General features: G+C 44.3%; 41 protein-coding genes and 3 pseudogenes. 30 read left to right on the forward strand and 14 right to left on the reverse strand.

The genetic code is table 11. From position 1 onward, the window contains the following. Positions 1–130: 130 nt before the first annotated feature. The 4 genes from lsrF to ABHN01_RS21075 are packed head-to-tail and all read right to left on the reverse strand — an operon-like array spanning position 131 to position 3,838. A complete protein-coding gene (gene lsrF / locus ABHN01_RS21060; RefSeq protein ID WP_290400126.1) occupies positions 131–925 on the reverse strand; it encodes a 3-hydroxy-5-phosphonooxypentane-2,4-dione thiolase in 795 nt (264 codons plus the stop codon). A 4-nt stretch (positions 926–929) separates the two neighbouring features. After that, positions 930–1,292 carry a cupin domain-containing protein gene (locus ABHN01_RS21065; RefSeq protein WP_290400125.1) on the reverse strand — a complete coding sequence of 121 codons (363 nt, stop codon included), beginning with the start codon at positions 1,290–1,292 and terminating at the stop codon, positions 930–932. A 36-nt stretch (positions 1,293–1,328) separates the two neighbouring features. After that, a complete protein-coding gene (gene lsrK, locus ABHN01_RS21070; protein WP_429877144.1) occupies positions 1,329–2,891 on the reverse strand; it encodes an autoinducer-2 kinase in 1,563 nt (520 codons plus the stop codon). After that, the gene (locus ABHN01_RS21075) at positions 2,876–3,838 is read right to left on the reverse strand and encodes a sugar-binding transcriptional regulator (RefSeq protein ID WP_429877145.1); all 963 of its coding nucleotides are present in this window, start codon (positions 3,836–3,838) and stop codon (positions 2,876–2,878) included. The genes lsrK and ABHN01_RS21075 overlap by 16 nt, the downstream gene beginning before the upstream one ends. Positions 3,839–4,032: 194 nt before the next feature. Between ABHN01_RS21075 and ABHN01_RS21080 the strand changes: the two genes are divergently transcribed. The 7 genes and pseudogenes from ABHN01_RS21080 to ABHN01_RS21110 all read left to right on the forward strand — a co-directional run bounded on the left by ABHN01_RS21080 (position 4,033) and on the right by ABHN01_RS21110 (position 10,426). After that, positions 4,033–5,541: a sugar ABC transporter ATP-binding protein gene (locus tag ABHN01_RS21080; RefSeq protein ID WP_429877146.1), complete on the forward strand. Its 1,509-nt coding sequence runs from the start codon at positions 4,033–4,035 to the stop codon at positions 5,539–5,541. Then, positions 5,538–6,473: pseudogene (locus ABHN01_RS21085) on the forward strand (ABC transporter permease subunit); the annotation flags it as partial. The gene ABHN01_RS21080 and the pseudogene ABHN01_RS21085, both read left to right, overlap by 4 nt. Before the next feature lie 88 nt (positions 6,474–6,561). Then, entirely contained in the window at positions 6,562–7,557 is a 996-nt protein-coding gene (locus ABHN01_RS21090; RefSeq protein WP_429877176.1) for an ABC transporter permease, read from the forward strand. Between the two features lie 57 nt (positions 7,558–7,614). Next, positions 7,615–8,625: an autoinducer 2 ABC transporter substrate-binding protein LsrB gene (gene lsrB, locus ABHN01_RS21095; RefSeq protein WP_429877177.1), complete on the forward strand. Its 1,011-nt coding sequence runs from the start codon at positions 7,615–7,617 to the stop codon at positions 8,623–8,625. Positions 8,626–8,882: 257 nt separating this feature from the next. After that, positions 8,883–9,092: a hypothetical protein gene (locus ABHN01_RS21100; RefSeq protein WP_429877147.1), complete on the forward strand. Its 210-nt coding sequence runs from the start codon at positions 8,883–8,885 to the stop codon at positions 9,090–9,092. A 309-nt stretch (positions 9,093–9,401) separates the two neighbouring features. Then, on the forward strand, positions 9,402–9,956 hold the full coding sequence (locus tag ABHN01_RS21105) for a competence protein ComK (RefSeq protein ID WP_429877148.1): 555 nt from the start codon (positions 9,402–9,404) through the stop codon (positions 9,954–9,956). 101 nt (positions 9,957–10,057) lie between these two features. Then, positions 10,058–10,426, forward strand: a complete 369-nt coding sequence (locus ABHN01_RS21110) for an SET domain-containing protein (RefSeq protein WP_429877149.1) — start codon at positions 10,058–10,060, stop codon at positions 10,424–10,426. 99 nt (positions 10,427–10,525) lie between these two features. On the opposite strand, the gene ABHN01_RS21115 is transcribed toward ABHN01_RS21110, so the two are convergent. Next, on the reverse strand, positions 10,526–10,978 hold the full coding sequence (locus tag ABHN01_RS21115; RefSeq protein ID WP_429877150.1) for an SgcJ/EcaC family oxidoreductase: 453 nt from the start codon (positions 10,976–10,978) through the stop codon (positions 10,526–10,528). Positions 10,979–11,160: 182 nt separating this feature from the next. On the opposite strand from ABHN01_RS21115, the gene ABHN01_RS21120 reads away from it, so the two are divergent. The 3 genes from ABHN01_RS21120 to ABHN01_RS21130 all read left to right on the forward strand — a co-directional run bounded on the left by ABHN01_RS21120 (position 11,161) and on the right by ABHN01_RS21130 (position 12,352). After that, on the forward strand, positions 11,161–11,289 hold the full coding sequence (locus ABHN01_RS21120; RefSeq protein ID WP_429877151.1) for a hypothetical protein: 129 nt from the start codon (positions 11,161–11,163) through the stop codon (positions 11,287–11,289). A 248-nt stretch (positions 11,290–11,537) separates the two neighbouring features. Beyond that, positions 11,538–11,756 (forward strand): hypothetical protein, encoded by a 219-nt coding sequence (locus tag ABHN01_RS21125; protein WP_429877152.1) that lies wholly within the window; start codon positions 11,538–11,540, stop codon positions 11,754–11,756. 197 nt (positions 11,757–11,953) lie between these two features. Beyond that, on the forward strand, positions 11,954–12,352 hold the full coding sequence (locus ABHN01_RS21130) for a hypothetical protein (RefSeq protein ID WP_429877153.1): 399 nt from the start codon (positions 11,954–11,956) through the stop codon (positions 12,350–12,352). 47 nt (positions 12,353–12,399) lie between these two features. On the opposite strand, the gene ABHN01_RS21135 is transcribed toward ABHN01_RS21130, so the two are convergent. Continuing rightward, a complete protein-coding gene (locus ABHN01_RS21135) occupies positions 12,400–12,879 on the reverse strand; it encodes an acyl-CoA thioesterase (protein ID WP_429877154.1) in 480 nt (159 codons plus the stop codon). 194 nt (positions 12,880–13,073) lie between these two features. Between ABHN01_RS21135 and ABHN01_RS21140 the strand changes: the two genes are divergently transcribed. Further along, positions 13,074–14,417, forward strand: a complete 1,344-nt coding sequence (locus ABHN01_RS21140) for a glucoamylase family protein (protein ID WP_429877155.1) — start codon at positions 13,074–13,076, stop codon at positions 14,415–14,417. A 98-nt stretch (positions 14,418–14,515) separates the two neighbouring features. Here the strand turns inward: ABHN01_RS21140 and ABHN01_RS21145 are convergent, their stop codons facing one another. The 3 genes from ABHN01_RS21145 to ABHN01_RS21155 form a co-directional block, all read right to left on the reverse strand. Next, positions 14,516–15,397, reverse strand: a complete 882-nt coding sequence (locus ABHN01_RS21145) for a carbohydrate ABC transporter permease (protein WP_290400112.1) — start codon at positions 15,395–15,397, stop codon at positions 14,516–14,518. A gap of 1 nt (position 15,398) precedes the next feature. Further along, positions 15,399–16,283 carry a carbohydrate ABC transporter permease gene (locus ABHN01_RS21150; RefSeq protein ID WP_429877156.1) on the reverse strand — a complete coding sequence of 295 codons (885 nt, stop codon included), beginning with the start codon at positions 16,281–16,283 and terminating at the stop codon, positions 15,399–15,401. Positions 16,284–16,369: 86 nt separating this feature from the next. Further along, positions 16,370–17,629 carry a sugar ABC transporter substrate-binding protein gene (locus tag ABHN01_RS21155; protein ID WP_429877157.1) on the reverse strand — a complete coding sequence of 420 codons (1,260 nt, stop codon included), beginning with the start codon at positions 17,627–17,629 and terminating at the stop codon, positions 16,370–16,372. 424 nt (positions 17,630–18,053) lie between these two features. Here ABHN01_RS21155 and ABHN01_RS21160 point away from each other — a divergent pair, with 424 nt between their 5' ends. The 3 genes from ABHN01_RS21160 (at position 18,054) to ABHN01_RS21170 (ending at position 24,641) form a co-directional block, all read left to right on the forward strand. Beyond that, positions 18,054–20,219 carry a glycoside hydrolase family 3 N-terminal domain-containing protein gene (locus ABHN01_RS21160; protein WP_429877158.1) on the forward strand — a complete coding sequence of 722 codons (2,166 nt, stop codon included), beginning with the start codon at positions 18,054–18,056 and terminating at the stop codon, positions 20,217–20,219. A gap of 23 nt (positions 20,220–20,242) precedes the next feature. Continuing rightward, the gene (locus ABHN01_RS21165; RefSeq protein WP_429877159.1) at positions 20,243–23,590 is read left to right on the forward strand and encodes a GH36-type glycosyl hydrolase domain-containing protein; all 3,348 of its coding nucleotides are present in this window, start codon (positions 20,243–20,245) and stop codon (positions 23,588–23,590) included. 88 nt (positions 23,591–23,678) lie between these two features. Next, a complete protein-coding gene (locus tag ABHN01_RS21170) occupies positions 23,679–24,641 on the forward strand; it encodes a LacI family DNA-binding transcriptional regulator (protein ID WP_429877160.1) in 963 nt (320 codons plus the stop codon). 58 nt (positions 24,642–24,699) lie between these two features. Here the strand turns inward: ABHN01_RS21170 and ABHN01_RS21175 are convergent, their stop codons facing one another. Next, positions 24,700–24,870: a hypothetical protein gene (locus tag ABHN01_RS21175; protein ID WP_290400106.1), complete on the reverse strand. Its 171-nt coding sequence runs from the start codon at positions 24,868–24,870 to the stop codon at positions 24,700–24,702. Between the two features lie 404 nt (positions 24,871–25,274). Here ABHN01_RS21175 and ABHN01_RS21180 point away from each other — a divergent pair, with 404 nt between their 5' ends. From ABHN01_RS21180 to adhP, 8 genes are all read left to right on the forward strand, one after another. Beyond that, positions 25,275–26,525, forward strand: coding sequence for an MFS transporter (locus ABHN01_RS21180; protein WP_429877161.1), 1,251 nt, complete (start codon positions 25,275–25,277; stop codon positions 26,523–26,525). Positions 26,526–26,603: 78 nt separating this feature from the next. After that, positions 26,604–26,858, forward strand: coding sequence for a hypothetical protein (locus ABHN01_RS21185; protein ID WP_429877162.1), 255 nt, complete (start codon positions 26,604–26,606; stop codon positions 26,856–26,858). 21 nt (positions 26,859–26,879) lie between these two features. Beyond that, complete coding sequence (locus ABHN01_RS21190) at positions 26,880–27,734, forward strand: aminoglycoside 6-adenylyltransferase (RefSeq protein WP_429877163.1); 855 nt, start codon at positions 26,880–26,882, stop codon at positions 27,732–27,734. Positions 27,735–27,797: 63 nt separating this feature from the next. Next, entirely contained in the window at positions 27,798–28,649 is an 852-nt protein-coding gene (locus ABHN01_RS21195; protein ID WP_429877178.1) for a pentapeptide repeat-containing protein, read from the forward strand. 18 nt (positions 28,650–28,667) lie between these two features. Next, a complete protein-coding gene (locus tag ABHN01_RS21200; protein ID WP_429877164.1) occupies positions 28,668–29,630 on the forward strand; it encodes an aldo/keto reductase in 963 nt (320 codons plus the stop codon). A 303-nt stretch (positions 29,631–29,933) separates the two neighbouring features. Beyond that, positions 29,934–30,461, forward strand: coding sequence for a ribosome hibernation-promoting factor, HPF/YfiA family (hpf, locus tag ABHN01_RS21205; protein WP_429877165.1), 528 nt, complete (start codon positions 29,934–29,936; stop codon positions 30,459–30,461). A 35-nt stretch (positions 30,462–30,496) separates the two neighbouring features. Continuing rightward, a complete protein-coding gene (locus ABHN01_RS21210; RefSeq protein ID WP_429877166.1) occupies positions 30,497–30,940 on the forward strand; it encodes a universal stress protein in 444 nt (147 codons plus the stop codon). A gap of 25 nt (positions 30,941–30,965) precedes the next feature. Then, positions 30,966–31,979 (forward strand): alcohol dehydrogenase AdhP, encoded by a 1,014-nt coding sequence (gene adhP, locus ABHN01_RS21215; protein WP_429877167.1) that lies wholly within the window; start codon positions 30,966–30,968, stop codon positions 31,977–31,979. A gap of 508 nt (positions 31,980–32,487) precedes the next feature. On the opposite strand, the gene comJ is transcribed toward adhP, so the two are convergent. Beyond that, positions 32,488–32,883, reverse strand: coding sequence for a competence protein ComJ (comJ, locus tag ABHN01_RS21220; RefSeq protein ID WP_429877168.1), 396 nt, complete (start codon positions 32,881–32,883; stop codon positions 32,488–32,490). Positions 32,884–33,119: 236 nt separating this feature from the next. Between comJ and ABHN01_RS21225 the strand changes: the two genes are divergently transcribed. From ABHN01_RS21225 to ABHN01_RS21245, 5 genes and pseudogenes are all read left to right on the forward strand, one after another. After that, positions 33,120–33,617 carry a DUF1697 domain-containing protein gene (locus ABHN01_RS21225; RefSeq protein ID WP_429877179.1) on the forward strand — a complete coding sequence of 166 codons (498 nt, stop codon included), beginning with the start codon at positions 33,120–33,122 and terminating at the stop codon, positions 33,615–33,617. A 15-nt stretch (positions 33,618–33,632) separates the two neighbouring features. Next, complete coding sequence (locus ABHN01_RS21230) at positions 33,633–33,773, forward strand: hypothetical protein (RefSeq protein WP_429877169.1); 141 nt, start codon at positions 33,633–33,635, stop codon at positions 33,771–33,773. Between the two features lie 35 nt (positions 33,774–33,808). Continuing rightward, on the forward strand, positions 33,809–34,084 hold the full coding sequence (locus tag ABHN01_RS21235) for a hypothetical protein (protein WP_429877170.1): 276 nt from the start codon (positions 33,809–33,811) through the stop codon (positions 34,082–34,084). Then, positions 33,984–34,490: an N-acetyltransferase family protein gene (locus tag ABHN01_RS21240; RefSeq protein WP_429877171.1), complete on the forward strand. Its 507-nt coding sequence runs from the start codon at positions 33,984–33,986 to the stop codon at positions 34,488–34,490. Before ABHN01_RS21235 ends, ABHN01_RS21240 begins: the two co-directional genes overlap by 101 nt. A gap of 58 nt (positions 34,491–34,548) precedes the next feature. Then, positions 34,549–35,537 (forward strand): annotated as a pseudogene (locus tag ABHN01_RS21245) (iron-containing alcohol dehydrogenase); the annotation flags it as partial. Positions 35,538–35,589: 52 nt separating this feature from the next. On the opposite strand, the gene ABHN01_RS21250 reads toward ABHN01_RS21245, so the two are convergent. Beyond that, positions 35,590–36,126, reverse strand: coding sequence for a DinB family protein (locus tag ABHN01_RS21250; protein WP_429877172.1), 537 nt, complete (start codon positions 36,124–36,126; stop codon positions 35,590–35,592). A gap of 248 nt (positions 36,127–36,374) precedes the next feature. Between ABHN01_RS21250 and ABHN01_RS21255 the strand changes: the two are divergent. Further along, positions 36,375–36,953 (forward strand): annotated as a pseudogene (locus ABHN01_RS21255) (CatB-related O-acetyltransferase). 113 nt (positions 36,954–37,066) lie between these two features. Here ABHN01_RS21255 and ABHN01_RS21260 read toward each other — a convergent pair. Next, complete coding sequence (locus ABHN01_RS21260) at positions 37,067–37,966, reverse strand: DMT family transporter (protein ID WP_429877173.1); 900 nt, start codon at positions 37,964–37,966, stop codon at positions 37,067–37,069. 151 nt (positions 37,967–38,117) lie between these two features. Here ABHN01_RS21260 and ABHN01_RS21265 point away from each other — a divergent pair, with 151 nt between their 5' ends. Next, the gene (locus tag ABHN01_RS21265) at positions 38,118–38,675 is read left to right on the forward strand and encodes a GNAT family N-acetyltransferase (protein WP_429877174.1); all 558 of its coding nucleotides are present in this window, start codon (positions 38,118–38,120) and stop codon (positions 38,673–38,675) included. Between the two features lie 146 nt (positions 38,676–38,821). Next, complete coding sequence (locus tag ABHN01_RS21270) at positions 38,822–40,147, forward strand: GntP family permease (RefSeq protein WP_429877175.1); 1,326 nt, start codon at positions 38,822–38,824, stop codon at positions 40,145–40,147. Positions 40,148–40,516: 369 nt separating this feature from the next. Here ABHN01_RS21270 and ABHN01_RS21275 read toward each other — a convergent pair. After that, a partial coding sequence (locus tag ABHN01_RS21275; RefSeq protein ID WP_429877180.1) for a hypothetical protein occupies positions 40,517–40,703 on the reverse strand: 187 nt, incomplete at its 5' end.

Below are 40,703 nucleotides of genomic sequence, written 5' to 3' on the forward strand. Positions count from 1 at the left end.
CCCTGCCTGATATTCCTTTACTACCATCAACTTAAATTGTTCACTATATTTAGCCATAAACAAACACCCCAAAAGTTAAGTTTTTACTCTAACTTTTGGGGTGCAGTATACCAGCCCGGTGCTTTTTCGCTTATTTCAGTTTTACATTCGCCGCATTCTCGTAAACTTCCAAGGCTTCTTTTACACTCGCGTTCTTGCGGACGATCTGATGGATTGCCTGAATCATGGCGCCCGGGTGCTCTGACTGCCAGATGTTCCTGCCCATATCAACACCAGCAGCTCCTTCCTGCATCGCATTATAGGTCAGATCCAAGGCGTCCTTCATAGTCGCCAGCTTGGGCCCGCCAGCGATGACGACTGGCACGGGGCACGTGCTCGTTACTTTTTCAAAGTTATCGCAATAATAGGTTTTGATAATATCAGCTCCCATTTCTGCTCCAATTCGGGAGGCAAGGGCCAGGAAGCGTGCTTCGCGTTTTTGCAGCTCCTTTGCAACGGCAGTAATGGCAAGGACAGGTATGCCGTAGTCGTGAGCGTCGGTGACAGCAGCGGCCAAGTTTGAAACCGTTTGAGTTTCATAGTCTGAGCCCACAAAAATAGAAACACCCACTCCAACGACATTATGACGGATAGCTTCTTTCATTGGAGTGACGATATGTTCATTTGCCAAATCCTTGCCTACGACGCTGGGACCTCCTGATACCCTTAATAACACTGGTTTTTCACAGGTTTCAGGTATGCAGGCAGAAAGGGCTCCTCTTGTCGCAAATAAGGAATCTGTATAGGGGAGGAGCTCTTTTACCGTTTCTCCCGGTTTCTCGAGTCCGTGAATAGGACCGAGAAAATAGCCGTGATCAATGGCAAGCATAACTGCTTTTCCTTCAGGCAGTATTTGATTCATTCGGTTTTTTAATCCCCAACTCATAGGATCACTCCTTCTCAAGATCTGGATTGTCGACAACAACAGAATCTTTGTCTTGTATATGCGGTGATTTAATGAAAACCGCTTTAAAGTTTTCACTCGATTGATTGATGAGGTAGTGTGCTTCGTTTGGCCGGACTTGAAGCATATCGCCGGGCTTAGCTGGAAACCGGACGCCGTCAATATAAAAATCAATAGATCCCTCTAGTACATAAAAAATTTCTTCACACGTTGTATGATAGTGGTTCGGGAAATCCTGGCCGGGCTTCAGGACAACGACGCCCAGGTCTACGTTAGGCCCTTTCGTTAAATATTTAGGACCGTGATCTCCAAAGCGAAAATCGTTTTCTGACTCATTCACTTTCTGCAAAACACCCACCCCTTTTTCATCTGCATTTATGAGCTGTCAAACAGAACCAGGTGCTTTCCACATATGTTTGGTCAGTCCCCGGTCAGAGAGTGACAGATGTTCCTTGTAGATGGCCTGCCATTTCTCAAAAATCTCCGCATAGAGAGCATGATTTTCTTTATTCGATTCATAGATGTTCTCCCATTGGACGATCTCAAGGGCTGCTTTTTCAATAGTAGAGTAGATGCCCGCTCCATAGCCAGCAACGATCGCTGTTCCGAGGGCAGCCGCTTCTTTCACAAGCGGAACCTTCACCCTGATTCCGAGTACGTCGGAAAGAATTTGGCACCATAGCTTGCCTTTAGAGGCGCCTCCGGCAAAAATGACTTCATCAGGATAGTAACCGGTGTGTCCCTGTATCATTTTTAAATTTCCCAGTGTCACAAGGGCTGCATTTTCTTCAATCGCCCGGAATAACTCTTTTTTGCCGCACCGTTCTGGATCGAGGGAAAGATTCGTAAAAGAAGGAGAGGCATGCCGCCAGGAAATAAAATTCATTACATCCGAGAAAATAGGCGTGATGCCATAAGAACCGACCGGAACTTCGGCTGCCTGTTCTTCCAGCAATTCATAGGGATCTCTGCCTAGCTCTTTTGCAAGTTTCTTTTCTTCTGTACAAAAGGCGTCCCGAAACCAGCGCATGACGAGGCCTGGGAAGAAGACAATGGTTTCATACTGCCATAGGTGTGACAATACATGACAATTGATTCGTATACGCTGCTCAGGATGGGGGACAGGCAGAGCCACATTGACTTCTTGCTGCCAGAAACTTCCTCCTGAAACAAGGGTCTGCCCTTCCTTCACTAGTCCGACACCGACGGAGGCAAGTTGAGCATCACCACCTCCTGAAAATACTGCTGTACCTTCAGTCAATCCGGTGATCTTTGCTGTTCCTGGTGTAACGTGGCCAAGTAAAGTCCCCGCTTCATGGACAGGAGGAAAAAGATTGCCTTTTATTTGGCATTCCCTGGTAATCTGCTCATCCCAACACCGTTTTTTTATATTAAAAATGCCGGTTGTGCAGCCGTTGGAAGGATCGGCTTGCAATTTTCCACAAAGTTTATAAAGGAGCCAATCGTTCAGCATCGTGATAGTAGCTGTTTCCTTATAGATCTCAGGCTGATTTTTTTTGATCCATAAAAGACGAGGCAATGCTCCCAGCGCAAAGGTTTGGCCGGAAAGGCTGTACAGGTCCTCTTCAAGAAACGGACGCAGCTGTTTTAAGTCTGAAACTTCTTCTGAAGCTCGAGAGTCCACATTGGCACACGCCCAAATCTCTTTACCTTCCTTGTTATACAGAACAAAACCTTCCCGCATGCTTGTTGCACTGATTGCTTTGATGCATGAAGGTGATATCCCGGATTCCTGTATGGCCGCCCGGATGCATTCGGCCGTTACTCTCCAGTTCTCGGTTACATCAAAGTTCATGGAGCCGGGAAAGCGCGGATCTGCTGGATGATCCCATTCCTGCTGTGACATTGCCAGTTGTTTGCCTTTCGTATCGAATACAACTGCACGAATACTTCCTGTTCCAGCATCTAGTGCTAGGATGGCATCCATTCTTTTTTTGTCGCCTCCTTCTTCATTAATCGAATCGCACTTTCTTCATCGGTGATCAGCGTTTGAACGTATCCCCCTTTCAAAGCTCCGTAAATGGCATCGATCTTCGTCTGTCCTCCTGCGACTCCGATTACATTTTTCAATCCTTTTAGCTTAGAGATAGGTATTCCAATCAACCGATCGTGGTGTGGGAGGGTAAGAAGCTCACCGGCTGCATTATAAAATTGGCCGAGGATATCGCCGACTCCATTCTGTTTTTTGATCGTGGTCATTTCTTTTAAGGTCATTTTTTCCTCTTTAATAATGGTGGCATCGGGTGACAATCCGCCAATTCCGACGAGTATGACAGAGGATACATCGGCGAGCTCGAGGATGTCGCCCACAGAAGGCTCGGAAAGAATACTTGATGCCATTTGTTGTGACGAGGCAAGAAACGGTGCAGGAATGATGTGGAATCGGCCTTGAAACTTGCTCAGCCACCCATCAAGAGAGTAATTTTTCTTTTGAAAATAATAGTTCACTCCTCCAGTCAGCGTAACAATGGATACATTGGCAGCGGGATCAAGTGTCAGGTGCTGCAGTGTCCGTGTAACGGCTTCCCCCCACCCAATCCCGAGAAGCTGTTCGGAAGTCAATATACTCTCAAGGTATTGAGCAGCAGCTTTTGCCAAGGAGTCTGATAAGCTGGATGCTGGAGTTGGAATGATGAAGGCATCGGAGAGCCCGAAAGTTGTGATAAACTCTCTTTCGGTACTCAAACAGTTGGTTTCACTTCCCCGAATATGAAATTGGACAATTCCGTCAGACCGGGCTTTTTCCAGCATACGGACGATCTTGTTTCGGGAAAGATCGAGCAGATCCGCAATTTCATTTTGTGTCAGGTTGTTTTTATAGTAGTGCCAAGCAACTTTTACAACCAAGTTCTCCTCATAAGTGGATCTTTTCATGTGTTCCATCCTTTCCACATATGACCGTTGCTTCAACATATGTTCTGCCAAAAATGATTATGACCGCCTTCAATGCATGGAAAATTGGTTCTAAGGAATCATTCAGTAAGATAAAATGCTACAAATACAACTTTTCTTTTCGAACAAAAACTAAAGGGTATAAAAATTGTTTGATTGGAAGGCAGGTGAATTCAATGGGTAAGGAATCCCTGTTACAAATGTCGGAGATCAAAAAGCAATTTTCTGAGAATCTCGTGTTAAAAGGCGTGGACATGAATGTATTATCCGGCCAAATTCATGCTTTGATAGGAGGCAATGGAGCAGGTAAATCTACGTTAATGAAAATTATTACGGGGCTTTATCGGGCAGACTCCGGGCAATTGTTTATGAAAGGGGAGCCGGTGCAGTTTAACTCTCCTGGAGAGGCACATAAGAAAGGTGTTTACCTCGTTCCGCAAGAGCCATTAATCTTTCCGAATATGACCGTGGAGGAAAACATTTCGATTGGCCTCAAACAGACGAAGAAAGTGTTGAAACAAAAGATGAGAGAACTAAATTCTACACTAGGATGGAATTTGGATCTTTCTCGTTTGGCTTCCAGCCTGTCCATTGCCGAGCAGCAGCTGGTGGAATTACTGAGGGGGCTAATGCGTGATGCTGAGTTGCTGATCTTGGATGAGCCAACCTCGACACTAACCCACCATGAAATTTCGAGCCTTTTTAAAATCGTCAAACAGCTGGCACATAGCGGAAAAGGAATTGTATATATTACACACCGCTTTTCGGAAATCTTTGAGCTTGCTCATCATATTTCCGTTTTGCGCGACGGAGTGATCAGTGCTTCAGGCCCCGTTTCTCATTTTTCCTATGAAAAGCTGATTCAGAACCTGATGCCAGAAGGGAAAACGTTTGGTTCAACAATGTCAGTAGATTATTGTAAACAGGAGGAAAAGACAGAGGACAAAACTCCAATTTTAACTGTTAAAACCCTTTTTGGAAAGCGGTTTCGGTCTGTGTCGTTCAATGTGTTCAGGGGTGAAGTGGCAGGGATTGCCGGAATTGTCGGGGCAGGGAGGACTGAACTCGCCGAAGCGATTTTTGGCATATCACAGTGTGTTTCAGGAGAAGTTTTTCTCGACGGGGAAGATATATCCACTTTATCTGTCAGAGAGCGAATCGACAGAGGCCTCGTTTATATACCGGAAGATCGGAGTGCGCATGGCGTATTTTCGATTGCTTCGCTAAAAGGGAATTTAACCTCAGCCATACTGCATAAAGGGAAAGGATGGTTCCTTCCGTTTAAGCAAGAACAAAAGATAGCGGAACAGTACCTCAGACAGCTTAGTATCAGGGCGTTAAATAGCTGCCAGTCTGCCGAGTCTTTATCAGGAGGAAATCAGCAAAAAATTGTGTTAGGGAAATTTCTCGCTGCCGATCCAAAAGTCATTCTGTTTGATGAGCCTACTAGAGGGATCGATGCGAGTGCACGGATGGATATCTATGAATTAATTTCAGAGCTGAAGAAAAAAGGAATCAGCATCGTACTTATTTCCTCTGATCCTGAAGAAATAATGGCCTTGAGTGACCATGTTTGGGTTATGCACGAAGGAAAGCTCGTCAAAAAACTGGAGAACGATGCCATTACACTTGATCAAATCACGAGTGCTTCCTTCGGTGTAGAAGAGGAGGTAACTGCTCCATGAAGGTTCTTTCGAGGCTGTTGCAAATTAGAGAGGCGTCTATCCTTTTGTTCATTTTTTTATTTGTGGGCTGTATTGGGATCGTTAATCCTGCATTCACAAGCGGGGATTCTCTCGGTTTGATTTTAAAATCCAGCATGATCCTGCTCGTTTTAGCGGTTGGGCAATCCTTTGTTTTATTAACAGCGAATATTGACGTATCCGTCGGATCAACAATGGGTCTTTCTGCAGCTGTCTGCGGAATGTTGCTTTCTCATGGGGTGTCAGGATATCTTGCTGTAGGTGCAGCATTGGTTATCGGTTCATGCATTGGGGCGGCCAATGGATTGGGTGTTTCTTTCTTTCGCATCCCATCTATCATAATGACACTGGGGACTCTCGGGATTGTAAGGGGATATATGCTGTTTTATACAGAGGGAAAATGGATCGAGGACATCCCGCACTATTTTAAAGAACTGTCGGCGGCCGCTTTTCTAGGCATCCAGCTTCCAGTTTGGATCGGGGTGATTGCGGCTGTATTGGCCTTTATCTTTCTCTCAAGATTTTCGGTGGGCCGTTACTTTTATGCTGTAGGAGATAATGAGGCAGGAGCAAGGCTGATCGGGCTTCCTGTCCGCTTTATTACAGTGCTTGCCTTTACTTTTTCGGGTCTGTCGGCCTCGATTGCTGCTTGTCTGTTTGTCATGAATATCGGTTTTGTACCGAATCAAACAGGTTCAGGAATTGAATTACAGGTCATTGCTGCAGCCGTTCTTGGCGGTGTAAGTCTGTCAGGAGGCCAGGGTTCTTTATTTGGTGCAGCGCTGGGAGCCATCTTTCTTGAGGTGATCAATCATTCTTTAGTCTTTTTAAAGGTTCCGGCTTACTGGAATAATGCCATATCGGGATTTCTTCTTCTTTTAATCGTGACAGGTGACAGCCGGTTTCAGCTTTGGCTGAAAGGAAACGGAAAAAAGAAAAAGCAGGAACAGGAAGATATGAACCGTTCTAAACTACCGAAGTCAGGAGAGGACGGATATGAAGATAAAGTGGTTCTATAGATGGGAGTTCTTTCTGCTGCTTCTATTCATTGTTGAAATTGCCATTTTTGGATGGATTAGTCCGGGATTTCTTCATGTGAATAACCTTCTGTTCAGTATGAACGATTTTATGTTTATCAGCATAGCGGCTATTCCCATGACACTTGTCATTATCTCAGGAGGAATTGATGTTTCCATCGGTTCGATCATGGGTCTTTGCTCAATCATTCTGGGAGTCTCTTGGTCACATGGAGTGAATGTTTGGCTGGCTGTAATCATTGCGATCTTCTGCGGGCTGGCTGCCGGCTTGTTCAATGGCCTGATCATTTTGTACAGCAGAGTACAGCCGCTTGTGGTGACATTAGGGAGTATGTTTCTTTTTTCTGGATTAGCACTTGTTATTTCCGGGGGATCCAAGGCATCCGGCTATGAAGGAATCAGCGGGTTTCCGGATGCGTTCGTGCAGCTTGGCAATGGAAGCTTCCTCGGAGTTCCTAACCCGGTTTGGTTCTTGATCGTTATGACTGCTGTTTTTTGTACTTTGCTCCACTTTATGAAATATGGAAGAAGTGTCTATCTTGTCGGTATTAACAGCAAGGCTGCCTTATATAGCGGCTTGCGCATCAAATGGATATCGCTAAGCACGTATATCTTATCCGGATTGGGAGGTGGTTTAAGCGGCATACTGCTCACATCTTACTTCAGTTCAGCACGTGCAGATCTAGGTTCTGAAGCTGTATTGCCTGTTATTACTGCAGTGGTTCTGGGAGGAACGAGCATTATCGGCGGCAGAGGATCGATCGCAGGTACAGTGCTGGCCAGTATTGTCATCGGTTTTATGCAGTATGGCCTTCAAGCGATCGGTCTGACGAGTGAACAGGCGAGTATTGTCATTGGAGCGATGCTCATCTTGTCAGTCATGGCAAGGCAAAGTTCATTTCAGAAAGTCATGCAATGGTTTAGGCAAAGGAAATCGAATTCTTCTGATCTTACGTACTAAGGGGGAAATGAGATGAAAAGAAGAAGTGCCTTATCCTTGTTCCTTATTTTTGCACTAATGATCTCTTTGATGGCAGCCTGCAGCAGCGGTGACACCAAACAAAAGGCCAAGGAGGCCAAGGATGTGAAGCTTGCGTTCATACCAAAGCTGACTGGAGTGGGGTTCTTCACTTCTGGTGGTGAAGGGGCAAAGGAAATGGCTGACAAACTCGGTGTTAAACTGAAATATGACGGCCCCTCAGAAGCTACAGTTTCCGGGCAAGTCAAGTACATTAACAGTTTTGTGAACCAGGGGTATGATGCGATCATGGTATCTTCCACCTCTGTTGACGGCCTCTCTCAAACATTGAAGCGTGCTAGGCAAAAAGGAGTTAAAGTGCTGACCTGGGATTCAGATGTGAATCCAAAGGACCGTTCGTTCTATATTAACCAGGGTACTCCTCAGCAGCTTGGGCAGCTTCTCATTGATATGACGGCTTCTCAGATCGGAGATAAAGGCAAAGTAGCTTTTTTCTATTCCAGCCCGACGGTTACGGATCAAAATCAATGGGTCAAGGAAGCAAAAGACATCATCGCAAAAAAATATCCAGGATGGAAAATAGTTACCACCCAGTATGGTGAGAATAATGCCCAAAAATCATTATCCGTGGGTGAAGGGATCTTGAAAACCTATCCTGATGTAGATGCGGTCATCTGTCCGGATGCGACGGCTCTGCCGGCCATGGCACAAGCCGCTGAAAATCTGAAAAAATCCGGAAAGGTAACGGTAACGGGATTCTCAACACCAAATGTCATGCGGGATTTTGTTAAACGAGGTACGGTAAAACAATTTGGCTTATGGGATGTCAAACAGCAGGGAGCACTCGCTGCCTACGTTTCCTATCTGATGACGGTCAAAGGAAAAAATCTAAAAGTTGGCGACTCGTTTGATGTACCTGGAATCGGGAAAGTAAAAATTGAGCCGAATACCGTTCAGGGGTACGATTATACCGCTAAAGACAGCGGCATCATCCTGTTGCCTGAACGTGTGATTTTTACAAAAGACAATATTGATCAATATAATTTTTAGTGCTTCTGTTTGCCAGCCAATGAAAGAGGGAGACTCGGTTCTGAGTCTCCCTGTTTTATTAGGCCGCAATATGAAAACTTTTTCATCAGATCACCCTCCTGTTTTTGAATTAATGAGAAGAGGACGGTCATATGAATTGTAATTATACCATTTATATCCAATATGTAGAAATTGTACTATAAATTAAAAATACATTGTAAAGGGCAGAGTGTCATTTTATAATGGGAACAAATGTTCGATCATTAGGGGTGGTAAATTTGGATGAGCACATTCGCTATCATTTTATGTATAAGGAAAGGATGGCGGTTACTAATGAAATTATCATTCAATTTATGGACTTTCAGGGAAAGCGATTGGTGAGAGCAACAGCTCAGGATCTGAACAGCAGTACGAACCAAAAGTTAAAAGAAGATGCGAGAAAGCAGTGGGACCGAATAAAAAAAGCGGAGACCATGGAACAGAAATAACGGATAAAGGCATATAAAAAGGAGGAGGCCGGGATATGCTGCATTGTTTCAGCAAGATTAAGGACTGGAAGTGAAGGAATTTATTCTGAAAAAATTGAAACAGACACTTTTTTTGTGTCGAAATGAGTCTTTTATCACAGATAAAAGGATGATTTTGTAAAATACTGTAGAAAATTTCGGAATTTTTGGTATAATTAAGTTGTGAACCCTGTTCGTTCACAGAAAGGAGGAATGTGAGTGAGATAGGATGCCGTTTTAGATTAACCCAGGGGGCTGGGGATCTTTCAAATTGAGAGGGGTAAGCGGTTAATGACAAATGAGGTGATGGTTTCAAAAAAACAGTATGAGATCAATACAGACACCATGGCATTACTGCCTTTCTACGATGAGTACGGCAAAGTACATACGAAGGTTCTTGAAAGGGACAGAACACTGTGTGTGTGCGGGAAGCCGAAAACGGAACAGATGATACAAAAGGTTCAGCATACGGAAGTGAAGCTGTTTCGGCCACCAGGCGGAACACTGAATAAAAGAATTATTAACTATTCCAGTAAAAAAGGGTATAAAATCATTCTCTGGTCGTGGCATCAGGATCCAAAAGACTGGAGTAATCCGGGAGCCGGCTACATTTCGAACCATATACTATCGAATGTCCATAATGGAGATATCATCCTGCTGCATGATTCAGGCGGTAATCGAAGGCAGACCATAGATGCATTAAATATCGTGCTGCCTGAGCTGAAGAAAAGGGGATTCAAATGTGTAACCGTTTCTGAGTTAATGCAAAATGATCCCAAGTTCACTCCGCTCTTTCCTGCTGATTCCGAGCTGGAACCGTTCAAGATTTTTCGCCGTCCCTCCTGAATAAAAAAGCCATCTTATATATCCAGCCCTTTTTGTTTTGTCCCGTACCGGGCTTTTTCGCTTTGAATATAATGAACAAAACAATCAATGAAGGAAAGGTTTTGTTTACATTGTTTGAAGTGAGGAAATCAAGGTTTGGCCGGGGAATTTTCGCCACCCGGAACATAAAAAAAGGAGAGCTGATTCATCGTGCTCCCGTTATAGCAAGCCCGAAGGAAGAGTGCAAATATATGATAAAAACGGTATTGGCGGATTATGTCTTTAACTGGAATGATGGTTACGCGATAGCGCTTGGATACGGATCGCTGTTTAACCATTCTTATACGCCAAACGCCAGGTATAAACTCAAAAAGAAAGAATTAATCATTGATTTTTATGCTTATAAAGACATTCGGGAAGGCGAAGAAATCCTTGTTAATTACAATGGAGACCCTGAGGATGACAGGGAGCTTTGGTTTAAGCCCATATAAAGTAAAAGGAGTACCCTTCTTGAATGGTACTCCTTGTTTCGGTTATAAAATCTGACGGTTCAATCGGAACAAGGACACATCTGCGGGTTTTAAGCCGGCTCATTCAAATAGCTGCTTCCTCAATTCATCCGTCATTCGCTGAACAAGATCCGGACGGCCATGGAATTGGGCAGGTGTATTTTGAAAGAGTTCTATTCTCCACGTTCCATTTGTTTTAAGGGCAAGGAGGGTCTGGTGAGCATTGAGGGCAGGATTCAGCTCGTCTTTCCCGTCCGGCACCATTCCTGCGATCGCCCGTAAAAGAGCCGTCTCATTGCTTAACAGCTTGATGCTTTTCACTTTGTAGACATAAGCTGCGGTGGGGTGGTTCGCGAAGATCGGTTCAAGGTGAGAAAAAATCTCTTTCTTGCCGTTGATCTGGCTGCCGTCGTAGCCTATCATCTCCCCGCCGTCTAAAAAGAGCTCCGACATACCGACGCTGTTTCGTTTGTTCCACGCTTCGATCAATTCCCGGTATAGCTGAATGACGTCTTCAAGCGATGGTTTACCCATAATTAATCCCTCCAACAACAACTATAAGTATACTTATAGCTTCGCCCTAACTGTGAAATTCGTCAAGCCGGACAACCTCTTTTTAGCTGATAGGGACAGCTGCACAAAAAGGTTTACTAGAAAGGGCATATACTAGTTTCATAAGGGTCCCCTTATATCCTTTTTTTAAAGGAGCTGAGGGAATGTCTATTAATCTAGTCGCCATCGTGCTTGCATTACTCCTTTTGGTTGCATTGCTCGTAGCGGTACTTCTCGGTACGCCAGAGCAGCAAGCAATTATCCGGGATGCGATTAAAGCCATTGGTGCTTAATCAGCATAGAAACTAGATCCCCTTATGTTAAAAATCTCCGGAGCTCATGCGTCCGGAGATTTTTATTTGCAATTCTGTACGTTAAAAAAAATACTGCCGCATTTCCCTATGATTTTCTTTTAAATGCCATAAAGCAATCGGAAAACTTTGAAAAAATAAGAAAAGAAATAGCAGGACTGACTTTATTAACGTCTAACATATGGCGCATAGGAGAAATCCTCAAAAAATTCAGACGCTGAGGGATCAGCATGAAACACATCCTAACATTTGAACCCAATAAGCCCGATCCAACAGACGTTGCTCACATCCTCAAAGACGCGGCAGACGATGCCATTAAGGAATGCTACAGGACCGATCTGTTGTCAGTCAATCATATTAATGTCCTATTACATGTCATTGAGTTTGCTGCACGAAGAAAAACAGGAACAAATTCAATACATTCGGGAAAATCTGATAGTATGGAATGAACAGTGGGAGCGAGGCGATGTTCATTTCGTTCCTGAGCTTATGGATTTGGTATACAGCATGGTACAAACTCCATCTCCTTTCTTACAACAGGTGGGCACCATCCAAGAGTATTGATATTTTTTTAACAAATTTCCTCTGTGGTGCATACGATGTTTATGGATATTTGCCTAAGATGCAAACAGGGGGAGCGAACGGCATGACTGAAAAAAAAGACATTCAAGAACAAGAGAGTGAAGAGGTTAGCAGCACCGAAGCATTGGATGTTAATGGCATTATGAATTTGGCTGGAAGTATTCTGGCCAAGGATGATGATACCATTGACCTTAACGGCATGATGATGATGGCGGCAAACTTATTAAAAGAGGATGGACTGCTTGGAAATTTGGGATTTGCTCAAGCCGCCGATTCTCTCACAGATGATGATCAGCAAAACAGTGAGATGGAGTGGCTTTCACGTCAGCTCCAAGAGCTCACTCATCAAAACAGTGAGCTTAAGGAAGAACTGGTTTCGATTAAGGAACAGATCTCTGAAGCAAAAGAGGCGATTGCACAGCTTGTTGAAGCTTCCAAAAAACGATGGTGGCAGCTCAAATAAGAAGAAAAACGGAAGGCCCTATAAGGCCTTCCGTTACATTTTTAGTCTTATCGCTTTTTGATTTCTTCGTATTTTTGAAACCATTCAGGAAACGCTTTATTGAAGGGAACGGGTCTGAAGTTTTTTCCGTGAACTACGATATGGGTGGTTGTCCCTATGGCACATGTTTCTACGTTCTCGATTCCTTTTACAATTTCAAATCCATAAACGGTTCTAGAACGTTTATTTTCTTCTATCCAAGTCTTTACGAATACTCTTTCTCCAAAACGAATGGGTTTTTTATACGTAATCTCCAGGTTATACACAGGGGCATAGTAACCGAGCTGTTCCATTTCAAGATAATTAAAACCAGCCTCTGCAATGAGTGCAGAACGTCCCAGTTCAAGAAACTTAACATAATTTCCATGGTAGATGATGCCCATCATATCAGTGTCAGCATAAGTCAGCTGAATTTCTGCAGTGGCTATGTACTTAGTGTCTGTCCTTTCCAACCGTAATTGCTTTTCAGCTCTATTGTACTTTCTCATCACATGAAGTTGCCAATTTCGGCCTGTACATGGTCCAAGCCTTTCATTCGCTTATCAGTAGAACCTTTGTCAGGCGCCAAAGGACCTGTTTTTGTCTAAACAGACGAAAGATTCAGAAAACGGGTTTACCTTAAAAATGCGGGATGGTAAAATGTTGGTGAAACGTTTCGATAAAATTATTGAAGGGAGAAAAAATGAACGGGCTGATGAAATTAATGATGGCAGTAATTTGCGTTCTTTTTACAGTGTGCATATCCGCACCGGCACAGGCGTCTACCCTTAACCAGGCTGCATTCAAAAATGATTTGAAAGCGATCGCAAAAAGTTCTTACTCTTATTTTGTGGATTATACCGATCCAAAAACAGGGTTAACGAGTGATGCGATGCGGTTTCCAGACGGTAAAGCAGAAGAAGCCAAGCATACCTCACCAACCAATATTTCCATGTATCTCTTAAGTACCATCTCAGCACAGGAATTGGGGTTTATTACGCGAAAGGAAGCCGTTCAGCGAATCCGGACCACCCTGCATACACTGGATGGTTTAAAGAAGTGGAACGGATTATTTTACAATTGGTACAACACGGACGGTTCTCTTAAAACCGATTGGGGCCAATTTATTTCACAGGTAGATAATGGCTGGCTGACGGCAGGATTGATGACGGCTGGCCAAGCGTACAATGAGCTTTATCCGCTAACGAGCAAGCTCGTGAACGCCATGAATTACACCACACTTTACGATCCGGAAGTCGGACAGTTCCGCGGCGGTTATGACGTCGTAACCGGTAAACTGACAGACCACCATTATGGAATGTTCTATACCGAGCCAAGGCTGGGCAGCTATATCGCGATTGGAAAAGGAGATGTACCGAAAGAGCACTGGTGGAAAATGTTCAGAACATTGCCTCCGGAATGGGATTGGCAGTCACAAATTCCAATGGGCCCAACAGAAGTATATGACGGTGTCTCTGTTTTTGAAGGTCACTATGAGTATAATAGTGTGAAGTATGTACCGAGTTGGGGAGGAAGCATGTTTGAGGGACTTATGCCAGGCCTCGTGCTGAACGAGAAAAAATACGGCAAAGATGCTCTCGGGCTAAATAACGCACGGCACGTTCATATGCAAATGGCTTTCGCCAAGGAGAAGGGTTATCCGGCGTGGGGATTCTCTCCTGCTGCCACTCCTGAAGGATATAGTGAATTCGCGGCAACACCGCTTGGGACTTCAGGATATAAAGATGATGGAACGGTAACGGCTCATGCTTCATTTCTTGCACTCGACTATGCGCCTGCAGCCGTCCATAAAAATCTTGATGAGTTGAGAAAATTGCACGCTTACGGGAAATATGGATTCTTTGATTCCGTCAATGTAAAGAGCGGGGAAGTGACCAAAGCTTACCTTGCACTGGATCAGGGGATGATTATCGTATCGATTGCGAACCATGTGAAGAAAGATGTCATCCGCAATTACTTCCATCACGATCCTATTGCGAAAAAACCGGTAGACTTGCTGAGAAACGAAAAGTTTTCTATCCAATGATTCAATGAATGATGAACGGATTCCCTTGGTGGGAATACCGTTCTTTTTTTATAGAGCAACAAAAAACACACAGACGATGAAAAGTCTGCGTGCATGGTCTACTTCATCCCGGAAATGGTATAACCCTCAATAATGTGCTTCTGGAACAGCATGAAAATGATCACAATCGGCACGACCATAAAAGTAGAGCCCGCCATCTGCAGGGCGAAGTTCCCTCCGTATTGTCCCTTCAACAGTGAGAGACCGACGGAAAGGGTATACAGTTTCTCATCATTGGCGATAATCAACGGCCAGAGGAAGCTGTTCCAGCCTGCGATGAACGTCAGGATGCCCTGAACAGCAAGGATAGGCTTTGAGATTGGAAGGATGATCTGGGCGAATACCCGAAATTCACTCGCTCCGTCTAAACGTGCGGCTTCAAGTAGTTCGTCAGGAATGGTAGACATGAACTGTCGGAACAAAAAAATGCTGAAAGCGCCAACTAGCCCCGGTAAAACAATCCCTGCCATTGTATTGGTCAGATGAAGCTGGTTCAAGATCAAGTACACTGGAATCATCGTAACTTGCCCTGGGATCATCATCGTAGCGAGAACAAGGTAAAACAATTTTTCCCGTCCTTTGAACTGGTATTTCGCAAACGCATACCCAGCCATGGCGTTAAGAAATAAGCCGACAAATGAACAGAGCACCACTATGATTGTGTTGCGCAAATATACCGTAAAGTTCATGTTTTCAAACAGGTTCGTAAAATTTTCCAGCGTAAATTCATTGGGGATGAACGTAGGTGGGATCTGCATGACCTCCATTTCTGGTTTGAACGCGGATAGAATCATCCAAATAAATGGAATAGAGACGAGAAAACCACCAAGAGCTAATATGATGCCCGTGGTCCATTGCTGCAGGCTTGCCGTTTTTCGTGCTTTGACGGACGCGTTTACTTTGGGTTTAGCTTTTATCGAATTCATCTCTAAGTTCCCCATCTTAATAATCCACCTCCTTTTTCTGCAAACGGAATTGAAGCAGAGTGATAATGATGATTGCGATAAATAAAACAAACGAACCGGCAGCGGCATATCCGAAGTTACTGAGCTGGAAGCCATTTTTGTAAATAAACAGAGCGACGGAAGTAGTACTGTCCAGTGGGCCGCCTTTTGTCATGACGAGTGGCTCTTCAAAAAATTGGAGCCAGCCGATCATGGTGGTGATGGAAACGAAAAAGATCGCATAGCGCAGGAGCGGCAATGTAATCTTCGTCAGCTGTTTCCAATTGGTTGCTCCGTCAAGCTGCGCCGCTTCATAATACGTTTTTGGTATCCCTTGGAGCGCAGCTAAAAAGATGATCATGTTTACACCGATCCCTCTCCAGACCGCGAGGGCAATCAGCGAAACTTTCGACATCGTCGGATCAGTGAGCCATGGAACGGAAGGAAGGTGAAGCCAGTTCAAAACATAATTAAAGAGTCCAAGCTGCGGATTGTAAAGGTAGCTCCATACGACGGCTACTGCGACGACGTTGGTAATGGATGGCATATAAAAGATTACCCGGAATGCCCGGAATATCCGTGACTTGCCGAAGTTAATCAACAAGGCAATGGCAAGGGAGCACACAATAACCAAAGGAACGCCGATGACGACATAAAAAATAGTATTAAATAAGGACTTCATAAAGATCGGATCTTTAAATACTTGAGCGTAATTATCCAAGCCAACGAAGTGAATCATCGACCAGTCGCCCAAACCTTCCAGGCTGATATCCGTAAAACTGATGACTAATGCAACGACGATTGGAAACAGTGAGAAGAGGCCTAAAAGAAGGAGAGCCGGTGCGATAAAGAGGTAAGGTGTTTTAGTGTTAATGGCTTTCATGTTTCGCTCCTTTCTGCGCAAGCAATCTAATTTAAATAGTAAAGGGATAACTAGCAGAATGCTCTGCTAGTTATCATAGTTTTCCTTTATTTACTTAATAGATCTTCTGCTTTTTTATTGAACACGTTCATTTCTTTTTTCGGTGTGGTCTGCCCGCGATAAATTTTTTCGAAGCTGCTTAAGTATTCTTGCGCGATCGGCTCCCATTGCTTGATAACCGGCATTGGCTTAGAACCCTTCATTTGCTCGCCAAAGGTGGTGTAAAATTTGTTTTCTTTTAATGAAGGGTCTTCCCATGCTTTTTTGGCAGAAGGAAGGGAGTTCGTCATTTTCATCCACTTCAGCTGGGTTTCAGGCTTGTTCATAAATGCCAAGAACTTCAGAGAAGCATCTTTATGTTTTGTATATTGGAAGACAGAAAGGTTAGAGCCGCCGAGTGCGGATAGATTGTTCTCCTTTTTAGGAAGAACGGCCGTTGCCCATTTCCCTTTCAAATCCGGAGCTTGATCATTTATAAGCTTAACCATCCAAGGCCCGCTGATGAACATCGGCAGAATCCCATCTCCACGAAATCCTTGCACGATATCAATCCCTGCATCTTTTGGCGCAGAACCGTTTTTAAAGAAGCTGTTTAAGTAATCGACGGCTTCAACGAACTTCGGATCGTTAAAATGTGGTTTCCCTTGGGCATCGATCAATTGTGCCCCGTTTTGCCGGGCGAACATAAAGCCTAAGCTCTGTTCTTTCACATCAAGGCTGATGCCATACTTATTCTTGCCCCGCTCTGACAGCTTTTTAGCAGCAGCACTGAGCTCTTCCCACGTTTTTGGAGCTTCACTGAAGCCGGCCTTCTTTAATAGATCCGTTCGGTAGAAGAGGACACGGGTATCAATATACCAAGGAACACCGACTGTTTGGTTTTTATATTTGGTCGTTTCAATAGAACCTTCGTAATAATTGGATGGATCAAGTTCAGGATACTTTTTGACATAGGGCTTTAAATCCATCAGGGCTTTTGCAGAGCCGAATTCAGGAATCCATGTGGTCCCCATTTGCAAAACATCCGGACCTTTTTTTGCAGCAACAGCTGTAAGCAATTTGTCGTGAGCCGTTTCCCAAGGAATAGCCTGGACCTTTACATCAATTTTCGGGTTTTCTTTTTCGAATGCTTCTGCGATCTTCGGAAGGGATTTGGCTTCTTCTCCCATACCCCATACGTTGATCACCGTCTTACCGCCGCTGGATGAACCGGATGAACAGCCTGTGAGTGCCCCTGATACGAGCAAAGCTCCTGCCAACGATCCTACAACTAGTTTTTTGTTAAGTTTAGGTAACCAGTTTTTCATATTCGTTCCCCCTGTACATGGATCAATTTTTTTTGTCTTTCCTCATTTGACTTCTCTACCAGTAAACCATACCTTTTGGTGAAACGTTTCTATTTTTTGTAAAAAAAATATAGTGTTATTCGAATTTGCAATTTTTATTGAAACGTTTCGACAGGGCTATTATAATTCATAGTGTAATCGTTTACAACACAATTTTCAAAAACTTTTTATAAAAAAATAAATTTTCTAACTATTGATGCCTGGTGATCCCTTCAGCATCAAGGGATTCAGGAAAATCAACAAGTGAAACGTTTCAATCCCCACATTGACGATGAGTTCTGGCACCCTTTATAATGCTCCTTGAATATAAATCGAAACGTTTCTACGTAATTGCTATGAAACCATTAAACTAGCACGTTTATTTGAACCGATTGGAGGAGTTGAAATGCAAGACCAGACGCTGCATTCTCTTTTAAAGGAAATGACACTTGATGAGAAGGTGGCCCAGCTCATGCAGTTGGCTACCCCTTTTTTTGAAGGATCAAACGAACAGGGGGAGATTACTGGACCGATGGCAGAAATGGGCGTGACAAAGGATACGGTCAGAAACTGCGGATCGGTTCTTGGGGCATCCGGTGCGAAAGAAGTACGGGCAATACAGGAAGCACATCTGAAATCAAACCGGCTAGGCATTCCTCTGTTGATCATGGCTGATATCGTTCACGGGTTTAAGACCATTTTTCCCGTGCCGCTCGCTATTGGCTGCTCATGGGATTTGAAACTGGCAGAAAGAAGTGCGGAGATTGCCGCCTATGAAGCCTCTGTTTCAGGTGTTCATGTCACGTTTGCTCCAATGGTGGACCTTGTACGTGACCCTCGGTGGGGGAGAGTAATGGAATCTACCGGCGAAGATCCTTACTTAAACAGTGAATTTGCAAGAGCCTTCGTACGCGGTTTTCAAGGAAAAGACTTAACCTCTGACACCAACAGGGTGGCTGCTTGTGTAAAGCATTTTGCTGCATATGGAGCGGCAGAAGGAGGTCGTGACTACAATACGGTGGACATGTCTGAGCGTCAGCTGAGGGAAATGTACTTGCCGGCTTATAAAGCGGCGTTAGACGAGGGCTGTGAGATGGTTATGACTGCTTTCAACACAGTGGAGGGTATTCCGGCCTCCGGAAATAAAAAGCTGATGCGTGAACTATTGAGAACGGAATGGGGTTTCGACGGCATCTTGATTTCAGACTGGGGTGCGGTGAAAGAACTGATCCCTCATGGGGTGGCTGCGGATGAAAGGGAGGCAGCGGCTAAGGCGTTTGCTGCCGGCGTGGATATTGAAATGATGACCGTATGCTATGTCAATCATTTAAAGGAGCTTATTGTAAACAATGAGGTATCAGAAGAACTTCTCGATGAAGCTGTCCTCCGCATTCTCGCATTAAAGAAAAAACTGGGACTGTTTGAAAATCCACATCGCGGAACAGATGAACATGGAGAGCACGAAGTAATTATGAGTGAGCCGCACAGAGCGGTGGCGAAAAAGCTTGCAGCCAAGTCTTGTGTTCTTTTAAAAAATAACAATGTTCTGCCCCTTCAATCCGGCAAGAAGGTTGCACTTATCGGCCCTTTTGCACAAAGCGGGGATATTCTTGGACCATGGTCGTGGAAGGGTTCAAGAGAAGTAGCGGTTCAACTGTATGACGGCCTAAAGGGCAGGCTGACATCAGACAAGTTATCCGTTGCAAAAGGCTGTGGCGTTGAGACCGGAACACACGAGGAACTGCAGGAGGCACTCGACATAGCGGCTCATGCGGACGTTCTTGTTCTTGCACTTGGTGAGAAGTCGGATATGAGCGGGGAAGCTGGCAGCCGGAGCGACATCAGGCTGCCTGAGGTTCAGCGCGAATTGCTCGCTGCAATAAGAAGGATCGGGAAACCCATTGTTACTGTATTGTTTAACGGCCGTCCTCTCGATCTTCGTGATGTTGCCGAGCAGTCAGACGCTATCATTGAAGCCTGGTTCCCTGGAACAGAAGGCGGGCATGCCGTTGCCGACCTTCTTTTAGGCGATGTCAATCCTTCAGGAAAACTGACGATGTCATTTCCGCATTCCGTCGGACAGGTGCCGGTTTATTATAATTGCTTCAATACAGGAAGACCTCAAGGAGCTCCAGATGCACAAGTACGATACGTATCTCAGTACCTTGATGTGCCGAACGAGGCGCTTTACCCGTTCGGATTTGGTTTAAGCTACACAACATTCCATTATGGAGAACCGGTATTATCAAGTCCTGTCTTAAAGGCGGGGGAATCAATAAAGATTTCCGTTCTGGTCACGAACACAGGAGAGCGGCAAGGAGAAGAGACGGTTCAGCTTTATGTGAGGGACATGGCAGGAGATGTTGTCCGTCCGTTGAAGGAGCTGAAAGCATTCGAAAAAGCAGTACTTGCTCCGGGGGAGACAAAGAAGATCATTTTTTCCATTAAAGAAGATCAGTTGAGATATTATCATTCCGATTTAACGTTTACAAGCGATCCAGGGACTTTTACCGTTTTCGTGGGTCCAGACAGTGTCAACGTAAAGGAAGCCACATTTGAGTTAGTAAAATAATCCGATAGATTTGAGGGGAATCCATGACCACCAAGACAACTTCCACATTTGAAATACAGACTGGAAACTACCGATTTACATTTTTAAATAGCGGAGATCTGTTTGAAGCCGTTCATCAAGGGATCATGATTAATCAAGTGCAGTCCAATCCTATTGATGGGTCGCTGAATAACCTGTATCTCCGGATTCACAGTGAGGGAGGCATTCAATTTTACCCGTTGCTTGGCAGCCGTTCGGGAAGCAAAATCAGCCATACGGACTCTCAAGTAGTTTGGGAAGGAGCGATCGCCGAAATAGATTACAAGGTTACTTTTTCTCCGACCGATCAAGGGATATGGTTCTGGGAGGTAGAAACGGCAGGAAACGGTGTGACGATTGATATTATCTATGCACAGGATATCGGTCTTGCTGATCAAGGGGCTGTGAGGACAAACGAGGCATTCGTCTCTCAATATGTAGATCACTCGGTTTTTGAAGACGAAGAAAAAGGATATGTTGTATGTTCGCGGCAAAACCAGCCAAACTCTGTAGGCTTTCCTTATCTGCAGCAAGGTTCTTTAACGAAAAGCACCGGTTTTTCCACGGACGGATTTCAGTTCTTCGGTCTTTCCTATAAAGACAATGATGAACCAGAAATCTTGAAAAAAGACGAACTGGCAAATTTAATCTATCAATATGAATTTGGATTTATTGCCCTTCAGTCGTCCAAGGTATCACTTTCGGGAAAAGAACAGTTTGTTTTTTACGGGCTGTATAAAGAAAATCATACAGAGGCCGTTGCAGAGCTAGACTATCAACAGGAAATTCAAATGGCATGGGAAGGGATTAAGAATCTAAAGCAAGAAGAATTTACAACTTTAGGCAAAGTGAAGCGATCGTCCCTGTTAGGGGATCCGCTTTCGTCTCTCTCTTATACAGAAAAGGAAGTTCAACATCTGTATCCTGAACGCCTGATGGAAGAATATGATGGTGATGAACTGCTCTCCTTTTTTACCGGGACCTATGAGCATGTGGTGCTGAAGGCGAAAGAGCGGATTGTAGAGCGGCCGCACGGACATATTATTGTGTCCGGAAACAATGTAGGAATAACGGAAGAAGTGATCACGTCCACCTCCTACATGTATGGAGTCTTCAACTCTCACATCGTTAAAGGGAATACCTCGTTTAATAAAATGATCACGAACACGAGGAATCCTCTGAATGTGATGAAAACCTCTGGGCAGCGCATCTATGTGGAGATGGATGGGCAATACCGTTTACTCACGATGCCTTCGGCCTACGAGATTGGATTTAATTATGCCCGCTGGTTCTATAAAACCGCTGATGATACACTGAGAATTACTAGTTACACCACAGTGGATTGTCCTGAAATTCACATGGACGTCCATTCGTTGAGCGGGAAGCGTTACCGTTTTCTCGTAACGAATCAGATCTCCATGAACAACAATGAATATGATGTTCCGTATCATATGGAGACAAATGGAAACGTTCTCTCGTTCATTGCCGATAAATCATCTGATAGCGCAGCCGCTTATCCCAAGCTTCGTTATGACATGAAGATAACAGGTACTGGGATGAAGTTAAGAGACGAGCGGATTTTTGGAGACAGCTTTGAACCGGGTTCGGGTTCACTCGCCGTGATTGAACTGGAGGAAGCCAGTCATTGGTCGCTATCTGTTCAGGGGCAGCTTTTTGGAGAAAAGTCCCTGTTTATTGAGAAAGATCCAGAAAGAGAAATAAAGCGATTCCGGGAATTCTATCGAAAGGTGAACAACGGCTTTCATGTAAGCCGCCATGGAGCGTCCAACGAAGAACTGCAGAAGGTAAACGCGATCTCATGGTGGTATACACATAACATGCTCGTTCATTATTCTGTTCCGCACGGATTGGAACAGTATGGGGGCGCCGCGTGGGGAACGAGGGACGTTTGCCAGGGGCCGGCAGAATATTTTACAGCAACGCAAAATTATGATGCTATCCGTGAAATCATTAAGACTGTCTACTCCCACCAGTACGAAAGCACAGGCAATTGGCCGCAGTGGTTTATGTTTGACCGTTATTACAAAATACAGCAGCAGGAGAGCCACGGGGATATTATCGTTTGGCCATTGAAGACGCTCAGTGATTATTTAAAAGCGACAAATGATTACAGCGTGCTTGAGGATCTCATCCCTTACACTAAAAATAGCGGCGAATTCACCAGCGAAAAACAATCTCTTTTTGCCCACGTAAAAAAACAGATTGAGTATATTAAGAACAATTTTTTGCATGGTACTCATCTCTCGTCTTATGGAGATGGAGATTGGGATGATACCCTCCAGCCAGCGAATCAACAGCTCAAGCAATATATGGTCAGCAGTTGGACTGTATCATTAACCTACCAGGTAATAAAGCAGTTTTCCAAACAGCTTGAAGATTTTGATCCAGTGCAAGCGGACGAGCTGAAGGCCCTGGCCAAAGGAATTGAGTCTGATTTTAATCAATACATTCTTTCAGCGGGTGTTATTCCTGGCTTCATATACATGGAAGAGCCGGGAAAAGAAGAACTGATGCTGCACCCAACGGATAGGAAGACGGGCATCGAGTATCGGCTTCTGCCTATGACACGCAGTATGATCAGTGAGCTTTTAAGTCCGGAGAAAGCAGAGGAACATTATGAACTGATCAAACAGCACATGTTCTGCCCGGATGGTGTAAGGCTCATGAACCGCCCTGCCCATTATGCAGGAGGTGTAAGCACTCATTTTAAACGTGCAGAACAGGCAGCCAACTTCGGAAGAGAAGTGGGACTTCAATATGTTCATGCTCATATTCGCTTTGTAGAGGCAATGGCCAAGCTCGGGAAAACTGAAGAAGCATGGGATGGGCTGTCTCTCATCAACCCGATCGGGATTCAAAGCGTAGTGCCGAACGCAGAACGAAGACAAAGCAACGCGTACTTCAGCAGTTCGGACGGTAAATTTAACACGCGCTATGAAGCACAGGACCGCTTTAATGAACTCCGTGCAGGAAAAGTTCCTGTAAAAGGCGGCTGGCGCATTTATTCGAGCGGACCAGGAATCTTTATGAACCAGCTCATTTCAAGTTGTTTAGGGGTCCGGAAAGAAGAAAATACACTTGTAATCGATCCTGTTCTTCCGAAAAGACTGGATGCACTTGTCTTTCATTTCCACGTTAACGGTGTGCCGGTTTCATTCCGCTATCATCTCAATGGGAATGCGGAGAGCAGTGTATCCGTCAATGGTAAACAGATATCGGCCGTCCGCCTGTCGAACCGGTACCGTAAAGGCGGTTTTACGATACCGCTGAGCGAACTTGAAGCTGTCCTAAAAACGGATGCGGAAACAAATATAATTGACGTAAGGCTGTAGACGTAACTCTAACAGAAATTGCCATCATAATGACAAAACGTTATATAATGAAGATAGCGTTTTCATTGACAGATTGGAGTGTGCCCAGGTGGTTAGTATTAAGGATATTGCAAAAAAAGCGGGTGTTTCCATTTCAACGGTATCTTACGCCTTGAATGGAAGCCAGAAAGTTACTCAGGAAACCTCGGCTAAGATTTTAGCGATCGCTAAGGAATTAAATTATATACCCAATGCAGCCGCCCGAACACTCAAGAAACGGGAAACGAAAATTGCGGGTGTGTTCTTAACGAATTACAGCGGGGCTTTTTACGGGGAACTGCAGCAGGGGATGCTCGATCAGCTTTCCTGCCACGGGTATGAGCTGATTGTTTGCAGCGGAAAAGAATCCCATCGTTTTCTTCCTGAAGGAATGATTGATGGCGCTATCATCCTGGATGCCAACTTTTCAAGTGAAGAACTGATCAGTTACGCAGACCGAGGACATAAGCTCGTCGTTTTAGACCGTGAATTGGAACATGATAATATCACTCAAGTGCTGCTCGACAACAAAACCGGAGCAAAGCTCGCGGTTGATTATGCCCTAGATCTGGGGCATAAAAAGCTCATCATCGTGACAGGTCCGAAAGATTCCTTTGATTCCAATCAACGTTTGAAACAGGCAGTGGTGACAGCACAAAAGAACGGGCTTGATTATAAGGTTATCAACGGAGACTTTAATAAGCCATCGGGAGAAAAAGCGGCGAGGGAAATCGCTGAATCCTTCTCCGGACCCGTTGCTGTCTTTTGTCTGAACGATGAGATGGCGATCGGCATGTATAATTACTTATCCAAGACTGAATACCGGATAGGAGAACATATTCATATTATCGGATTTGATAATATTGAGGTTGCCCACTATACTCATCCGCGTTTAGCGACCATCGATTACTCGAAGCGGGAGTGGGGATCAGCAGCCGCCGAGCAGCTGATTAAATTGATTCGAAAAGAATCAGCAGCTGCAAAGAAAGTCGGCGTAACGCTTGTCGAGGGTGAATCCGTCGGCAGGCTCTAGGAGAGCCATATTGTTTTAAAAAAAGGAAGGCGTCCGTTAACCGGCTGCCTTCCTTTTCCTATTGTCGAAAGTGGTTTTGGAACTGCTTCACAATCCCTTCAGCTAACATATCTGCCATCTTCAAGATATGGTCATCGCCCAGATCATATGCTCTATTGTCCCCGCTCCAATCCTTTTTAAGACGGGCGACAGCCTGGTCATTAACAAATTTCAGATGAATGTATAACATTTGTTTCAGCTCTAATCCGGCGAACGCGCTGACAATATAGCTTCGAGTCCATGTTACATCTTTGAAAGCTGTTTTTTCATTCTGTTTTCCTCCTTTGATGAAATTTATGTGTTATTTTTGGTAATTCTACCTAAATTTATGAAAAATTATTGAGTTTCGGTCTATAATGAAGTAGTATGAAAGTATTAAAAATCGGAAGGGTGAACAAAGGGCGATGAACAACTAATCTTATTCCTTGAAAAAACATTCGTATAAACAATTACGATCATTATTTTTCTGGATAGGATTAGTACAGCCTTTTTGTGCCCAAAAGATATGTGCCCTGCTTGTGTGCATGTTCTCTGTCTTATTGCGGCGTTTCAAAAAGCCTCCTGTCCAGATTGATGGATCAGGAGGTATTTTTTATGAACGAAACAGAATCTCAACCAAAAGTGGGTATGGGTGCACTATTTCAGAACCGGTTTATCCGGACCATCTTGCTGTCTGTCTTTTTTTTGCAGATCGGCATATGGGTGAGGAACTATTCCATCCTGCTGTATGTTATTGAAAAAACGAACGAAAATCCGGTGGCCGTTTCCCTCATCTCGGTAGCAGAATTTGCCCCGATCTTTCTGTTTTCCTTTATTGGCGGGACATTTGCTGACCGCTGGAGACCGAAGCGGACGATGGTATGGTGCGATCTTTTAAGTGCTATATCTGTATTTGCCGTTCTTTTAACCTTGTTGCTGGGAAGCTGGAAGGTCATTTTCTTTGCGACTCTTGTCTCCTCCATCCTTTCACAGTTCTCACAGCCATCCGGCATGAAGCTCTTTAAACTCCATGTACCGGCAAAACTTGTACAGATGGGGATGTCCATGTATCAGACAGTATTTGCGCTGTTTATGATTCTCGGGCCCATTATCGGTACGTTTGTCTATCAGCACTTCGGTATTTTGGCCGCAATTGGTGTGATGGGAGTGGCATTTTTATTATCGGCAGGTATCCTTCTTACTCTGCCTGCTGACCGTGCAGGGGAGGAAGAAAAAGTAAAAACAACATTAATGCAAGAGATGAAGGATGGTTTCCGCTATGTGTTGGGAAGCAGACCTCTGACTTTGCTCGGAGGCTGTTTTGCGGCAGCCGGACTTGCCATTGGTTTAACTCAGCCGCTTGGTGTCTTTTTGATTACAGAGCAGCTCGGTCTTCCTAAAGAACAGCTGCAATGGCTGATGGCAGCCTTTGGAATCGGTATGATTCTCGGCGGTGGATTGACGATCTCCATGTCTAAAAAAATCATGCCTCAAGTGCTGTTAGCGATGGGACTGGCAGCGAGCGCGATTGGTTTTATTGGAATGGGACTGTCTGCAGTCCTCTGGCTGACCCTTGCTGCTCAATTCTTTTCAGGTCTCTTTATGCCATGCATCCATATTGGAATCAACACCATGATTCTGCAAAATACAGAAGAGGCTTTCATCGGCCGTGTAAACGGCATTTTAAATCCGCTTTTTATGGGAGCGATGGTCATTACCATGTCCGTTGCCGGTTGGATGAAATCGCACTTATCGATCGTTCTGATCTATGAAGTGGCAGCTCTTCTCCTATTTGCAGGAGTAGCCACCTTGCTGCCTCTTATGAAAAAGAGTGAGGTAAAGCAGGAAATCAGAGGAGAAATATAGAAGGGATGAACGCCTGGTTATAGAACCGGGCGTTTTTTTCATATCTTAGAAGGAAGCCGTGGCTGAAGGAGAGAGGATATGAAGCAGAAGGGCGATTCTTTATATAAAGTATGGATCGGTTTGTTCGTGTTAACCATTTTCATTGGACTGCTTACCGTCTGGATTGATGTGGCCTGGGTAAAAAAAGTCCTATGGTCCGTACTGCTGCTGTTCAGCATGGTCGCAGCCACAGTAATGTACCCGAGATCTGAAGATTCTTCCAAAAAACATAGAGACAATGTAACCAGCATTTACGAATTAAAAAAGAAAAAAAGCCGAAGAAAAGGTATGTAGCAGTAAAGGTGGAGAAGGAAAATGCTTGGAAAAATAGTAGAGTTTGCGAAGAAGGAAAAACGGCTTCGAGCTGTTATTTTGAATGGTTCTCGTGTGAATCCCAACGCACCGCAAGATATTTTTCAGGACTATGATGTTGTTTTTGTTACAGAAGATGTGCCGTATTATATGGAGAACCGGGAGTGGATACCCACATTCGGTGAAATCATGATCTTGCAGACTCCCGATGCGATGAGTTCACCTGAGCAGGGAGAAATGAGCGGGAAGTTTACGTATCTGATGCAGTTTATGGATGGTGAACGCATTGATCTTACCTTTTATCAAGCTGAAAAGGTTCAGGGAATGGTGCATGACAGCTTGAGTAAAGTGCTCCTGGACAAAGATGGGATATTGCCTGACCTTCCTGAACCGGGTGATCAGGACTACATAACGAAGCGCCCGTCAGAAAAAGAGTTCATGGATTGCTGCAATGAATTTTGGTGGGTGAGTACCTATATTGCCAAAGGGTTATGGAGAAGAGAACTGCCTTATGCCAAGGCGATGTTTGACGGACCAGTCCGGGATATGCTCGTACTTATGCTGAAGTGGCAGATTGGAATGAGGCACAGCTTCTCGGTTGATTCCGGAAAGAACGGAAAGTATTTTCAATCCTACCTTGATCCTGAGATGTATGGCCAGTTGCTGCAAACTTATTCAGATGGTGAGTATGAGAACATCTGGGAGGCCCTTTTTGTGATGGGAGGCCTTTTCCGCAGAGCGGCTCACGAGCTTGCGGAGGAGTTAGGATTTCGCTATCCGGAAGAGGATGATCTAAACGTTACTGCGTATTTGAATCATGTACGCAAGCTTCCTTCCGATGCGAACCGGATGTATTGATTTTACAAAAAACAATCGGGATTTTATATACTTACACTAGAGGGGGTATACCTATTGGCAAGGTTGATCAATCGTACAAGCCAGCTTCATGCAAAACAGGATGAGTTGCGTGCTGATTGTGAGAATTGCTTTGGTCTGTGCTGTACAGCGCTGCCTTTTGCTGAATCTGCAGATTTTCCTGTCAGTAAAGATGGTGGTGTTCCGTGTTCGAATCTAACGATAGATTTTAGATGCTCGATTCATCAAAAATTAAGGCGAAAAGGGTTTAAGGGCTGCTCTGTTTATGATTGTTTTGGTGCTGGACAAAAAGTTTCCCAAATCACGTTTAAAGGAAAGGACTGGCGGACAGATCCAAAACGAGCTCAAAACATGTTCACAGTCTTTCCAAAAGTGCAGCAGCTGCAAGAAATGCTCTGGTACTTGGAAGAGGCCCGGTCACTGAAGACATCAATTTCCATTCTTGATGAGTTGGAATCGGTGCTTGAAGAGACAGAAAGACTGACAAGGCTTGAGCCAAAGGATTTAATAGAGCTGGATATACCGGCACACCGGGCAGTAGTTAATAAGCTGCTTCTAAAGGCCAGTGAAGGGTACCGCAGTGAATTTGCATCCAATCTCAAGAATACCCAACGCAAGAAAACCTTTGGCCGGGGAGCGGATTTTATGGGAGCAGCTCTGCGTAAAGCTGAATTCAGGGGAGCTAATTTGAGAGGTGCTTATTTTATTGCTGCTGATCTAAGGGAAGCGGATTTTAAAGGTTCTGATCTGATCGGAGCAGACTTTCGGGATGCGGATTTAAGAGGAACGGATCTGACGGGAAGTCTTTTCCTCACACAGGTTCAAGTGAATGCGGCGAGAGGGGACGGCCGAACGAAGCTGCCGGCCATGCTTGAAACGCCGGATCATTGGGAATAGGAAGAAGGGTGAGATATCATGAAATATAAAAAGCTGGGCAGGACAGGATTGGATGTTTCATCCATTTGTTTAGGCACCATGGCATTTGGACGTTGGATTGACGAAGAGGCCTCGCGTTCCATCTTAGACCATGCAATGGAACAGGGCATCAATTTTATAGACACCGCCAATTATTATGGAAAAGGACAGGATACGGACATTCCGTATGGTACAGGTGAGTCCGAAGAAATAATCGGCCGAATATTGAAAGGTAAAAGGGATAACGTCGTGCTGGCAACCAAAGTAGGAATACGCATGGGCCACGGCAAGAATGAGTCTGGACTTTCAAGAGCACATATCATGAAAGAAATTGACCGATCTCTAAGCCGGCTGCAAACCGATTATATTGATTTGTACCAGGTTCATTTTTTTGATAACCATACACCTTTGGAAGAAACTCTTCGGACGCTTGATGATCTCGTCCGCAGCGGTAAAGTAAGGTATATTGGCTGTTCCAACTATGCGGCCTGGCAGATCATGAAATCTCATGGAATCAGTGAGAGGATGAATCTTGAGAAGTATGTTTCCGTTCAGCCTCAATACAACCTGTTATCCAGAGAAATTGAACAGGAGCTGTTGCCTTTTTGTAAGTCTGAAGGGGTTGGTGTAATGGTATACAGTCCATTAGGCAGAGGAATGTTATCCGGAAAATATAAAAGTGCCGGAGATGTTCCGGCAGAAAGCCGGGCGGCAAAGGGAGAACGGCTCATACAGAATTATTTCACTCCACGCAATTTTGAGCTTGTGAGCCTGTATCGTCAATTGTCTGAAAAAAACGAGGTAAGCCTTTCGCAATTTGCACTGTCATGGGTGTTAAACCAGCCGGCAATTACCGCGGCCATCGTTGGAGCAAGCAAGGTGCATCATGTCACTGATGCTGTGAAGATCAGTGATTGGCGCTGGACGGAGGACATGCTCGAGGAAGTAAATCATGTGAATTAGGAAATAAATGAGGCACGCACTTTTCCGATTCGTTAATGTGTGAGGCCTCCTTGAAAAGATGGGATTTAAGCAAGACGGTATTTTACGCGGATATGCGTCCTTTCACGGAGAATATTGGGACCAGCGGGTATATTCGTTGTTAAAGCCGGATTGGGAAAAACTAAATAGGATTGCAGGTTAAAGGCTGGCCGTTGGCCGGTCTTTTTTGTGTTTCTTTTGTATGTGAAATAAATCACATAAGTCTAACGGAGATTTCATTATGATTGAGGTGTATTAAGAGAGCATGCAGAGGAGGAGTAAGCAATGAAATTACTTATCCATAGTAAAAACCTACAGTTGACCGAAGCCCTTAATCACTATATCGAACAGAAGATTGGCGATGCGGTTGAACACTTTTTACCTGATCAATCGGATATTAAGGTCCATATTCATGTATTTGCACAGAAGCGAAATCATGGTATTGAGATTACGGTTCCGTTAGGTCATTTAACGATCCGTGCTGAAGAAAAAACAGAAGATCTGTATACATCAATTGATCTTGCAGAAGAAAAGCTTAAAAGGCAGTTCCGTAAATATAAGACAAGAGTGAATAGGAGATCCCGCAAAGAACAATGGCCTTATGCACAGAAAACTTCCATAGAGAAAGAGAATCATGAAGAAGTTGTAAAGGTTAAGGAAGTATGGTTAAAACCTATGAGCCGGGAAGAAGCAGTCCTGCAGATGAACCTTCTGGATCATACCTTCTTTGTTTTTCTTGATGAGACAACGGATAAGGTAAGCGTGGTGTACAAACGAAAAGATAAAGAATATGGGGTATTAACAGCAGTTTAAGGCAAGTTGAACACAATTTTTGGGAGGGATGCGTTATGGCTAAACGCTACAAAGATATACTTGTTGGTTTAGACGGTTCTACAGCATCAGAAAAAGCTTTTAAACGAGCAGTTGAAGTAGCACTTGAACATGAAGCAGAAACCTTAATTCTGGCTCATGTTGTGGATACAAGGAGTTTCTCAGCTTACGACTGGTATACAGCGATGGCAGAAAAAGCGCAGGAATATGCGGAAGAACTGTTAAACGAGTTTGCACATCAAGCCCAGACAGCTGGAATTCCGCATGTAAAAAAAGTAATGGAGCTGGGTTCACCAAAAGTAACGCTTGCAAAATCCATTGCTCCCGACGTTAATGCCGATCTGATCGTTTGCGGAGCGACGGGCATGAATGCCGTAGACCGGATGTTCATGGGGAGTGTATCCGAGCATACGGCCCGTTATGCGAAATGCGATGTGCTGATCGTAAGGAATGACCAATAACACAAATTTATGAGGAGGAATTCCAATGAAAGCTGCTGTAGTCAATGAATTCAAACATTCTTTAGAAGTAAAAGATATGCCTGCTCCTGTCATTGAACACGGTGAGGTACTTGTTAAAATAAAAGCCTGTGGCGTCTGCCATACGGACCTGCATGCCGCGCATGGCGACTGGCCGGTCAAACCGAAGCTGCCGCTCATTCCAGGCCATGAAGGAGTGGGTGTTATTGAACAGGTAGGTCCTGGAGTTGACCATCTGAAGGTAGGAGATCGAGTAGGCATTCCATGGCTATACTCAGCATGCGGGCATTGTGAGTATTGTTTAAGCGGCCAGGAAACGCTCTGTAAGGAACAGAAGAATTCCGGTTATTCAGTGGACGGCGGCTATGCTCAATATTGCAAGGCGGATGCTGATTATGTGGTGAAAGTTCCTGAACATTTATCGTTTGAAGAAGTCGCACCTATCTTTTGTGCAGGTGTGACCACTTATAAAGCATTAAAAGTCAGTGATGCTAAACCAGGAGATTGGGTAGCGATATTCGGTGTGGGCGGTCTTGGCCATGTGGCTGTACAATATGCTAAAGCCATGGGCTTTCATGTTGTAGCTGTGGATACGGGTGATGATAAATTAGAACTTGCTAAAGATCTGGGAGCTGAACTTACAGTCAACGCAGTAAAAGAGGATGCTGCATCCATCATTCAAAAACAACTGGATGGTGTGAAAGCCTCTATTTGTACCGCTGTATCTAAAACGGCATTTAGACAAGCCTATCAGTCTGTGAAACGAGGAGGAACTCTCGTTGCGGTTGGACTTCCGCCGGAAGAATTACCGATTCCGATTTTTGATACTGTCTTAAATGGAATTAAAGTAGTCGGTTCCATTGTTGGAACACGAAAAGATCTTCAAGAAGCGCTGCAATTTGCTGCAGAGGGAAAAGTAAAAACCATGATTGAAGTACAGCCGCTTGAAAAGATCAACGAGGTGTTTGAGCGGATGGAAAAAGGAGATATTAATGGAAGAATCGTTCTAAAAATGGATTAATGGTGAAAGGGGCTGTCCAGAAAGTCGAAAATTGACCTTCAGGCAGCCCCTTTTTGGCTTGAAAAATCTTCAATGAAAAGTTAATTGAAGTGGAAGATGCGAGACTCCTGCGGGACTAGCGTGACAGGTGAGACTCCCGCCGGTGCTTGCACCAAGAGGCTCACCGCACGCCCCGCGGAAAGCGAGCAGCCTGGAACGGAAATCAACAGCTTACAGACTTCTAGACAGCCCCTTTTTTATTATCCATACTGCTAAAAAGTAGGACTTCTCTCGAAAAAAACGAATACAAAAAAAACGGGAATGAGAGATGAATAAGCTGACGATTGCTACCTGCCAGTTTCCGGTATGTGCCGATATCGCCAAAAATAAAAAATATGTTCTTAGCCAAATGAAAAGCGCCGAGCAAAAGGGTGCTGATGTGGCTCACTTTCCGGAGGCCGCATTATCAGGTATATTACTCCATATGAAAAAAGGAAGTTGCAGGCAGCACTGCCTTTTTCACTTTTATCTAGTTTGGCACAAACTGCAGTTCATACCGTACTTTATAAAGGCCGTTTGCTTTCGGCTGATCCAATGGAACGGTATCGAAATAGAGTGTGTATTCACCAGGTTCAACGGTGAACTCCAAGCTGTTGGCACCAACGCTTGAAACCATAATTCCTTCCGTTTCAACCTTAAAAGGGAGCGATAACGTACGCGTGGAATTCACGTTTTCGTCATAATGCAAAGGTGAAGAGACAGAAATCTCACATTTGTAATCGGACACAGCTTCAAATGATATGACCCCAGAACTCAGTATATACCCCCGTTTAATATCTGCATTTGTCCAGTCTAAAAAGGGTTTTTTGATTCCTTTGTTGTATACAATCAATTGGGAATAGGAAACAGTTAGCTCACTGCTCAAATCGGCGTACCTCCTTTACTTAATTCTAAATTGTAGTGTTAAAACATTAAACTGGCTTTACTGGAATGTTAAGGAATTCTGTAAGTTATTGGACCATAGTAGAAATGACACTTTTTTCATTAAAAAGCTATGAAAGCTGCCCTAACCTGGGTTACTTTAGTAAAGCAAAAGGAGGAAGAGGTATGAAAACCTATACTGCATGGCTTTGGGGCATTAATGCAGGATGACATAAAAGGATCAAGATGGAGACTTTGCGAGGACTTTTGGAATCGATTGGGTTTCAAAATGTTAAAACGTACAATCAGAGCGGGAATGTCATTTTTCAATCGGATGAAGAGGTGGAGGATGTACTTCAGAAAAAAATAGAAATTAAAATTCATGAGGAATTTGGTTTTGACGTTACGGTCATGCTGAGAACTCAGAAAGAATTAGAGTTGGCGATTCAAGAGGCACCCTTTCAAGCAGGGAAGCTAAAAGAAGGAGAAACCCTGCATATCGTCTTCCTGTCAGAAGCGCCTTCTGATGCTGCGGTCGACGTGTTGGTTCCCTATAAGAATGAGGCTCTGGATTTTGAAGTCAAGAACCGGGAACTCTACCTTTTCTACCGTAAAAACTTCAGGGATATTAAATTCCCTATTCAAAAATTAAAGATTTTTGGAACGACGAGAAATTGGAACACAGTCAACAAGGTGGCAGCCATGCGGAAAGCCATTGACGAAGCGATGGAACAATAGAGAGGGAGAAGAAGCATGCTATTGAGAGAAGCCAGGGAGAAGGATATTCCTGAACTTGCAGGTTTAATGGGTGAACTGGGGTATCCGACAGAAACAAAAGCGATGGAGGAGCGGTATGCTACAATCGCTGATCATCCTGATTCCACACGATTGTAGCAGAAAAAGACGGAGAACTTGTTGGGATGATCGGGATGTTTAGAGGTCTTTCTTATGAAAAGGACGAATCATACATACGAATTATTGCGTTAGTTGTTAAAGAAAAAGCCCGTAATCAAAAGATTGGCCGCTGTTGCTGGAACAGGCAGAAGTATGGGCTGGCAGCCAGAGGGCCGGCCTTTACAAATCACTGGAATAGGAGGAGATCGTATGGAAGTCAGAGAACTAGGAGCGGCAGACGCCGAGGAATACTGGAGACTGAGGCTGGAGGCATTGATGCTTTCACCAGAGGCTTTTGCAACGAGTTATGAGGAAGCTGTTAAACGGAAGAATCCCATTGAGCAAGTCAAAGAAAATTTCAGTGTGAATGGGAGCCATACGTTTGGTGCCTTTTTAGACGGAGTCCTGGTTGGAATCGTGACACTCGTACAGGAAAGCCATAAGAAAATGAGCCATAAAGCCAATATCTTTGCCATGTATGTGACTTCTCGCAGAAGGGGAAAAGGAACGGGTAAAGCTTTAATGGAAGCTGCGATTCAAAAAGCAAAGGATATGAAAGAGATCGAGAAGGTCAACCTGACCGTCGTTTCAAGCAACGAAAGAGCTAAAAGGCTGTATAGCAGCCTAGGCTTTGTATCGTATGGAACGGAAACAAGAGCATTGCAGGTCGGGGGCGTTTTTTACAATGAAGATCATATGGAACTGTTTCTGAAATAAAAAGGTCACCTAAAAGCAGCTGCCTTGTTTGTTCCGTACAGCGGCTTTTTCCAGGCCGGAAGCTCATGTTTTCGAACTTTCAGGAGTGGAGCCGAATCCTGGGTTATCAACCGTTCATAAAGGCGTTGAGATCTGTAAACAGGAAAACATTGATCTCCTGCTGGCAGTAGGCGGAGGAAGTGTGATAGATTGCACAAAAGCGATCGCAATCGGAGCAAAGTATGACGGGGATGCATGGGATCTGATCACACGAATAGCAGAAATAAAGGGAGCTTTGCCGATCGGTACGGTCTGACTCTTGCAGCAACCGGTTCAGAGATGAACTCGACATCTGTTATCACGAACTGGGAGACAAAGGACAAGCTTGGCTGGTCTTCACCGCATGTTCATCCTCGGTTCTCCATCCTTGACCCGGTCTATACGTTTTCTGTACCGCGTGACCAGACGGTTTATGGTATCGTGGACAGCATGTCTCATGCGCTTGAGAGCTATTTCCACCGTACTAAAAACTCTCCGATGTTCGACGGTTTTATCGAATCACTCCTTCGTACTGCCATTCAAACCGGTCCAAAGCTTTTGGAGGACATGCAGTCGTTTGACCACCGGGAAACGATGATGTATTTAAGCACCACAGCTTTCAATCGCTGTTGAACGGTACCGATGGAGGAGACTGGGCGACACATCGAATCGAGCATGCGGTTTCTGCTCTGTATGACATTCCCCATGGCGGCGGTCTGGCCATCCTTTTCCCCGAACTGGCTGGAGCTTGTGCTGGAGGGAGATCCATCCCGGGTGAAACAGCTTGCGGTGAAAGTGTTTGGAATTGATCCAGCCGATAAAAATGAAACGGAGCTTGCAAAAGAAGGCGCAAAAGCGCTCCGAGATTTCTGGAACTCGCTAGGTGCTCCGAGTACGCTTCGTGACTACGAAATTGATGACAGCCAATTTGACAGCATCGTCGAAAAGACGTTCATCAAACCTGGAGTGGGCACCTATAAAGAGCTTGATCCAGAATCAGTCATGGATATTCTAAGAAGATCACTATAATATAAAAACTGGCTCTTATTCCACCTTTTAAAGGGGATGAGAGCCAGTATTCTTATTGCTTTGGAAAATTTTCGCTTCCAAAATATCGCTCCTTTAAAATACCAAGGTGATGCTTCTCATGGCCGGCGATGATATAAGCAATGGCTCTGACTGTAACGTCTGAACCATTTGCATTCCCGCTTCGGGTCCATGGTTCTTCCTCCATGCTTTTAATGAGTAATTTCGTAGACTGTCGGACATTCTGGAACTGTTGTATTAAATCTGATAGCGGCTGCCTGTCGAAGAAAGCATGCTGCACATAGGCATTTTCATCAAAGCCGGGAAGTATTCCCTTCTCCCCCCTCGCAATGGAAAGCAGCCGAAATGCCATGATTTGCTCTGTATCTGTCAAATGGCCGATGACTTCCTTTATGCTCCACTTTTCTGGCCCGTATTTGAACAGTGCTTGCTGCTCGGTAAGATCTTGAACCGTCTGCACCGTTTCTTCAGCCTGTTCTTCTAATAGATTAACGATGTCCTGGTCAGGCAGCGCTGCTATGTAGTTCACGTAATAGGAATCATACTCATTGGTTTTTGGTTTACTTCTCAAATGCAACATCCCCCTTAAATCTTTTTATTTAACTATATTATGAACCTTCAAAAGAATAAACAAAATTGTCTGGCATCGTTAGAGAGAATCAAGTTAGAATGGGTGTATATGGAATTCCGAAACCTTTGAGCAGAGGTGAAGAAGATGGTAAACGCAGTGAAATAGCCCTCCTGCAAAAAACGGAAAGAATTTGCAGGAGGGGGAAAACAGTGGATAAGAATGTCTTTGGAAGCTGGAGAAAGAGCCATATGCTGAAAGGCCAGGTGAGCAATCCAAACCTTATCGTCGGAGAATACACCTACTATTCGGGTTACTATCACAAGGAACTTTTTGAAGAATACTGTGTGCGTTATCTCTCACAGAAAAAGGGAGAAGATCGGCTGATTATCGGTAAATTCTGCTCCATTGGATCCGGAGCTGCCTTTATCATGTCAGGAAATCAGGGACATCGGTACGATTGGGCGACAACCTACCCATTTTTCTATACTGATGATGAATGGGGAGAGGCTGGTGACGGATACAGGCCCTCGGGTGATACGATCATAGGAAATGATGTCTGGATCGGAACAGAGGCGATGATCATGCCGGGAGTGAAGGTGGGGGATGGAGCGGTTATTGCGGCTAGGGCAGTGGTTACAAAAGACGTCGGACCTTACATGATCGTTGGCGGCAACCCTGCTCAAGTGATTAAGAAGAGGTTTACGGATAAACAGATTAGTATGCTGATTGAGATGAGATGGTGGGACTGACCGGAAGAGAAAATAAAGAGGAATATGAAGCTCCTTTGTTCTGGAAAGATTGAAGAACTATTTCAGGACCACGTTTGAAGATAAAGGAGAGGGGCACCCGATTATAAATTGGAGTGCCTCTTTTTAAATTGGCGCGTATTTGTTGATGATCAGCGCGTATTTACTAAGAATCAGCGCGTATTCCGCTATGATCAAGAAGATTTCTTTAGTACGGCTGCACTGCGGGCTTTTGATTTCTTCGATGAAAGATAGACTCCGGCAAAAATGATAAGAAGTCCGATAATTAAATTGGGAGTAACAGGCTCTCTCAGGAGTACATATCCCCAGATCATGGCGCTGGCCGGAATAAGATAGGTGACGGTAGCAGCAAATTCCGGACTTCCATGCTTGTTCAAATAAAAATAAATGAGCTGCCCTAGGCCAGAACCAAAACAGCCAAGTCCGATCACGGCAAACAAAGGTTTGGGATGAAGGAGCAGCTGTATATGAACGGGTTCGGTAAAGAGTACACCGATCAGGCCGACGACAGCACCGGTCAGCAGCGTAAAAAATGTAATGACGGCCACTCCTACTCCTGAAAGATAGCGTTTAGTAAGCTGACCCGAGAGACCATAACAGATGGCGGCGAGCAGCATCGTGCCGATCCCGACAAACTGAGTTCCGAAAAGATGGCCAAATTGAAAGTCCATAAGGACCAATATTCCGAAAAAGCCGATGAGAATGCCAATCCACTGCTGTTTGTTTAACCGGTAGGAGAACAAAAAGAAACCAATTAAACCCGTCCAGATCGGAGTGGTCGCATTTAAGATGGAAGCGGTATTGGACTGAATGACCGTCTCACTTAACGAAATGAGTCCCCAGGCGAGACCGCAGTTGAAGATTCCAATAATAATAAGCCATTTGACAGGAAGTTTGTTTTTTATCTCTTTTCTCTTGCTCCATACTACTGGAAGCAGGATTATCGCTCCCGCTAATGTACGTAAAAAAACGACGCCCCATACGCCTGCAGGCTCAAGCAGCCATTTCATAAACACAAAAGATAATCCCCAAATAACGCTTAATCCTGCAAGAGCACCATACAATCGAATCATGTGTTTTCCTTCTTTCTCATTAAGGGTTTCAATTCATTTATCGTAATGCAAAAGGAGAAAAAAGGGAAGGTCTCTAGCCTCTTTCCCAATGAAACAACATTTGCTACTATTATTTGGTAAAGTTTGCAACGGAAGGTTGGAGATGAAGAGCATGCTCCGTACTTTAAAACTGGAAGAAATCACAGAACGGCTTGTGGTCAGGCCATATCTGACGAATGATTATCAAAATTGGTATAAACAATATTTAAATTGCGATCCGGCTCGCAATAAGTATGATGAAGGCAAAATTGATATGTCTGATTATACGTCAGTCTGGTTTGATGAAATGGTGAACAAGAATCAGCAATTAATAGAGAAGGATGAAGCGTATATTTTGGGTGTCTTCAGAAAGGAAGATGGTGTTCATGTAGGGGTGGTTGACCTGTCCACATTAATGCGAAATGAATTTCAATGGGGAAGAATCGGCTATACCATTTTGAATCCTTATTGGGGAAAAGGCTATGGAAGGGAAGCAGTGAAAGCCGCTCTGAAAATAGCTTTTATCCAGCTTGGTTACCACCGAATAGAAGCTCACATCAGCATGGATAATACAGCCTCCATTAAATTAGCTGAATCAGCCGGTATGGAATTTGAATGTGTAAGGAGAGCTTTTATTTTTGAGTTTGGGGAATGGACGGATCATCTTGTCTATTTTTGCAATGCTACGTAAAAAGAAGAAACAAAAAACTATGCAAACTGTGCAATTTTTTGATAAGATTAACGATGTGAAATTTTAAGTCCTACTAATTTCATAATAAGCAAGTAGTAGAACCCTGCCGAACAATGAAAGGGTTTTCTTAGAAAGGTGGAACAATTGTGGACGCATATTTACTTCTCGTCACGTTACTCGCCATTGTTATCGTTATTCTTGGCGTATCATGGTTAAAGTGGCATGCTTTTATCAGTTTACTCGTGGCCAGTTTGTTCCTGGCTATCGCTACGGGATTGTCTCTGGACAAGATTGTAAGCGCCTACGAAACAGGAGTCGGCGGTGTATTAGGACACTTGGTCGGTATCCTTGCTCTAGGTACAATATTAGGAAAGATGATGGCTGAATCAGGTGCTGGAATGCAGGTCGCAGACTTCTTCGTCCGCAAGTTCGGCGTGAAAAAACTGCCATGGGCGATGCTTTTCTCGGGCTTTATCATTGGAATTCCGGTGTTCTTTGAAGTAGGAATTCTAATTGTATTGCCGCTCGTCATCTCCATCCATAAGACGACAAAACAAAATATTTTATTGATCGCGTTGCCTGTTATTGCAGGATTGTCGATCGTGCACGGCCTTGTTCCTCCGCATCCGGGTGCATTAACAGCAATTAGCATTTACAAAGCAAATCTTGGGACAGTATTGATCTATTCCTTGATTATTGCCATTCCTGCAGCGATTATTGCAGGGCCGCTTTTTGCGAAATGGGTTCATAAACGGGTGGTGCCTCAGGGTGAGCCTGAACTGATCCGCTTCAATACAAATTATAAAAAGCTTCCTAGCACAGGACTATCATTCTTCATTATTTTATTGCCTGTCCTATTGATGGTTTTAGCTGCTATCGCACCCTACTTATCAATACCTAAAGGTGCAGAAAAAGTTATGGCATTTATCGGAAGCCCGATCATCGCCTTGCTGATCGCGGTTTTTGCTGCGTTTTATTTCCTGGGCATCCGTCAGGGAATGGACAGGAACATGCTTAAGAAATTCTCGGAAGAAAGTTTGCTTCCGGTCGGATCGATCATCTTAATCATCGGAGCCGGCGGCGGTTTCAAACAGATCCTCATTGACAGCGGTGTAGGCAACACCATTGGGCAAATGTCTGAGAACCTTTCGCTTTCTCCGCTAGTCTTGGCCTTCCTGATTGCAGGTTTGATCAGGATTGCTACCGGATCAGCGACTGTAGCGCTTACGACAGCTGCGGGGATCGTTTCTCCAATTATTGAACACATGTCAGGAGTTAACCTTGAACTGCTGGTTATCGCGACAGGTGCAGGCTCACTTATGTTCTCTCACGTCAATGACGCAGGGTTCTGGATGGTGAAAGAATATCTTGGATTAACGGTGAACGAGACATTCAAAACATGGACCGTGCTTGAAACCATCCTTTCTTTCGTCGCTTTTGGCGGGGCACTGCTGCTCAATTTATTTGTATAGGATGACTAGATAGTAGGATTGATTATTCCTGCTATCTTTTTTTATCTATAAAAATAAATTTTAATGGCCGCTGGTCTATTATGCAGGAACCAGAGGAGCAGTACAAAGTTGAGGTAGTAATGCAATGATACAGCTGCAGCTGAAGTGTTTGCCGTTAAAGTGGATGAGCATAGATCATAAAGAGGCTGTTTTCGCATTTCTAAAGGTTTTCAAATAAACGGTGTATTAGTCAAAAGCAACGCTGATCTAAGCGTTGCTTTGTAAGGAGGATATTCTCTTATTGACCTAAAATTGGTTAAAAAAGGCATCTGACTAGATGTGCAGCTTGTAGACAAAGTCTTATGTCTACAAGTTTTTTTTATCTTAGAATTAAACTAGATACTGTTTGATATGCTTGTCGCTATAATATACTTGGCGCCTTACAGTGAACTTGTTTTTGCTATAAAGCTCGTTCATTAACTGATTCATCGTTGTTGGAGGCTTGTTGTAAATCAACTTCAGTGCCACACCACGGTCTTTAATCCCGTGGCGTAAACAATAAATTAATCCTTGCTTT

The organism is Fictibacillus sp. NRS-1165, assembly GCF_050468105.1.
Taxonomy (GTDB): domain Bacteria; phylum Bacillota; class Bacilli; order Bacillales; family Fictibacillaceae; genus Fictibacillus_C; species Fictibacillus_C terrinigri.

Bases quoted from the DNA above. Each gene is read 5' to 3' on its own strand.
- lsrB (WP_429877177.1), top strand. From the start codon at position 7,615: ATGATCTCTTTGATGGCAGCCTGCAGCAGCGGTGACACCAAACAAAAG.
- ABHN01_RS21125 (WP_429877152.1), top strand. From the start codon at position 11,538: ATGAAACACATCCTAACATTTGAACCCAATAAGCCCGATCCAACAGAC.
- ABHN01_RS21130 (WP_429877153.1), top strand. From the start codon at position 11,954: ATGACTGAAAAAAAAGACATTCAAGAACAAGAGAGTGAAGAGGTTAGC.
- lsrF (WP_290400126.1), bottom strand. From the start codon at position 925: ATGAGTTGGGGATTAAAAAACCGAATGAATCAAATACTGCCTGAAGGA.
- ABHN01_RS21175 (WP_290400106.1), bottom strand. From the start codon at position 24,870: ATGTTATACATTCATCTGAAATTTGTTAATGACCAGGCTGTCGCCCGT.
- ABHN01_RS21075 (WP_429877145.1), bottom strand. From the start codon at position 3,838: ATGAAAAGATCCACTTATGAGGAGAACTTGGTTGTAAAAGTTGCTTGG.
- ABHN01_RS21230 (WP_429877169.1), top strand. From the start codon at position 33,633: ATGCTATTGAGAGAAGCCAGGGAGAAGGATATTCCTGAACTTGCAGGT.
- ABHN01_RS21135 (WP_429877154.1), bottom strand. From the start codon at position 12,879: ATGAGAAAGTACAATAGAGCTGAAAAGCAATTACGGTTGGAAAGGACA.
- ABHN01_RS21240 (WP_429877171.1), top strand. From the start codon at position 33,984: ATGGAAGTCAGAGAACTAGGAGCGGCAGACGCCGAGGAATACTGGAGA.
- ABHN01_RS21115 (WP_429877150.1), bottom strand. From the start codon at position 10,978: ATGGGTAAACCATCGCTTGAAGACGTCATTCAGCTATACCGGGAATTG.
- ABHN01_RS21080 (WP_429877146.1), top strand. From the start codon at position 4,033: ATGGGTAAGGAATCCCTGTTACAAATGTCGGAGATCAAAAAGCAATTT.
- ABHN01_RS21260 (WP_429877173.1), bottom strand. From the start codon at position 37,966: ATGATTCGATTGTATGGTGCTCTTGCAGGATTAAGCGTTATTTGGGGA.
- ABHN01_RS21145 (WP_290400112.1), bottom strand. From the start codon at position 15,397: ATGGGGAACTTAGAGATGAATTCGATAAAAGCTAAACCCAAAGTAAAC.
- ABHN01_RS21165 (WP_429877159.1), top strand. From the start codon at position 20,243: ATGACCACCAAGACAACTTCCACATTTGAAATACAGACTGGAAACTAC.
- ABHN01_RS21180 (WP_429877161.1), top strand. From the start codon at position 25,275: ATGAACGAAACAGAATCTCAACCAAAAGTGGGTATGGGTGCACTATTT.
- ABHN01_RS21210 (WP_429877166.1), top strand. From the start codon at position 30,497: ATGGCTAAACGCTACAAAGATATACTTGTTGGTTTAGACGGTTCTACA.
- ABHN01_RS21235 (WP_429877170.1), top strand. From the start codon at position 33,809: ATGTTTAGAGGTCTTTCTTATGAAAAGGACGAATCATACATACGAATT.
- ABHN01_RS21200 (WP_429877164.1), top strand. From the start codon at position 28,668: ATGAAATATAAAAAGCTGGGCAGGACAGGATTGGATGTTTCATCCATT.
- ABHN01_RS21120 (WP_429877151.1), top strand. From the start codon at position 11,161: ATGTCTATTAATCTAGTCGCCATCGTGCTTGCATTACTCCTTTTGGTT.
- lsrK (WP_429877144.1), bottom strand. From the start codon at position 2,891: ATGGATGCCATCCTAGCACTAGATGCTGGAACAGGAAGTATTCGTGCA.
- hpf (WP_429877165.1), top strand. From the start codon at position 29,934: ATGAAATTACTTATCCATAGTAAAAACCTACAGTTGACCGAAGCCCTT.
- ABHN01_RS21140 (WP_429877155.1), top strand. From the start codon at position 13,074: ATGAACGGGCTGATGAAATTAATGATGGCAGTAATTTGCGTTCTTTTT.
- ABHN01_RS21155 (WP_429877157.1), bottom strand. From the start codon at position 17,629: ATGAAAAACTGGTTACCTAAACTTAACAAAAAACTAGTTGTAGGATCG.
- ABHN01_RS21190 (WP_429877163.1), top strand. From the start codon at position 26,880: ATGCTTGGAAAAATAGTAGAGTTTGCGAAGAAGGAAAAACGGCTTCGA.
- ABHN01_RS21185 (WP_429877162.1), top strand. From the start codon at position 26,604: ATGAAGCAGAAGGGCGATTCTTTATATAAAGTATGGATCGGTTTGTTC.
- ABHN01_RS21265 (WP_429877174.1), top strand. From the start codon at position 38,118: ATGCTCCGTACTTTAAAACTGGAAGAAATCACAGAACGGCTTGTGGTC.
- ABHN01_RS21150 (WP_429877156.1), bottom strand. From the start codon at position 16,283: ATGAAAGCCATTAACACTAAAACACCTTACCTCTTTATCGCACCGGCT.
- ABHN01_RS21105 (WP_429877148.1), top strand. From the start codon at position 9,402: ATGACAAATGAGGTGATGGTTTCAAAAAAACAGTATGAGATCAATACA.
- adhP (WP_429877167.1), top strand. From the start codon at position 30,966: ATGAAAGCTGCTGTAGTCAATGAATTCAAACATTCTTTAGAAGTAAAA.
- ABHN01_RS21160 (WP_429877158.1), top strand. From the start codon at position 18,054: ATGCAAGACCAGACGCTGCATTCTCTTTTAAAGGAAATGACACTTGAT.